Origin of the sequence: Streptomyces sp. WM6378 (assembly GCF_001279695.1) — a bacterium.
Lineage (GTDB): Bacteria > Actinomycetota > Actinomycetes > Streptomycetales > Streptomycetaceae > Streptomyces.
This window is the reverse complement of the sequence record NZ_LGDD01000295.1, coordinates 1-56,910: the sequence shown is the minus strand read 5'-3', so window position 1 is coordinate 56,910 and position 56,910 is coordinate 1. Positions and strand designations below refer to the sequence as shown.

The 56,910-nt window shown below is 70.8% G+C and carries 50 protein-coding genes, 5 tRNA genes and 2 pseudogenes; 17 read left to right on the top strand and 40 right to left on the bottom strand.

The genetic code is table 11. The features are described from left to right. The first annotated feature begins 159 nt into the window (after nt 1-159). Complete coding sequence (locus ADK54_RS24860; protein WP_078966593.1) at nt 160-1,023, top strand: SAM-dependent methyltransferase; 864 nt, start codon at nt 160-162, stop codon at nt 1,021-1,023. 41 nt (nt 1,024-1,064) lie between these two features. Here the strand turns inward: ADK54_RS24860 and ftsH are convergent, their stop codons facing one another. The 6 genes from ftsH to ADK54_RS24830 all read right to left on the bottom strand — a co-directional run bounded on the left by ftsH (nt 1,065) and on the right by ADK54_RS24830 (nt 10,784). Then, entirely contained in the window at nt 1,065-2,912 is a 1,848-nt protein-coding gene (gene ftsH / locus ADK54_RS24855; RefSeq protein WP_420717366.1) for an ATP-dependent zinc metalloprotease FtsH, read from the bottom strand. Nucleotides 2,913-3,142: 230 nt separating this feature from the next. After that, complete coding sequence (gene ffh / locus ADK54_RS24850; RefSeq protein ID WP_053727926.1) at nt 3,143-4,684, bottom strand: signal recognition particle protein; 1,542 nt, start codon at nt 4,682-4,684, stop codon at nt 3,143-3,145. 114 nt (nt 4,685-4,798) lie between these two features. Beyond that, the gene (locus ADK54_RS24845) at nt 4,799-7,258 is read right to left on the bottom strand and encodes a [protein-PII] uridylyltransferase (RefSeq protein ID WP_053727925.1); all 2,460 of its coding nucleotides are present in this window, start codon (nt 7,256-7,258) and stop codon (nt 4,799-4,801) included. A gap of 21 nt (nt 7,259-7,279) precedes the next feature. After that, a complete protein-coding gene (locus tag ADK54_RS24840) occupies nt 7,280-7,618 on the bottom strand; it encodes a P-II family nitrogen regulator (protein WP_053727924.1) in 339 nt (112 codons plus the stop codon). Then, entirely contained in the window at nt 7,615-8,955 is a 1,341-nt protein-coding gene (locus ADK54_RS24835; protein WP_053727923.1) for an ammonium transporter, read from the bottom strand. Before ADK54_RS24835 ends, ADK54_RS24840 begins: the two co-directional genes overlap by 4 nt. 353 nt (nt 8,956-9,308) lie before the next feature. Next, nucleotides 9,309-10,784 (bottom strand): hypothetical protein, encoded by a 1,476-nt coding sequence (locus tag ADK54_RS24830; RefSeq protein ID WP_053727922.1) that lies wholly within the window; start codon nt 10,782-10,784, stop codon nt 9,309-9,311. A 452-nt stretch (nt 10,785-11,236) separates the two neighbouring features. Here ADK54_RS24830 and ADK54_RS24825 point away from each other — a divergent pair, with 452 nt between their 5' ends. After that, nucleotides 11,237-11,902 (top strand): bifunctional DNA primase/polymerase, encoded by a 666-nt coding sequence (locus tag ADK54_RS24825; RefSeq protein ID WP_053727921.1) that lies wholly within the window; start codon nt 11,237-11,239, stop codon nt 11,900-11,902. A 71-nt stretch (nt 11,903-11,973) separates the two neighbouring features. Here ADK54_RS24825 and ftsY read toward each other — a convergent pair whose 3' ends face one another. Beyond that, on the bottom strand, nt 11,974-13,182 hold the full coding sequence (gene ftsY, locus ADK54_RS24820; protein WP_053727920.1) for a signal recognition particle-docking protein FtsY: 1,209 nt from the start codon (nt 13,180-13,182) through the stop codon (nt 11,974-11,976). A gap of 192 nt (nt 13,183-13,374) precedes the next feature. Here ftsY and ADK54_RS24815 point away from each other — a divergent pair, with 192 nt between their 5' ends. After that, nucleotides 13,375-14,847, top strand: coding sequence for a cytosine permease (locus tag ADK54_RS24815; protein ID WP_053727919.1), 1,473 nt, complete (start codon nt 13,375-13,377; stop codon nt 14,845-14,847). 70 nt (nt 14,848-14,917) lie between these two features. Beyond that, the gene (locus ADK54_RS24810; RefSeq protein ID WP_053727918.1) at nt 14,918-15,940 is read left to right on the top strand and encodes an LLM class flavin-dependent oxidoreductase; all 1,023 of its coding nucleotides are present in this window, start codon (nt 14,918-14,920) and stop codon (nt 15,938-15,940) included. 65 nt (nt 15,941-16,005) lie between these two features. Here the strand turns inward: ADK54_RS24810 and ADK54_RS24805 are convergent, their stop codons facing one another. From ADK54_RS24805 to ADK54_RS24790, 4 genes are all read right to left on the bottom strand, one after another. Continuing rightward, entirely contained in the window at nt 16,006-17,424 is a 1,419-nt protein-coding gene (locus ADK54_RS24805) for a sugar porter family MFS transporter (protein ID WP_053727917.1), read from the bottom strand. 252 nt (nt 17,425-17,676) lie between these two features. Further along, a complete protein-coding gene (smc, locus tag ADK54_RS24800; RefSeq protein WP_053727916.1) occupies nt 17,677-21,258 on the bottom strand; it encodes a chromosome segregation protein SMC in 3,582 nt (1,193 codons plus the stop codon). Between the two features lie 198 nt (nt 21,259-21,456). After that, nucleotides 21,457-21,675, bottom strand: a complete 219-nt coding sequence (locus ADK54_RS24795) for a hypothetical protein (protein WP_053727915.1) — start codon at nt 21,673-21,675, stop codon at nt 21,457-21,459. Between the two features lie 380 nt (nt 21,676-22,055). After that, nucleotides 22,056-22,349, bottom strand: coding sequence for an acylphosphatase (locus ADK54_RS24790; RefSeq protein ID WP_078966592.1), 294 nt, complete (start codon nt 22,347-22,349; stop codon nt 22,056-22,058). Between the two features lie 182 nt (nt 22,350-22,531). Between ADK54_RS24790 and ADK54_RS24785 the strand changes: the two genes are divergently transcribed. Next, nucleotides 22,532-23,428, top strand: coding sequence for a CAP domain-containing protein (locus ADK54_RS24785; RefSeq protein ID WP_053727913.1), 897 nt, complete (start codon nt 22,532-22,534; stop codon nt 23,426-23,428). A gap of 211 nt (nt 23,429-23,639) precedes the next feature. On the opposite strand, the gene ADK54_RS24780 is transcribed toward ADK54_RS24785, so the two are convergent. Then, nucleotides 23,640-24,230: a flavodoxin family protein gene (locus tag ADK54_RS24780; protein WP_053727912.1), complete on the bottom strand. Its 591-nt coding sequence runs from the start codon at nt 24,228-24,230 to the stop codon at nt 23,640-23,642. 161 nt (nt 24,231-24,391) lie between these two features. On the opposite strand from ADK54_RS24780, the gene ADK54_RS24775 reads away from it, so the two are divergent. Next, nucleotides 24,392-24,802 (top strand): winged helix-turn-helix transcriptional regulator, encoded by a 411-nt coding sequence (locus tag ADK54_RS24775; protein ID WP_053727911.1) that lies wholly within the window; start codon nt 24,392-24,394, stop codon nt 24,800-24,802. On the opposite strand, the gene mutM is transcribed toward ADK54_RS24775, so the two are convergent. The 9 genes from mutM to ADK54_RS24730 form a co-directional block, all read right to left on the bottom strand. Further along, nucleotides 24,775-25,635 (bottom strand): bifunctional DNA-formamidopyrimidine glycosylase/DNA-(apurinic or apyrimidinic site) lyase, encoded by an 861-nt coding sequence (gene mutM / locus ADK54_RS24770; RefSeq protein WP_053727910.1) that lies wholly within the window; start codon nt 25,633-25,635, stop codon nt 24,775-24,777. The two genes, ADK54_RS24775 and mutM, sit on opposite strands and share 28 nt — an antisense overlap. 135 nt (nt 25,636-25,770) lie before the next feature. After that, complete coding sequence (gene rnc / locus ADK54_RS24765; RefSeq protein WP_053727909.1) at nt 25,771-26,580, bottom strand: ribonuclease III; 810 nt, start codon at nt 26,578-26,580, stop codon at nt 25,771-25,773. Nucleotides 26,581-26,599: 19 nt separating this feature from the next. Further along, complete coding sequence (rpmF, locus tag ADK54_RS24760) at nt 26,600-26,773, bottom strand: 50S ribosomal protein L32 (protein WP_007493396.1); 174 nt, start codon at nt 26,771-26,773, stop codon at nt 26,600-26,602. A gap of 2 nt (nt 26,774-26,775) precedes the next feature. Continuing rightward, nucleotides 26,776-27,423, bottom strand: coding sequence for a YceD family protein (locus ADK54_RS24755; protein ID WP_053727947.1), 648 nt, complete (start codon nt 27,421-27,423; stop codon nt 26,776-26,778). 173 nt (nt 27,424-27,596) lie between these two features. Beyond that, nucleotides 27,597-28,691 carry an ATP synthase F0 subunit B gene (locus ADK54_RS24750; protein WP_053727908.1) on the bottom strand — a complete coding sequence of 365 codons (1,095 nt, stop codon included), beginning with the start codon at nt 28,689-28,691 and terminating at the stop codon, nt 27,597-27,599. Nucleotides 28,692-28,799: 108 nt separating this feature from the next. Beyond that, nucleotides 28,800-29,279, bottom strand: coding sequence for a pantetheine-phosphate adenylyltransferase (gene coaD / locus ADK54_RS24745; protein WP_053727907.1), 480 nt, complete (start codon nt 29,277-29,279; stop codon nt 28,800-28,802). A gap of 26 nt (nt 29,280-29,305) precedes the next feature. Beyond that, the gene (gene rsmD / locus ADK54_RS24740; RefSeq protein ID WP_053727906.1) at nt 29,306-29,902 is read right to left on the bottom strand and encodes a 16S rRNA (guanine(966)-N(2))-methyltransferase RsmD; all 597 of its coding nucleotides are present in this window, start codon (nt 29,900-29,902) and stop codon (nt 29,306-29,308) included. A gap of 47 nt (nt 29,903-29,949) precedes the next feature. Further along, nucleotides 29,950-32,172, bottom strand: a complete 2,223-nt coding sequence (gene recG / locus ADK54_RS24735; protein WP_053727905.1) for an ATP-dependent DNA helicase RecG — start codon at nt 32,170-32,172, stop codon at nt 29,950-29,952. A 179-nt stretch (nt 32,173-32,351) separates the two neighbouring features. After that, nucleotides 32,352-33,959 (bottom strand): DAK2 domain-containing protein, encoded by a 1,608-nt coding sequence (locus ADK54_RS24730; RefSeq protein WP_053727904.1) that lies wholly within the window; start codon nt 33,957-33,959, stop codon nt 32,352-32,354. A 283-nt stretch (nt 33,960-34,242) separates the two neighbouring features. Between ADK54_RS24730 and rpmB the strand changes: the two genes are divergently transcribed. Continuing rightward, complete coding sequence (gene rpmB / locus ADK54_RS24725) at nt 34,243-34,428, top strand: 50S ribosomal protein L28 (protein WP_003957616.1); 186 nt, start codon at nt 34,243-34,245, stop codon at nt 34,426-34,428. 120 nt (nt 34,429-34,548) lie between these two features. Here rpmB and thiD read toward each other — a convergent pair whose 3' ends face one another. Beyond that, nucleotides 34,549-35,331, bottom strand: coding sequence for a bifunctional hydroxymethylpyrimidine kinase/phosphomethylpyrimidine kinase (thiD, locus tag ADK54_RS24720; protein ID WP_053727903.1), 783 nt, complete (start codon nt 35,329-35,331; stop codon nt 34,549-34,551). Further along, on the bottom strand, nt 35,328-36,293 hold the full coding sequence (locus tag ADK54_RS24715; RefSeq protein WP_053727946.1) for a thiamine-phosphate kinase: 966 nt from the start codon (nt 36,291-36,293) through the stop codon (nt 35,328-35,330). Before ADK54_RS24715 ends, thiD begins: the two co-directional genes overlap by 4 nt. 224 nt (nt 36,294-36,517) lie before the next feature. On the opposite strand from ADK54_RS24715, the gene ADK54_RS24710 reads away from it, so the two are divergent. Both ADK54_RS24710 and ADK54_RS24705 read left to right on the top strand, forming a co-directional pair. Continuing rightward, the gene (locus tag ADK54_RS24710) at nt 36,518-36,751 is read left to right on the top strand and encodes an Lrp/AsnC family transcriptional regulator (protein ID WP_053727902.1); all 234 of its coding nucleotides are present in this window, start codon (nt 36,518-36,520) and stop codon (nt 36,749-36,751) included. A gap of 20 nt (nt 36,752-36,771) precedes the next feature. Next, the gene (locus tag ADK54_RS24705) at nt 36,772-37,248 is read left to right on the top strand and encodes a DUF3515 family protein (protein ID WP_053727901.1); all 477 of its coding nucleotides are present in this window, start codon (nt 36,772-36,774) and stop codon (nt 37,246-37,248) included. Here the strand turns inward: ADK54_RS24705 and ADK54_RS24700 are convergent. Genes ADK54_RS24700 through ADK54_RS24690 form a run of 3 tightly spaced genes read right to left on the bottom strand, consistent with a single transcriptional unit; the run spans nt 37,245 to nt 40,224 of the window. Further along, on the bottom strand, nt 37,245-38,402 hold the full coding sequence (locus tag ADK54_RS24700) for a D-alanine--D-alanine ligase family protein (RefSeq protein ID WP_053727900.1): 1,158 nt from the start codon (nt 38,400-38,402) through the stop codon (nt 37,245-37,247). The two genes, ADK54_RS24705 and ADK54_RS24700, sit on opposite strands and share 4 nt — an antisense overlap. Nucleotides 38,403-38,461: 59 nt before the next feature. Continuing rightward, the gene (locus ADK54_RS24695) at nt 38,462-39,475 is read right to left on the bottom strand and encodes an NAD(P)H-dependent glycerol-3-phosphate dehydrogenase (RefSeq protein ID WP_078966591.1); all 1,014 of its coding nucleotides are present in this window, start codon (nt 39,473-39,475) and stop codon (nt 38,462-38,464) included. Continuing rightward, on the bottom strand, nt 39,472-40,224 hold the full coding sequence (locus ADK54_RS24690) for a lysophospholipid acyltransferase family protein (RefSeq protein WP_053727899.1): 753 nt from the start codon (nt 40,222-40,224) through the stop codon (nt 39,472-39,474). The genes ADK54_RS24695 and ADK54_RS24690 overlap by 4 nt, the downstream gene beginning before the upstream one ends. Nucleotides 40,225-40,471: 247 nt before the next feature. On the opposite strand from ADK54_RS24690, the gene cofC reads away from it, so the two are divergent. Next, nucleotides 40,472-41,095 carry a 2-phospho-L-lactate guanylyltransferase gene (gene cofC, locus ADK54_RS24685; RefSeq protein WP_053727944.1) on the top strand — a complete coding sequence of 208 codons (624 nt, stop codon included), beginning with the start codon at nt 40,472-40,474 and terminating at the stop codon, nt 41,093-41,095. Between the two features lie 269 nt (nt 41,096-41,364). After that, nucleotides 41,365-41,568, top strand: a complete 204-nt coding sequence (locus tag ADK54_RS24680; RefSeq protein ID WP_053727898.1) for a hypothetical protein — start codon at nt 41,365-41,367, stop codon at nt 41,566-41,568. A 96-nt stretch (nt 41,569-41,664) separates the two neighbouring features. Here ADK54_RS24680 and ADK54_RS24675 read toward each other — a convergent pair whose 3' ends face one another. The 4 genes from ADK54_RS24675 to leuC all read right to left on the bottom strand — a co-directional run bounded on the left by ADK54_RS24675 (nt 41,665) and on the right by leuC (nt 44,959). Then, nucleotides 41,665-42,324 (bottom strand): HU family DNA-binding protein, encoded by a 660-nt coding sequence (locus ADK54_RS24675; RefSeq protein WP_053727897.1) that lies wholly within the window; start codon nt 42,322-42,324, stop codon nt 41,665-41,667. A 144-nt stretch (nt 42,325-42,468) separates the two neighbouring features. Next, nucleotides 42,469-42,696: a hypothetical protein gene (locus ADK54_RS24670; protein WP_053727896.1), complete on the bottom strand. Its 228-nt coding sequence runs from the start codon at nt 42,694-42,696 to the stop codon at nt 42,469-42,471. 239 nt (nt 42,697-42,935) lie between these two features. Next, entirely contained in the window at nt 42,936-43,529 is a 594-nt protein-coding gene (gene leuD / locus ADK54_RS24665) for a 3-isopropylmalate dehydratase small subunit (protein WP_053727895.1), read from the bottom strand. A 5-nt stretch (nt 43,530-43,534) separates the two neighbouring features. Then, nucleotides 43,535-44,959, bottom strand: coding sequence for a 3-isopropylmalate dehydratase large subunit (gene leuC / locus ADK54_RS24660; RefSeq protein WP_053727894.1), 1,425 nt, complete (start codon nt 44,957-44,959; stop codon nt 43,535-43,537). 173 nt (nt 44,960-45,132) lie between these two features. Here leuC and ndgR point away from each other — a divergent pair, with 173 nt between their 5' ends. Next, entirely contained in the window at nt 45,133-45,846 is a 714-nt protein-coding gene (gene ndgR, locus ADK54_RS24655; RefSeq protein ID WP_053727893.1) for an IclR family transcriptional regulator NdgR, read from the top strand. A 228-nt stretch (nt 45,847-46,074) separates the two neighbouring features. On the opposite strand, the gene ADK54_RS24650 is transcribed toward ndgR, so the two are convergent. The 7 genes from ADK54_RS24650 to ADK54_RS24620 form a co-directional block, all read right to left on the bottom strand. Next, a tRNA-Glu gene (locus ADK54_RS24650) sits at nt 46,075-46,147 on the bottom strand. A 52-nt stretch (nt 46,148-46,199) separates the two neighbouring features. Then, nucleotides 46,200-46,271, bottom strand: a tRNA-Gln gene (locus ADK54_RS24645). A 16-nt stretch (nt 46,272-46,287) separates the two neighbouring features. Further along, nucleotides 46,288-46,360: transfer RNA gene (locus tag ADK54_RS24640), tRNA-Glu, on the bottom strand. Nucleotides 46,361-46,421: 61 nt separating this feature from the next. Beyond that, a tRNA-Glu gene (locus ADK54_RS24635) sits at nt 46,422-46,494 on the bottom strand. A 22-nt stretch (nt 46,495-46,516) separates the two neighbouring features. Beyond that, nucleotides 46,517-46,588 (bottom strand) — tRNA-Gln (locus ADK54_RS24630). An 89-nt stretch (nt 46,589-46,677) separates the two neighbouring features. Then, nucleotides 46,678-47,397: an HAD family hydrolase gene (locus ADK54_RS24625; protein WP_053727892.1), complete on the bottom strand. Its 720-nt coding sequence runs from the start codon at nt 47,395-47,397 to the stop codon at nt 46,678-46,680. A 68-nt stretch (nt 47,398-47,465) separates the two neighbouring features. Continuing rightward, complete coding sequence (locus ADK54_RS24620) at nt 47,466-48,137, bottom strand: DUF4241 domain-containing protein (protein WP_053727891.1); 672 nt, start codon at nt 48,135-48,137, stop codon at nt 47,466-47,468. Between the two features lie 237 nt (nt 48,138-48,374). Here ADK54_RS24620 and ADK54_RS24615 point away from each other — a divergent pair. Beyond that, nucleotides 48,375-48,806 (top strand): annotated as a pseudogene (locus ADK54_RS24615) (contact-dependent growth inhibition system immunity protein); the annotation flags it as partial. Nucleotides 48,807-48,865: 59 nt separating this feature from the next. Here the strand turns inward: ADK54_RS24615 and gltX are convergent. The 3 genes from gltX to ADK54_RS24600 form a co-directional block, all read right to left on the bottom strand. Beyond that, nucleotides 48,866-50,353, bottom strand: coding sequence for a glutamate--tRNA ligase (gene gltX / locus ADK54_RS24610; RefSeq protein ID WP_053727890.1), 1,488 nt, complete (start codon nt 50,351-50,353; stop codon nt 48,866-48,868). Beyond that, on the bottom strand, nt 50,346-51,122 hold the full coding sequence (locus ADK54_RS24605; RefSeq protein WP_053727889.1) for a fumarylacetoacetate hydrolase family protein: 777 nt from the start codon (nt 51,120-51,122) through the stop codon (nt 50,346-50,348). The genes gltX and ADK54_RS24605 overlap by 8 nt, the downstream gene beginning before the upstream one ends. A 170-nt stretch (nt 51,123-51,292) precedes the next feature. Beyond that, on the bottom strand, nt 51,293-51,481 hold the full coding sequence (locus tag ADK54_RS24600; protein WP_053727888.1) for a hypothetical protein: 189 nt from the start codon (nt 51,479-51,481) through the stop codon (nt 51,293-51,295). 581 nt (nt 51,482-52,062) lie between these two features. Here ADK54_RS24600 and ADK54_RS24595 point away from each other — a divergent pair. The 4 genes and pseudogenes from ADK54_RS24595 to ADK54_RS45055 all read left to right on the top strand — a co-directional run. Beyond that, nucleotides 52,063-55,830 carry a nitrate- and nitrite sensing domain-containing protein gene (locus ADK54_RS24595; protein WP_053727887.1) on the top strand — a complete coding sequence of 1,256 codons (3,768 nt, stop codon included), beginning with the start codon at nt 52,063-52,065 and terminating at the stop codon, nt 55,828-55,830. Between the two features lie 9 nt (nt 55,831-55,839). Continuing rightward, nucleotides 55,840-56,253 carry a roadblock/LC7 domain-containing protein gene (locus ADK54_RS24590; protein ID WP_053727886.1) on the top strand — a complete coding sequence of 138 codons (414 nt, stop codon included), beginning with the start codon at nt 55,840-55,842 and terminating at the stop codon, nt 56,251-56,253. A gap of 180 nt (nt 56,254-56,433) precedes the next feature. Further along, complete coding sequence (locus ADK54_RS24585) at nt 56,434-56,841, top strand: DUF742 domain-containing protein (protein WP_053727885.1); 408 nt, start codon at nt 56,434-56,436, stop codon at nt 56,839-56,841. Then, a pseudogene (locus ADK54_RS45055) lies at nt 56,822-56,910 on the top strand (ATP-binding protein); the annotation flags it as partial. The gene ADK54_RS24585 and the pseudogene ADK54_RS45055, both read left to right, overlap by 20 nt.

The window sequence follows — 56,910 nt, the reverse complement described above, 5'->3', positions numbered from 1 at the left end:
TCGTCTCCCGGCCGCACCTGGTCCTCGTTTCCTGCCTCCGCCCTCTGGACGCGGGGCGGGATGCGGAGTTCCCTGGCATACGGGGGAAGTGCGTACGGACATTCACGGGGGGCTGTCAATCAGGGCACAGCTGACCTCTCGGCGATTGGGGCGCTTTCCATGACACCAACGCTCGTCCGGCATCAGTCCCGCACGGCCTCCGCCCCTTCGGCGGGCACGACCGGGCGCGCGCGGGACTGGGCGGAGATCCAGGAACGGATGCTCGTCCCCCTCGTCGAGGCGGCGTACGAACGGCTCGACGTGGGCCCGGCCACCCGGCTGCTCGGGCTCGGCTGCGGCTCGGGGCTCGCGCTGCTGATGGCGGCCTCGCGCGGGGCGTCGGTGACCGGCGTCGACCGCCCCGAGCGCGCGGCGCGGCTCGCGCTGGCGCGCGAGCGCCTGATGCCCGGGTCCGGGCGGGCGGGCGGTCCCGGGATGGGTGCGAGCCGCCTGGTGACGGGCTCCCCCGCCGACACCGCGGAGCCGGGCCGTCCGCCGTACGACTTGATCACCGCTTTCGAGCCCATCGGCTGTGCGGCCGGCGATACGGAGGGCCTGGTGTCGACGCTGGAGGCGGCCGTCGCGCTCGCGGAGCACGGCAGCGCGGTGGTCCTGGCCGGCTGGGGGCCGCCGGAGCGGTGTGCGACCTCTGCGGTGCTGCGGGTGGCGACGCGGCTGGCCACCGGCCTGGACGACGCCCCGCGCTGGCGGCCGAGCGCGCGCGACGACCTGGAGGACGTGGCCGCGCGCGCCGGGCTCAAGCCGGACGGCTCGGGCCGGGTGGCGTGCCCGTTCGGCTATGCGGATCTGGACAGTGCGGTACGGGGCCTGATGTCGACCGGCGCCTTCGACGCGGCGGCCCGGGCCACCGACCAGGCCCAGGTGGAGAAGGAGCTCATCGAGGCGCTGCACGGGCACGTCCGGCGCGACGGCACGGTGTGGATGCCCAATGTCTTCCGCTATCTGATCGCCCGTATCCCGTAGAAGTCCGTAACCGCGGCCTCTTATAAGGCAGTTGAGAGGGGCTACGCCCCCGCCTTGGACAGGCGGGGGATGCCGGCCGCGCGGTAGGCGGCCTCCTCCTCCAGCGTCTCGTTGGCGAGCAGAGCCTGAGCGAGGGCGTCCAGCTTGTCGCGGTTCTCGCGCAGGAGCCGGGCCGCCGTGTCGTAGCACTCGTCCACGATGCGGCGCATCTCGACGGCGATGGTGTCCAGGGTGCCGGGCGCCGCGGAGAGCCCGTAGGCCTGCTGTGCGTCGCTCGGCAGCGCGGACAGCGGGCCGATCTTCTCGCTCATGCCCCAGCGGCCGACCATGCCGCGCACGATGTTGGTGACCTGTTCGAGGTCGTTCTCGGCGCCGGTGGTGATCACGTCGAAGACGAGCTGCTCGGCCGCCATGCCGCCGAGCGCCCCGATAATCCGGCCGCGCAGGTACTCCTCGGTGTACGCGTACTTGTCGGAGTCCGGGGTGGACAGGGTGACGCCGAGGGCCCGGCCGCGCGGCACGATGGTGACCTTGCGGACCGGGTCGGCGCCGGGCTGGAGCATGCCGAGCAGCGCGTGCCCGCTCTCGTGGTAGGCGGTGCGGCGGCGCTCCTCGTACGGCATCACCAGGGGCCGCTCGGCGCCCAGCTGGACCTTTTCCAGGGCGTCGGAGAGGTCGGACTGGGTGACTTCGCGCTGCTGGCGTTTGACGGCGAGCAGGGCCGCCTCGTTGGCGAGGTTGGCGAGTTCGGCGCCGGTCATGCCTGGGGTGGTGCGGGCGACCTGCTCCAGGTCGACGGCGGGGTCCAGCGGGATCTCGCGGGTGTGGATCTTGAGGATGGCCTCGCGGCCGCCCCGGTCGGGCGGGCTGACGTGGACGATGCGGTCGAAGCGGCCGGGGCGGGTGAGCGCCGGGTCCAGGACGTCGGACCGGTTGGTGGCGGCGAGCACGATGACGCCCTCGGAGCCGGAGAAGCCGTCCATCTCGGTGAGGATCTGGTTCAGGGTCTGTTCGCGCTCGTCGTGGCCGCCCATGCCGGAGCCGCCGCCGCGGGCCCGGCCGATGGTGTCGATCTCGTCGATGAAGACGATCGCGGGGGCCACCTTGCGGGCCTCGGCGAAGAGTTCGCGTACGCGCGAGGCGCCGACGCCCACGATCATCTCGATGAACTCGGAGGCGGACGCCGAGAAGAACGGCACGCCTGCCTCTCCCGCGACCGCCCGCGCGAGCAGCGTCTTGCCGGTGCCGGGCGGCCCGGCGAGCAGGACGCCGCCGGGCATCTTCGCGCCCATCGCGCGGTAGGCGTCCGGGTTCTTGAGGAAGTCGACGACGTCGTTGAGCTCGCCCTCGACCTCGTCGATGCCGGCCACGTCCTCGAAGGTGGTGCGCTTGCCGTCGGGCCCCATCTCGACCGGTTTGGGCGGCGTCTTGCGGCCGAGCATGCCGCCGGCGCCGCCGCCGAGGCCCGCGCTCATGCGGCGGGCGATGAACAGCCACAGGACGACGAGCAGCAGCATCGGGGCGAGCGAGATCAGCAGGTTGGCGAGGAAGCTGCGGTGCTCGACGACGGGCTCGGCGGTGACGGTGACCTTCTGCTTGGTCAGCTGCGTCCACAGGTCGTCGTCGGCGAAGGTCGGCCGCTGGGTGGTGAATTTGGTGTAGTCGCCGCTGCCCTCGCCGGAGGGGACCGGCGCCTTGTTCTTGAGCTGGCCCTGGATGGCGTCGCCCTTGGCGTAGATCTTCGAGACGTTGCCGGCCGTGACCTGCTTGCTGAATTCGGTGTACGAGACGGTCGGCTCGTCACCGTCGTTGAAGAACGACAGGATCAGGTTGGTGATCAGGTACACGATCAGCGCGGTGAGGATGAGCCGGCCCCAGCCGCCGGGCATCTTCTTCTTCGGCGCGGGCGGCGGTGGCGCTCCTTCCGAGCGCCACGGCTGGTCGGGGCGGTCGCGCTGGGGTACGGAAGTGGGCACGTGCTCTCCTCATGGCCGGTACGCGCCATTATTGGAGACCCGTATAAATAAGGCATTCCGGGCGGTCCCGAAGGGTCGCCCGCAGACGAGTGGGGCGCCCCCGGCCCGGCCGGGAAGCGCCCCACGCGTACGACTGCGGGCGGTCAGCCCATGAACTTCTTGAACTCGTCGGGCAGCTCGAAGTTCTTCTGCTCCTCGGCGGCAGGCAGGCCGAGCGCGCCGCCCTGCGCCTTGCGCTCGGCGGCCGCGGCCTCCTCCGCCTTGCGCTTCATCGGGTTGCCGCTCTTGCGCTTGCCCTTGGCCTGCTTGATCTGCTTCTTCTGCCGGCCGGGGCCGCCGCCCATGCCCGGCATCCCCGGCATGCCCGGCATTCCGCCGCCCTGGGCCATCCGGGACATCATCTTGCGGGCTTCGAAGAACCGCTCGACCAGGTTCTTGACCGCGCTGACCTCGACGCCGGAGCCCTTGGCGATACGGGCCCGGCGCGAGCCGTTGATGATGGTCGGCTCGTGGCGCTCGCCGGGGGTCATCGACTTGATGATGGCCGCGGTGCGGTCCACATCGCGCTCGTCGATGTTGTTGATCTGGTCCTTGATCTGCCCCATGCCGGGCAGCATGCCGAGCAGCTTGGAGATGGAGCCCATCTTGCGGACCTGCTCCATCTGGGCCAGGAAGTCGTCGAGCGTGAAGTCCTTGCCCTTGCTCGACGCCAGCTTGGAGGCCATCTTCTCGGCCTCTTCTTGGCTGAACGTCTTCTCCGCCTGCTCGATCAGGGTGAGCAGGTCACCCATGTCGAGGATGCGGGACGCCATCCGGTCCGGATGGAAGGCGTCGAAGTCCTCCAGCTTCTCGCCGTTGGAGGCGAACATGATCTGCTTGCCCGTGACGTGGGCGATCGAGAGCGCCGCGCCACCGCGGGCGTCGCCGTCGAGCTTGGAGAGGACCACGCCGTCGAAGCCGACGCCGTCGCGGAAGGCCTCGGCGGTGTTGACCGCGTCCTGGCCGATCATCGCGTCGACGACGAAGAGGACCTCGTCGGGGCTGACGGCGTCGCGGATGTCCGCGGCCTGCTGCATCAGCTCCTGGTCGATGCCGAGACGTCCGGCGGTGTCGACGACGACCACGTCGTACTGCTTGGACCGGGCGAACTCGATGGAGTCCTGGGCGACCTTGACCGGGTCTCCGACGCCGTTGCCCGGCTCCGGCGCGTAGACCGCGACGCCGGCGCGCTCGGCGACCACGCTCAGCTGGTTGACGGCGTTGGGGCGCTGGAGGTCACAGGCCACCAGGAGCGGGGAGTGCCCCTGTCCCTTGAGCCACTTGCCGAGCTTTCCGGCGAGGGTGGTCTTACCGGCACCCTGGAGGCCCGCGAGCATGATCACGGTCGGCGCGGTCTTGGCGAACCGCAGGCGCCGGGTCTCGCCGCCGAGGATGCCGACGAGCTCCTCGTTGACGATCTTGACGACCTGCTGGGCGGGGTTGAGGGCCTGGGAGACCTCGATGCCGGACGCGCGCTCCTTGACCTGCTTGATGAAGGCGCGGACCACGGGCAGCGCGACATCGGCTTCCAGGAGCGCGATGCGGATCTCGCGCGCCGTGGCGTCGATGTCCGCCTCGCTCAAGCGGCCTTTGCCCCGGAGGTTCTTGAACGTCGCACTCAGGCGGTCGGAAAGGGTATCGAACACGGTGGTTGCGGGTCCTCGGCTCGTGGGGCGGTCGGGTGAACGTCCCCCAGGGTATCCCGCGGATGGAGGGTGCGCGGGGGTGCCTGCGGCGGGCCTTCCTGTGCGGGGTGGCCCTCACCCGGGGCCGGGTGCGGCTCCCAGCGCCGACTCCAGCCGGCTCGCCGCCTCGGCCGCCTCCTGCGGGGCCAGCGCCGCGCCCTCCACGTCCGTCACGTAGAAGGCGTCTACTGCGTTCGACCCCAGCGTCGAGACGTGCGCGGAGCGCACGCGTACGCCCGCCGTCTCCAGGGCGTGGCCGATGCGGTGCAGCAGACCGGGTGCGTCCTGGGCGCGCACCTCGATGACGGTGGCGTGCCGCGAGGCCGAGGGGGCCACCCTCACCCGGGGCGGCGGTGCCTGCGCGCCGCGGCGGCGCGGGTAGGCGGCCTCGCGTTCGGCGAGGCGGCCTTCGATGTCGAGGGAGCCCTCAAGGGCCCGCACCAGGTCGGCCCGCAGCCGGGCCGCCTGCGGCAGCGAGCCGTACTCGGCGGCGACCCGCCAGTCCAGGAGCAGTACGGAGCCGCCGACCGGGTCGGGGAGTTCGATCGCCCGCAGTTCGGCGGCGCGCACGGTGAGGCGGTGCAGGGCGAGGACGCCGGCCGTCACGGGCAGCACGGCCGGCTGGTCGGGCACGGCGACGAGGAGCTCCACGCCGAGGGGTTCCTGCTCGTCCGATACGTCCGCCCGGGCCCGCAGGGCGAGGACGGGCCCGCCGATGCGGTGGGCTTCGACGGCGAGGCGTTCCTGTTCGGCGGTGATCGCGGCGGGTTCGGGGTCGACGGGCTTTCCGGCGAGTACCGCCGAGGCCCGCTTGACCAGGTCGGTGACGAGCGAGCCGCGCCAGGAGGACCAGGCGGCGGGCCCGGTGGCCAGCGCGTCCGCCTCGGTGAGGGCGTGCAGCAGCTCCAGCGTTCCGGTCGAGCCGACCGCCTGGGCGATCGAGCGGACGGTCGCCGGGTCGTCCAGGTCGCGCCGGGTCGCGGTCTCGATGAGGAGGAGGTGATGGCGTACGAGGGTGGCGATGACGGCCCCGTCGGCGGCGCCGAAGCCGATCCGCGCGGCGACGTCGCGGGCGATGGTCTCGCCGACCACCGAGTGGTCGCCGGGCCAGCCCTTGCCGATGTCGTGCAGGAGGGCCGCGACCAGGAGCAGGTCGGGGCGGTGCACCCGGCGGGTGAGGTGCGAGGCCCGGACGGCGGTCTCGACGAGGTGGCGGTCGACCGTCCAGGTGTGCACGGCGTTGCGCTGGGGCCGGCAGCGCACGCGCTCCCAGTCGGGCAGCAGCCGCGCAATGAGGCCTTCCGCTTCGAGGGCCTCCCACACGGCGACGGTGGACTCTCCCGCGCCGAGCAGCGTGACGAGCTGGTCGCGGGCCTCGGCGGGCCAGGGCGTGGGCAGCGGCGGGGCGGTGGCCGCCAGGCGGCGCACCGCGTGCAGGGAGATGGGCAGGCCCGCCTGGGCGGCCGCGGCGGCGGCGCGCAGCGCCAGGACCGGGTCCTTCTCGGGGCGGGCGGTCAGCGCGAGCACGACCTCGCCGTCCTGTTCTACGACTCCTTCGGCGAGCGGGGTCCGCTCGGGGGCGCCGGTGCGGCCGCCGCCGAACAGCCGGCTCAGCCGCGGCCGGGCGGAGCGGGCCCGCAGCACCCGGCCGACCTCGCGCCAGGTGACGTCGCCGGCGTAGGAGATGACGCGGGCCGACTCCGATACCTGACGGAGCATCACATCGGCGTCCAGAAGCTCCAGTTCGGCCGCCACGGCGTCCTGTTCCTGGAGGGCGAGGCGGTCGGTGGCGCGGCCCGTGCACAGGTGCAGCGCGTCGCGCACGTCCAGGAGGCGGCGCCTGGCCTCGGCGAGGCCTTCCCTCGGGGCGTCCGCGAGCCAGGACGCGGCGACCGCGCGCAGGGCGGTGGCGTCCCGCAGGCCGCCCCTGGCCTCCTTGAGGTCGCCTTCGAGGAGGTACTGCAACTCGCCCTGGCGCTGGGCCCGTTCGCGGCACAGCTCGTCGAGTTCGGGCAGCCGCTTGGGGGCGAGGTTGCGCCAGTCGGCGAGGACGGCGGTGCGCAGCGCGGACGTCATGGCGAGGTCGCCCGCGAGATGGCGGGCGTCCAGGAGGCCGAGCTGCACCTTGAGGTGCTCGCCCGCTGTTCTGCGGGCCTGGGCGGGGGTGCGTACGGAGTGGTCGAGGGCGAGGCCCAGGTCCCACACCGGGTACCAGATCCGGTCGGCGAGCAGGGCCAGGGCCCCGGCGTCGGCCCGGCCGTCGTGCAGGAGCAGCAGGTCCAGGTCGCTGCGCGGGGAGAGTTCGCCGCGCCCGTAGCCGCCGACCGCGACCAGGGACGCGCCCGCCACCCCGGTCTCCTCGGCGGCGCCGGCGAACAGTGTCGCCAGCCAGTCGTCGGTCAGCTCGGCGAGCGCCGCACGGCGCGGCGGCCCGGACCGCCCCTTCTCGGTGAGAAGGCGCAGCCGGGCCGCCGCGTAACCGCCGGGCTCCGAGTCGTCGTCACGGGATTCGGTACTCACTTCAACGCTCGTCACCCAGCAGCTCCTTGCCTGTGCCTACAGTGCGTCAGGTCCGCGTTCGCCGGTGCGTACCCTGACCGCGGTCTCGACCGGCACGCTCCACACCTTGCCGTCGCCGATCTTTCCGGTGCGGGCCGCCTTGACCACGACGTCGATCAGTTCTTCGGCGTCGTCGTCCTCGACCAGGACCTCTATGCGGATCTTGGGTACGAGGTCGACGGTGTACTCGGCGCCGCGGTAGACCTCGGTGTGGCCGCGCTGGCGCCCGTATCCGCTGGCCTCGGTGACGGTCAGGCCGTGGACGCCGAAGGCCTGGAGGGCCTGCTTGATCTCGTCGAGCCGGTGCGGCTTGACGACCGCGGTGATGAGCTTCATGCGTCCACCTTCTTGTTCGCTGCCACGTCGCCCGGGACCGACACGGTCTTGCGGGGGGCAGTGCCGCCGCCCGCGCCGCTGAAGTCGTACGCCGTCTCGGCGTGCTCGACCTGGTCGATGCCGGAGATCTCGTCGTCCTCGGGGACCCGCATCCCGATCGTCTTGTCGAGCAGGAGGGCGAGGACCGCCGAGACCACCAGCGAGTAGCCGAGAACCGCGCCGACGCCGATGGCCTGCTTGCCGAGCTGGTCCAGGCCGCCTCCGTAGAAGAGGCCCTTGGCGGTGGACTGTACGCCGCCGGTGGCGAAGAGGCCGACGAGCAGCGAGCCGGTGATGCCGCCGACCATGTGGACGCCGACGACGTCGAGCGAGTCGTCGAATCCGAAGCGGTACTTGAGGCCGACGGCCATGGCGCACAGGACGCCCGCGATGGCGCCGATCGCGATCGCGCCGAGGGGGCTGACGCAGCCGCCGGACGGGGTGATGGCGACGAGGCCCGCGACCGCGCCGGAGGCGGCGCCGAGCGTGGTGAAGGAGCCGTGGCGGAGCTTCTCGTACAGCAGCCAGGCGAGCATGGCGGCGGCCGTGGCGACCTGGGTGTTGACGAACATCACGGCGCCCACGCCGTCGTCGTTGCCGAGCCAGGAGCCCGCGTTGAAGCCGAACCAGCCGAACCACAGCAGGGCCGCGCCGAGCATGACGAGCGGCAGGCTGTGCGGCCGCATCGGGTCCTTCTTGAAGCCGACGCGCTTGCCGATGACCAGGATCACGCCGAGGGCGGCCGCACCCGCGTTGATGTGCACCGCCGTGCCGCCGGCGAAGTCGATGACGCCCTTCTTGAAGAGCCAGCCGTCCGAGGCCCACACCCAGTGCGCGACGGGGAAGTAGACGACGGTGACCCACAGAGCGGTGAACAGCGACCAGGCGGTGAACTTGACACGGTCGGCGAGTGCGCCGCTTATGAGCGCGGGCGTGATGACCGCGAACATCAGCTGGAAGACGGCGAAGACGTAGATCGGGATGGAGTATCCGGGCCAGAGCTGGACCAGGCCGATGCCGCTGAGCCCGAAGTAGGCCTTGGACCAGCCGATGAAGCCGTTGCTCTCGCCGAAGGTCAGGCTGAATCCGTAGAGCACCCACAGGATCGTGACGATGCCGAGGCTGATGAAGCTCATCATCAGCATGTTGAGGGTGCTCTTGACGCGGACCATGCCTCCGTAGAAGAAGGCGAGGCCGGGCGTCATGATCATCACCAGCGCTGAGCAGATCAGCATGAATCCGGTGTTGGCGCTGGACAGCTGCGGAGCGTCAGCTGCGAGCGTGATGCCTGGAGGCATCGGCGTCTCCTCGTCGTCGGTACGGCCCGTGCGGGGGCGTTACTCGGGCGGGAACTGGCTGGAGGCCGGTTATGCGCCATGAGGTTGTCCCAGCGCCGTTTCCGGCGGTGCCGCTCGATGTTTCACCGCAGTGACGAAGGGGGCGGGCGTGTTACACGCCAGTGAACTGCCGGATCAGAAGGGGGCCGGCGACTACCATCCGCGTACGTCCGCGTACGGCGGACCGGCCGCGACGTCACCCGCTTGACCTGGCGTGGGGGAGCCGAGTCGGGCTGAACGGGGCGAGTGTCGCGGCCGGGGTCTTGTATGCCGTCGCCGTACGGCCGGGCCGGGTGCCCTTCGGCTGAGCGGGCTCAGACGGCTTCGGCCGTCTCGGGCAGTTCCCTGCTGAGCAGGTCCGTCATCTGGACCACCTCGGCGACGTCCGAGAAGTCGCGTGCGGCGGTGTCGACGGTCTTGCGCAGCCGGGTGTTGACCCGCTCGGAGCGGACCCGCTTGGCGACCCGCAGGGCCTGCTCGGCCAGGACGGTCGACTGCTCGGGCTCCCGCTTGAGCAGGTGCACGGTGGCCATGCCGATCAGGTTCAGGGCGTAGCTGCGCTGGTGCTCCTCGTCCTTGCCGAACAGGGCCACGGCCTGCTCCATCACGGGCTCGGCGAGCGAGGCGTAGGTGGGGCTGCGGCCGGCCACGTAGGCGAGGTCGCGGTAGGAGTGGGCGTTCTCCCCGTTGAGCTCCGCCTCGGAGAAGAAGCGGATCCAGTCGGGCTCCGGCTCACCGTCGAGCCCGGCGTCGCCGAAGGTATCCTCGGCCATCCGCACGGCCCGCTTGGTCTTGCTGGGCTGGCCCATGTTGGCGTACGCGCGGGCTTCCATCGCATACAGCATGGCCTGGGTGCGGGCGGTGGCGCAGTCGCGGCTGCCGTACTGGGCGAGGTGGATGAGCTCCAGGGCGTCGTCGGGCCGGCCGAGGTGGATCATCTGGCGGCTCATCGAGGACAGGATGTACGAGCCGAGCGGCTTGTCGCCCGCCTCCTTGGAGGCGTGCAGCGCGAGCACGAAGTACTTCTGGGCGGTGGGCTGGAGCCCGACGTCGTAGCTCATCCAGCCGGCCAGCTCCGCGAGTTCGGCCGCGCACTGGAAGAGGCGTTTGGAGGTGGCCGCGGGCTGGGGTTCCTGGAGCAGGTCGGTGACCTCGTGGAGCTGGCCGACCACGGCCTTGCGGCGCAGCCCGCCGCCGCACTGGGCGTCCCACTGGCGGAACATCGCGGTGGTGGATTCGAGCAGTTCCAGCTCGGGCTTCGAAAGCCGGGAGGGGCGCCGGGCGCTGGCGGCGGTCTCCTTGGGGCCGGACTCGCCGGGGAGCGAGGGCACGAGCCAGCGCTGCATGGGCTCGATCAGGGAGGGGCCCGCGGCCAGCATCAGCGACGTGCCGAGGAAGCCGCGCCGGGCCAGCATGAGGTCGCTGCGGGAGAACTCGCTGAGCAGCGACACCGTTTGGGGCCCGGCCCAGGGCAGGTCGACGCCGGACACCGACGGCGACTGGTGGGCCTGGCGCAGGCCCAGGTCCTCGATGGCGACGACGCTGCCGAAGCGCTCGGAGAACAGCTCCGAGAGGATGCGGGGAATGGGCTCGCGAGGCATTTCGCCGTCGAGCCAGCGCCGCACCCGGGAGGTGTCGGTGCTGATGTGGTGCGCGCCCATCTGGCGCGCCCGGCGGTTCACTTGGCGCGCAAGTTCGCCCTTCGACCAGCCGCTGCGGACGAACCACGAACTCAGCTGCTCGTTGGGGCGCTTGCCGGCGCTCGTACCGCTAGCCCCACTGCCGCCCACTGGAACGCCCCCAATCCGCTGAAGCCTCGGTCGTGCATCGATTGCGCGAACCCCTATCAGAATGCCGCTAGTTGGGCCTCCTGTCCTACGGTTGCACCCGCTCGGACAGGAAACCGGCTTGCCTCCGGCATACCCGCGGGTGCGCATACCCCCAAGGTCCGTGTACCGACGGTAATCCTACGATCACGCGTCCGGCCATGGCGATTCCAGAAACGCCACCATTCGCCACCCCTTCGAATGAACTCCCCTGCCGTCAGGCGCGATTCACTTGACACATGACGATCAGCATCGGATGGAGCGGAGCGAGCCGGGGCGCACGGCGCGTTTCGCACCACCCCTTTCACGACCGTGTCCGACCTGGCGGAGACGGAACGTGACGGGAAAACTCCGGATCGTCACAACTATGTCACTGGCGTCGTAACCACCGACGCGGCAGACCCGTTGGAGGGGGCATGGGCTTCACGATCGGCGGCAGCCGGGGCATCAAGGAGACCCGGCCCGGCTCTTGGCGCCGCGGCCGCTCCGCGCGCATCACTCGTACGAGCGAGGTCACGGCGGTCGCCGAGTACACCGGCCTGTGGGGCTGGGACGTCACGCCGGGCGCCCGCGCCCTGAACGGCGAGTGCTCCTGCGGCAGTTCGTCGTGCACGGCACCGGGCGCGCACCCGCTCGCGTTCGCGCCCGAGGTCCCGGCGGGCGCCACGCTCGACGAGGTGACCAAGGCGTGGTCGCAGTGCCCGGGCGCGGCGGTGCTGCTGCCGGTCGGGCGGGCCTTCGACGTCCTGGACGTGGCGGCCCCGGCCGGGCGGCGGGCCCTGGTGCGGCTGGAGCGGATGGGTCTTCCGCTGGGCCCGGTCTCGACGACGCCGACCGGCCGCACGCACTTCTACGTCGCCCCGGGCGCCTCGGCCGAACTCCCGCGGCTGCTCTACCGGATGGGCTGGGACGACGCCGTCCTGGACCTGCGCTGCCCGCCGCGCGGCAGCCACGTACCGGCGCCGCCGTCGGGCGAGGTGCGCTGGCTGCGCCCGCCGTCCCTGGACACGGCGACCAGCCCGCCCGAGGCCCGGCTGCTCCTCGGCACGCTCGCGTACATCTGCCACCGCTCGGCAGCGTAAGCGCCCCGAATGCGCGAACGCCCCGCCACATCCTTTCGATGCGGCGGGGCGCCCGTGCGCAACCGGTGGGGCTAGTCGCCGATGAGGGCGTCCACGAACGCCTCCGGCTCGAACGGGGCCAGGTCGTCCGCGCCCTCGCCGAGGCCGACGAGCTTGACGGGGACGCCCAGTTCGCGCTGGACGGCGATGACGATGCCGCCCTTGGCAGTGCCGTCGAGCTTGGTCAGGACGATGCCGGTGATGTCGACGACCTCGGCGAACACCCGGGCCTGGACCAGGCCGTTCTGGCCGGTCGTGGCGTCGAGGACGAGCAGGATCTCGTCCAGCGGGCCGTGCTTCTCGACGACGCGCTTGACCTTGCCGAGCTCGTCCATGAGCCCGGTCTTGGTGTGCAGGCGGCCGGCCGTGTCGATCAGTACGACGTCGGCGCCCTCGGCGATGCCTTCCTTGACGGCGTCGAAGGCGATCGAGGCGGGGTCGCCGCCTTCGGGGCCGCGCACGGTGCGGGCGCCGACGCGCTGGCCCCAGGTCTGCAACTGGTCGGCGGCGGCGGCGCGGAAGGTGTCGGCCGCGCCGAGGACGACGGACTTGCCGTCCGCGACCAGGACGCGGGCGAGCTTGCCGGTGGTGGTGGTCTTGCCGGTGCCGTTGACGCCGACGACCATCACGACGCCGGGGACGGTCTCGCCGCCCTCGGTCTTGACCTCGCGGTCGAAGTCGGTGCCGAGCAGGGTGAGGAGTTCCTCGCGCAGCAGGGTGCGCAGGTCCTCGGGGGTGCGGGTGCCGAGCACCTTGACGCGCTCGCGGAGCCGGTCGACCAGCTCCTGGGTGGGCGCGACGCCGACGTCGGCGGTCAGCAGGGTGTCCTCGATCTCCTCCCAGGTGTCCTCGTCGAGGTGCTCGCGGGAGAGCAGGGTGAGCAGCCCCTTGCCGAGCGAGTTCTGCGAGCGGGCGAGGCGGGCCCGCAGCCGGACGAGGCGGCCCGCTGTCGGCTCGGGGACCTCGATGGCCGGAGCCTCGGGGGCCACCGGCTCCTCGACGGCGACCGGCGCGGCGGGCGCCTGGGGAAGGCCGACCTCCTCGATGGTGCGGCGCGGTTCCTGCGCCGTCTCCGCGGCGTCCTCACCGACCTGAGGTTCGGCGGGCGGGGCTGTGATGGTCGGCGTGCTCGGCGGTGCGGTGGGCGGCAGCTGCTTCTTCTTGCGGCTGCTGACCACGAGCCCGCTGATCGCGCCGACCGCGACCAGGGCGATGACTACAGCAAGGATGACGAATTCCATAACTCTCCCAGTATCGGGTACGGGCCCACGAGGACCCAGTTTGTGGCTTCATCCGAGAACGGAAGGGAATTATGGGACGGGTGTCAGATTAAAGTACGATAGAAGTGGGCGCATCAACGCGCGTAGAGTCCCCTTCGACTACCCCCACCGGCTCAGCGTCGAGCCGAGCGAGAGGCATGGAACTCCACCCCCATGAACACTGGCACCACCGACGAACCGCAGAGCGCCCTGGAAACACGCGGCCTTGAGCCCGTGCCGGACGAGGAGCGCACCGCGAGAACCCGCGAGCTCTTCCCCACCTGGGTCGCCGCGAACATCAGCGTGCTGCTGCTCACGATGGGCGCCAGCCTCGTCGTCGCGTACAAGCTCAACTTCTGGCAGGCGATCGTGGTCGCCGTGGCCGCACCCATCCTCTCGTACGGCCTGGTCGGGCTCATCGGGATCGCGGGCAAGCGCGGCGGCGCCCCCGGCATGGCGCTCTCGCGCGCGGTGTTCGGCCAGCGCGGCAATCTGCTGCCCGGTTCACTGATCTGGGTGGCGCGCTGGGGCTGGGAGACCATCAACGCGGTGACCGGCGCCTATGCGGTGCTCACCGTGCTCGACATCCTCTTCGGGATCAAGAGCAACACGTTCCTGATCATCGTGACGCTCGCCGTCTTCGTGGTCATCACGTTCGCGATCTCCGGCCTCGGCATCCACGTCGTGCAGAAGTGCAACAAGTACGCGACGTTCCTGTTCGGCGCCTTCTCGGTCCTGGTGCTCGTCTACCTCGTCCTGAACACCCACTGGTCCGCGGTCTTCCACCAGCCGGCCGGCAAGACGTCGCTGATGGTCGCGGGCATCGGCATGATCGCCGCGGGCGGCGTGAGCTGGATCCCGTCCGCCCCCGACTTCGCCCGCTACCTGCCGCGCACCGCCTCCTCCAAGGCGATCGTCGGCAACTCGATCGGCGGCGCCGGCATCGTGGTGCTGCCGATGGTCCTGATGGGCGCGGTCATGGCCGTCTCCACCCCGGACCTCGCCTCGGCCGCCGACCCGGTGTCCTTCCTCGGCGAGATCCTGCCGATGTGGATCGCAGTGCCGTACCTGCTGATCGCGCTCGTCGGCATGCTGCTGATCAACTCGATGTCGATGTACTCGGCGGGCTTCACCGCGCAGACCCTCGGCTTCAAGATCCCGCGGCACTGGGCGGTCTCCGTCAACGCGGTGATCTCGCTGGTCTTCGGCGGCATCCTGATGCTGGTCGCCACCAGCTTCATGGGCTCGTTCATCGCCTTCCTCTCGCTGCTCGCCGTCGCGTTCTCGGCCTGGGTCGGCGTGTTCGGCGCGGACATGCTGCGCCGCACGGAGTACGACGCGAAGGCGCTGCTCGACACGACCCGCACCAGCGCCTACTGGTACAAGGGCGGCTTCTCCCCCGCCGCCGTCATCGCCTGGGCGGTCGGCCTGGTCGGCGGCCTCATGTTCACCAAGTCCGACTGGTTCACCGGCCCGCTGTCCGGGAACAACCCGGTCGGCGAGTACGGCCTGGGCTGGGTCGCCACCATCGTGATCTCCGGCCTGCTGTACGTCGCGCTGCCCAAGCCGCCCGTGGTGGCCGCGGAGCCGGCCGAGGCGGCGGAGGCCTCCGAGGAAGCCAAGTCCCCCGAGACTCTGGCTGTCTGACGCATCGTCAGCTACCGTCCCCCTTCGCCCGGGGTTCTTCGGAACCCACCCGGTGGAGGGGGACTTTTCCATGCCGTTCACGGTCGTACGCATGAATCTGGTGGACCCGGACGCCACCGCGCAGTCGCTCTCCGCGCGCTACCGGGCGGCCCTGGAGATGGCGGCGTACGCCGACGACCGGGGCATCGACACCGTCCAGACCGAGGAGCACCACGGCACGGACAACAACTGGCTGCCCTCTCCCTTCGCCTTCGCCGGGGCGGTCTTCGGCGCCACACAAGGAAATTCAGCGGCGCGCAGCGCCTCCGTGAGGGGTGGCGGTCGGGCGACGGGCGGGCGTATCGCGGTGACGGTCTCGGCGATCATCGGCCCGCTGTACGACCCGCTGCGCCTTGCCGAGGACATCGCGGTGCTCGACCTGGTGAGCGGCGGCCGTCTTGTGACGGTCTCGGGGATCGGCTACCGGCCCGCCGAGTACGAGCAGCAGGGCGTCGAGTGGGGCCGGCGCGGCAGGCTCCAGGACGAGTTGCTCGAAACGCTCCTGAAGGCCTGGACGGGCGAGGAGTTCACGTTCCGGGGTCGTCGAGTACGGGTCACCCCGCGCCCGTTCACCGAGCCGCACCCGATGCTCCTCGTCGGCGGCTCCTCACGGGCGGCCGCCAACCGCGCGGCCCGGCTCGGCCTGCCGTTCTTCCCGAGCGCGCACCTGCCCGAACTTGAGGCGCACTACAACGAGAAGCTCGCCGAGTACGGCACCGAGGGCTTCTGCATGATGCCCGCGGCGCGGACGCCGCTGCTGCACGTCAGCGAGGACCCGGACCGCACGTGGGCCGAGTACGGCGAACACTTCCTGCACGAGGCACGGATGTACGCGTCCTGGCAGTCCAAGGACATCCGCTCGGCGGTGAAGTCCGCGGCCACGACGGTGGCGGAACTGCGCGCGGAGGGCGTCTACCGCGTCGTGACCCCGCAGGAGTGCGCGGCCCTTGGCGGCGACAGCCTGGTCCTGCACCCGCTGTGCGGTGGAATGCCGGTGGACGAGGGGTGGCGAAGCCTGCACCTGTTCTGCGAGCGGGTGCTGCCCGCGCTCTGACAGCGAACCGCCCCGGCTCGATGGCGAGCCGGGGCGGTTCGGTGAGAGGAGAGGGGCAGCGGGGATTAGCCCATCTCCTCCAACGCCTTGCCCTTGGTCTCCTTGACGTACTTGAGCACGAAGGGGATCGAGAGCACGGCGAAGACCGAGTAGATGATGTAGGTGCCCGACAGGTTCCAGTCCGACAGGCTCGGGAAGCTCGCCGTGATGGCCCAGTTGGCGATCCACTGGGCGGCCGCGGCGACGCCGAGGGCCGCGGCGCGGATCCGGTTCGGGAACATCTCGCCGAGGAAGACCCACACCACGACGCCCCAGGACAGGGCGAAGAAGAGCACGAAGACGTGGGCGGCGATCAGCGCCACGACGCCCTCGGTGTTGGGGAGCTTGCCGTCGACGAGGTCGGCCGAGAAGGCCCAGGCCTCGACGGCGAGCGCGACCGCCATGCCGATGGAGCCGACGAGCGCGAGCGGCTTGCGGCCGACCCGGTCGACCAGGACCATCGCGATCACGGTGCCGATGATGTTGATGATCGACGTGGTGAACGAGTAGAAGAACGAGCTCGACGGGTCGATGCCGACCGACTGCCACAGCGTCGAGGAGTAGTAGAACGCGACGTTGATGCCGACGAGCTGCTGGAAGACCGAGAGGCCGATGCCGACCCAGACGATGGGCAGGAAGCCCCACTTGGAGCCGAGCAGGTCCTTGAAGGTCGACTTGTGCTCGGACTTCATGGCGTGCTCGATCTCGGCGACGCGGGCGTCGAGGTCGACGTTCTTGCCCTCGACGTCGGCGAGCACCTTCTTGGCGTCGGCGTCGCGGCCGACCGAGATGAGGAAGCGCGGCGACTCGGGGATGGCGAAGGAGAGCAATCCGTACAGGATGGCCGGGATCACCATCACGCCGAGCATGACCTGCCAGGCCTCAAGGCCGATGATCTTGCCGCGCTGCTCGCCGCCTGCGGCGTTGAGGATGCCCCAGTTGACGAGTTGCGAGATCGCGATGCCGATGACGATCGCGGCCTGCTGGAAGGAGCCGAGCCGGCCGCGGTAGGCGGGCGGGGCGACCTCGGCGATGTAGGCCGGGCCGATGACCGAGGCCATGCCGATGGCGAAGCCGCCGATGATCCGCCAGAACGCGAGGTCCCACAGCGCGAACGGCAGCGCGGAGCCGATGGCGCTGATGGTGAACAGGGTCGCCGCGATCTGCATGCAGCGGATGCGGCCGATGCGGTCGGCGATCCGGCCCGCGGTGGCGGCGCCGATCGCGCAGCCGATCAGGGCGATGGCGATCACCTGGGCGAGCGTCCCGGACCCGATGGAGTACCGCTCACGGATCGCCTCTACGGCGCCGTTGATCACGGAACTGTCGTAGCCGAAGAGGAAGCCGCCCATCGCGGCCGCCGCCGTGATGAAGATGACATGGCCGAGGTGGTCCGGCGCGGTCTGGCCGCCTCCGGACGCCTGCGCCTGCGCGGTACTGGTCACGTTGTACTCCTGGGGCCGCCTGGCAGCGTCGCCGGGCGTGGGGGGACTCCTCCAAGTGGCGCACAACTTCCCGTCACCCACCACTTGAAGGTAAAAGCAACGTTGCAGAGACTATGCCTTCAAGTTTCGAAGTCAATACCTGTTCGGTTGTGAATTTGACGGCACGACTCGCCGCCGAATGTTCAAGACTTGAAGAAGTGGAGGTCAGCCCGAGGATCGGCCGAATCATCGGGGGGCGACGCGGTGCCTGCCTCAGCGCAGCCGCTGGCTGATCACCTTGGACACGCCGTCGCCCTGCATCGAGACGCCGTACAGCGCGTCGGCGACCTCCATGGTCCGTTTCTGGTGCGTGATCACGATCAGCTGCGAGGACTCCTGGAGCTCCTGCATGATCCGGATCAGCCGCTGGAGGTTGGTGTCGTCCAGGGCCGCCTCCACCTCGTCCATCACGTAGAACGGGCTGGGCCTGGCCTTGAAGATGGACACGAGCAGCGCGACGGCGGTCAGCGAGCGCTCGCCGCCGGAGAGCAGCGAGAGCCGCTTGACCTTCTTGCCCGGCGGCCGGGCCTCGACGTCGACCCCGGTGGCGAGCATGTTGCCGGGGTCGGTCAGGATCAGCCGGCCCTCGCCGCCCGGGAAGAGCCGCGAGAAGACGCCCTCGAACTCCCTGGCCGTGTCGCGGTAGGCCTCCGTGAAGACCTGCTCCACCCGCTCGTCCACCTCCTTCACGACTTGAAGGAGGTCGGTCCGGGTCTTCTTGAGGTCCTCCAGCTGCTCGGAGAGGAACTTGTGGCGCTCCTCAAGAGCGGCGAATTCCTCCAGGGCGAGCGGGTTGACCTTCCCGAGCTGCTGATACGCCCGTTCGGCCGCCCTGAGCCGCTTCTCCTGCTCGGCGCGCACGTAGGGGACCGGCTGGATGCGCGGGTGCTCGCCCGCGGCGGAGCCGCTTATCGATGCAGTATCCGGCAGCTCCTCTCCCTCGGCGGGCGGCGAGGGAGCCACCAGCTGGTCGGGGCCGTACTCCGCCACGAGCCCGGCCGGCTCGACCCCCAGCTCCTCCAGCGCCTTGGTCTCCAGCTGCTCGATCCGCAGCCGCTTCTCGGCACCGAGTACCTCGCCACGGTGAACCGAATCCGTGAGTTTGTCGAGTTCCGCCTTGAGGTCCCGGCCGGCCCCGCGGGCCCCGGTCAGCTCCTGCTCGCGCTCGGCCTTGGCAGCCTCGGCCCCGGCCCGCTCCCGCTCGGCCCGCACCAGCGACACCTCGACGTGGGCGAGCAGGGTGCGGGCGCCAACGGCCACGGCCCCGGCGACGGCCGCCTCGTGGCGCAGCCGGGCGCGGCGCTGCTCGGCGCGGGCCCGCGCCTCGCGTTCGGCCCGGGCCGCGCGGTCGAGCCCCTCGGCCCGCCCGGCGAGCGCCTTGACCCGCTCCTCGTGGGTACGGGCCTGAAGGCGGGCCTCCATCTCGGTCTGGCGGGCGTTGGCGCCGTCGGCCGCGAGCCGGTCCCGTACCGAGGTGTCGGGCTCCTCCTCGACCGGCATCTCCTCGGCGACCAGGAGCCGTTCGGCCAGCTCCTCGGCTTCCTCGGTGGCCTTCTCCAGGGCTTCCTGGGCGCGGGCGGCAGCGGCGGCGGTCCGCTCGGCCTCGCCGGCCGCGCCGCGTGCCTGCCCGGCGAGCCGGCCGAGCTGCTGGGCCACGGAGGACCGTTCCTTCTCCGCGGCCCGCCGCCGCTCCCCCAAGTCCTCGACGCGCAGGGCGAGTTCACCGCGCCGCTCGCTGGCCCGCTGTTGCGCGCGGGCCAGCTCCTCGCACCGCACGGCCAGGTCGGCGAGATCCGCGGCGGCCTCGTCGACGGAGGCCCGGACCTCCAGGAGGCTGGGCGCGCCGGCCGATCCTCCGTGGGCGAAGTGGGCGCCCAGTACGTCGCCCTCGGCGGTGACGGCGGTCAGCGCGGGCCGCGCGTAGACGAGGTCCTCGGCGTCCTCCAGGGTGCCGACCACGACGACGTCGCGCAGCAGGCGCCGTACGGCGGGCATCAGTTCGGCGGGCCCGCGGACCAGGTCGGCGGCGTGGGCCGGGCCTTCGCGGCGGGCCGGCCGCTCCTCCTCGTCCTCCGGGGCGCCGTTCAGGAGCAGGGCGGCACGGCCGGCGTCCTGCTTGCGCAGCATGCGGATGGCTTCGGCGGCCGCCGAGGGCCCGCTCACCGCGAGCGCGTCGGCGGCGGTGCCCAGGGCGGCCGCGACCGGCACCTCGTACCCGGGTGCCACGGTGAGCAGTTCGGCGGCGGGGCCGAGCAGTCCGGTCAGCGCGTCGCGGGCGCCGAGCAGCGCGCCCGTGCCGTCCTTGCGGCGCAGCCCCAGCGCGAGCGCGTCGTGCCGGGCGGAGACGGCGGCACGTTTCCGCTCGGCGGCGGTGGCCTCCTCGCGGGCGGCGCCGAGCGCGGCCTCGGCCCCGGCGAGCTCGCGCTTGGCCGCGTCATGGGCCTCTGCGAGCTCGGCGTCGTCCGCTTCGAGGCCGTCCACCTCGGCCTTGAGCTGCTCGTACTCCTCCTGCGCGAGCGCGGCCCGCTCCCCCGCCTCGTCGCGCGCGGCGGCCAGCCGGTCGATCTCGGCCTGCGCGGAACCCGCCCTGCTCCGCGCCGCGTTGACCTGCCCGTGCAGCCGTGCGAGGCCCTCGCGCCGGTCGGCGATGGCCCGAGCCACATCCTTCAAACGACGTTCCTCGACGGCGAGTTCCCGCTCCAGGTCGGCGCGGTGGGCGGAGGTGTCCTCCAGGGCGTGTTCGGCCGCTTCGAGCGCGGCCTCCAGCTCGGCCTCCTGTTCGCGGATCCGGGCTGCCTCGCGCTCCATGTCCTCCGGGTCGCGCCCGCGCCGCTCCTCGGGCGGCTGGGCGCTCGCGCTCTTGACCCGGGCGTCGGCCAGCGAGATGGTGCCGCGCACCCGCTCGGCCAGCTGGGACAGCTCGTACCAGGTCTGCTGGGCGCGCTGGAGCCGGGGCGACAGCTGCCGCACCTGGTCCTCCAGTTGGGTCTCGCGGGCCAGCGCCGCCTTGAGGTCGGCCTCCGCGCTCTCCTTGCGGCGCAGCAGTTCGGCCTCGTCGGCGATCTCGGCGCTGAGCGCCTGCCGCATCCGTACGAGGTCGTCGGCGAGCAGGCGAAGCCGGGCGTCGCGCAGATCGGCCTGGATGACGGCGGCGCGGCGCGCGACGGCGGCCTGGCGGCCGAGCGGCTTGAGCTGGCGCCGCAGTTCGTCGGTGAGGTCCTGGACGCGGGCGAGGTTGGCCTTCATCGCGTCCAGCTTCCGCAGCGCCTTCTCCTTGCGCTTGCGGTGCTTGAGGACGCCCGCCGCCTCTTCGATGAAGGCGCGCCGCCCCATCGGATCGGCGTGCAGGACGGAGTCGAGCTGGCCCTGCCCGACGATGACGTGCATCTCGCGGCCGATGCCGGAGTCGGAGAGCAGTTCCTGGATGTCGAGCAGCCGGCAGGTGTCGCCGTTGATCTGGTATTCGCTGCCGCCGTTGCGGAACATGATCCGCGTGATGGTGACCTCGGCGTATTCGATGGGCAGCGCGCCGTCGGAATTGTCGATGGTGAGGGAGACTTCGGCGCGGCCGAGCGGCGGGCGGCCGGTCGTCCCGGCGAAGATGACGTCCTCCATCTTCCCGCCGCGCAGCGACTTGGCGCCCTGCTCGCCCATGACCCAGCTCAGCGCGTCCACGACATTGGACTTGCCGGATCCGTTGGGGCCCACCACACAGGTGATGCCCGGCTCGAACTTCAGCGTGGTCGCGGACGCGAAGGATTTGAATCCGCGCAGGGTCAGGGCCTTGAGGTGCACGCCGCCGGACTCTACCTTTCACTCTCGGTTTCGCCCAGGAAGGTGCAGGGCACATCAGACCGTAAGGGAAAGGCGGACCGGGCACGCGTGCGCCGGAAGAAAGAAAGAAGGGACGCCGGAGCGTCCCTTGCAATACATTGCAGGTCTTGCGGATCTCTCGATCTCGACGAGAGGGACGGAACCTCTCTCACCCCGGGGTCAGGTGAGTGCGGGCTCCGCCTGCGGGACGTCGATGTCGATGCCTTCGAGCAGCGAATCTCCGCGGTGCGAAGCGGCGGCAGCGGACAGCACGTCGTTCTCGGACTGAATCCGGTTGAGCTCGGACTCAAGGTCCTGGACGCGCTGCTGGAGCCGTCGCATCTCGGCGAGGAGTCGCGGGTCGGAACCGCCGACGTAACCGAGAAGCGCCTTTGCCATGATGGATGGTCCTCCACACTGAGTGACCGACCGAAGCGGTGTGGGTCGTGAGGGAATCGCACCCGCGGTGCTTGGACTTGACTGCGGTTCTTCATGCCAAACAGCTAAGGTGCGCGGGGCTTCCAGAGTCTCACCAAAAAGTTTGACGGTCAACACGATCACGCCCCGTATCCACCGGCAATCCGGGGGCCCGCAACCGCTGAACGAGCGGTGCTGCCTCTTCTCGGAGCCCTGGGGGCGTGGAGATCATCCGTACTGTTGGCAGCCTTGCACGCCGGGCGCGAGATGGCAACAGGCAGATCGTTCGAGGTCAGCGCGTGGTTGCGAGCCGGACGCGGGGTGTCACCGCGACCGGCTGCCGCTCGGTCGCGTGACGGTGCTCAGCGGATGGCGAAGGTGTCGTAGCCGCCCCGCGCTGTGTCCCAGATCTCCGTAACTCCGTCGACCCGGCCCGGCGTGTCGTCGGAGCGAAGCCACTCCAGCAAACGGTGGCAATTCTCACGCGGCCCCTCGGCGACGACTTGGACACGTCCGTCGTCCAGATTCAGGGCGAACCCACTGAGGCCGCCGATCTCCAGAGCATTTGCCCTGGTGAACCAGCGGAAGCCGACTTGCTGCACTCGCCCGCGCACCCAGGCCGTGAGTCGAACATCTCCGTGCGCATCTTCGTTCATACCTGCACGCTAACCGGCCAATTGCTCACGCAGCACTTCGCCCCCATGCGTCATGGCGTACAGTCGCGACGAAATGAGCCTCACCCGTATGGGCTAGTTCCCATTTGATCATTTACGGCCGATCGCGGCCACCGCGGCAATGCGACCAGGCATTGCCCACGGCATCGAGGAAGGCACAGCAGATGGGACGCCATCGTCGCTCCGCCGCCGAACCCCCGCCCGCAGATCCCGCGGTGGGCCAGGACGGCCGGCCCAAGGGCGGGTCACGTCGGAAGAAGCGGGCGATCGTGCCCGTGCGCACCGGGCTGCTCGGCGTCTCCGCCGCGGTGGCCGTGGGCGCCGTGGCCGTCGCCTCGGGCCTGCTCCCGGGCGGCGGTACGTACAAGGTGAGCGGCGACACCATGGCCGACGGCCGGCTTCACGCGAGCCAGATGCCGGATGTCCAGGCGCAGGGCGGCGAGTCGGAGAAGCCGAGCAGCGCGGCGGCCACGCCCTCCGAGTCGGCCAAGGCCGCGCACGCGCCGTCGACCGCCCCCTCCCCGAGCGCCTCGGCCACGCCGTCGGCGCCCGCGTCCGCGCCCGCGCCTGCGCCCGAGAAGTCGGAGAAGAAGGCCGCTCCTGAGGCCCCGCCGAAGCCGACCGCTCCGTCGAGCGCCCCGGCCAAGCTCGTTCCCTCGCAGCGCGGCCAGGTGCCGACCGCCGAGGCCTCGGCCGCCGCCACCGTGATGTCGCTGGTCAACCTGGAGCGTGCGCAGGCCGGCTGCAGCCCCGTGTCGGCGAGCCCGGCGCTGGCCTCGCTCGCCACCGCCTTCAGCGACGACATGGCCGCCCGTGGCTTCTTCGACCACACCGACCCGGACGGCAGGACTCCGTGGGACCGGGCCGCGAAGGCGGGCGTCCAGGGCCTCGGCGGCGAGAACATCGCCCGCGGCCAGGCGGATGCCAAGGCCGTGATGGACGCCTGGATGAACAGCCCGGGTCACCGCGCGAACATCCTGAACTGCGAGTACAAGTCCCTGGGCGTCGGCGTGCACTTCGGCCCGGGCGGCCCCTGGTGGACCCAGGACTTCGGCTTCTGATCATGAGTGTTTGATCATTGGCGTTTGGTCATGCACCCGAACGCGCATCACGTACGGACAATCGCTCATACGTAATCCAATGTGCGCCAATTACTCGTACGCGCAGGAAAGGGCCCCCTCCGTTGCGAACGGCGGGGGCCCTTTCCTGTGCGCGCATTCGGATCCCGAAGTGAGGAATTGGATCGCGCGGCGTTGCGCAGGGAGCAAGTGATCAGGCGCTGACGGCTGCCTTGCCCGCGATGAAGACGCGGGCGGTCTCGGTGATGCGGCGGCCCAGGTGTTCGGCGGTCGCTATGTCGGCCTTGTGGACGGCCTCGGGGCCCTCGTCGGAGTTGGTCTGGGCGCCCGCGCCGGAGAAGAAGCCGAGCCGGTTGAGGTCGTGCTCGGAGCCCGCGGTGGAATTCCAGCCGGGCTTCAGGCCGAGGTTCACCCAGTGCATGCCGTGCTGGGCGGCCAGCGTCTGGAGGAACTGCAGGGTATGGCCCTTGTCGCCGCTCTTGGAGCCGGAGTTGGTGAAGCCGGCGGCGAGCTTGTCCAGCCAGGCGTCGGTGAACCAGCGCTTCGAGGTGGCCTCGGCGAACTGGTGGAAGGCGCCCGACGCGGTGCCCATGTAGGTGGGCGAGCCGAAGACGATGGCGTCGGAGGCGTCGAGGAGCTCCCAGTCGGCCTCGGTGATGGCGTCGACCTTGATGAAGTGGACGGTGGCCCCGGCCTCGGCGGCGCCGTCGCGGACGGCCTCGGCGAGGACGGCGGTGTGGCCGTAGCCGGAGTGGTAGGCGATCGAGACAACAGGAGTGGTCACGGCGGAAATCTCCTCAGGAACGGGAAAGAGCGGCGGGGCAGGCGCGACGGCCGGCGTGCGGCGTCGCGGCGGCTGTCCGCTGCGGCGCTGCACATAGGTAAGCACTAACTTTTTGTTAGCGCAACCCGTCGGTCTGCGCTGCATGGCACTATGGTGGTGCTATGGACGAGACCTCCTGTACCGCCGAGCTCACCGCCGACGCCGACCTGCCGTTCAACGTGTTCTCCAAGGCCTGCCCGTCCCGGCGCACGCTGGAGGACGTCACGGGGCGCTGGGGCAGCCTGACGCTGGGCGCGCTGTACGAGGGGAGCCTGCGCTTCAACGAGCTGCGGCGCCGGGTCGACGGCGTGAGCGAGAAGATGCTCTCCCAGACGCTGCACTCACTGGAGCGCGACGGCCTCGTACACCGCGAGGCGCAGCCGACGAACCCGCCGCGGGTCGACTACGAGCTGAGCCCGCTGGGCCGCGATGTGACCGAACGGCTGCTCTCGCTCATCCACTTCGTGGAGGACCGGATGCCGACGGTGCTTGAGGCGCAGCAGAGTTACGACGTGGCGCGCGGGGCCCTTTGACACTTCGGGCAGAAGTAGCTGGACCGGTTCATCCAGGCGCGCCTGCGCATCGCCGTTCCGCAGCGCCGGCACGGCTCGCCCTCGCGGCCGTACGCGTCGAGCGAGCGCTCGAAGTACCCCGACTCGCCGTTCACGTTGACGTAGAGGCTGTCGAAGCTGGTGCCGCCGACGGCGAGCGCCTCGTTCATCACTTCCCGTGCGTGGCCCAGGAGTTCGGCCGCCTTGGGGCGGTTCAGGGTCGCGGTCGGGCGGTCGTAGTGCAGCCGGGCGCGCCAGAGCGCCTCGTCGGCGTAGATGTTGCCGACGCCGCTGATGAGCGATTGATCGAGCAGTGCTCGTTTGACCGTGGTGCGCCGCAGTCGCAGCGCCGCGAAGAAGGCCTCGTCGTCGAACGCGGGGTCCAGCGGGTCCCGGGCGATGTGCGCGATGACGTCGGGCAGCCCGTCGGGAGTGTTGTCGTGCAGTGAGAGCCCGCCGAAGGTCCGCTGGTCGACGAAGCGCAGCTCGGTGCCGGCCTCGTCCTGGAATCTGACCCGGATCCGCAGATGCTTCTCGTCCGGGGTGTCCTGCGGCTGCACGAGCAGCTGCCCGCTCATGCCGAGGTGCCCGAGCACCGAGGCGTCCGTGTCCGCGAGCGGCAGCCAGAGGTACTTGCCGCGCCGCTGGGCGACGCCGATCCGGTGTCCCTTGAGCCGCGCCGCGAAGTCGTCGCCCCCGGCGAGGTGGCGGCGTACGGCGCGCGGATGCAGCACCTCCACGTCCGCGACGGTGCGCCCGGCCACCCAGCGCTCAAGTCCGCGCCGGACCACTTCGACTTCAGGCAGCTCAGGCATGCGCGCAGATTACCGCGTGCCCGAGGGGCGGTCGTAGCGGGCCCGGAAATAGGGACGGGCCCTTTACCGGGACAAGCGGAAACCCCCGCCCCGCACCGGAGTGCGCTGGGCGGGGGCTCGAAGGAAGAAGGCTGGTCAGGCCGATGCGCCGGCGGCGGGGGTCGGCGACCCGCCATCGGCCGGGGCGGCGACGGGAGCTTCCGCCGCTGCCTTGGCCCGCTCGTCGGCGGCGGCGCGAATGGCCCGCCATGCCGACTCCGCGGCCTGCTGCTCCGCTTCCTTCTTGCTGCGGCCGGTGCCGGTGCCGTACGAGACACCACCGACGCGGGCGGCAGCAGTAAAGGTCTTCTCGTGGTCGGGTCCGGTTTCGGAGACCAGGTACTCGGGAACGCCGAGCCCTTCGGCCGCCGTCAGCTCCTGGAGGCTGGTCTTCCAGTCCAGGCCGGCCCCGAGGTTCGAGGACTTCTCGATCAGGGGGTCGAACAGCTTGTGGACGAGCGCGGACGCCGCCTCAAGACCCTGGTCGAGATAGACAGCGCCGATCACCGCTTCAAGGGTGTCGGCGAGGATGGATGCCTTGTCCCGGCCGCCCGTGCCCTCTTCACCCCGGCCGAGCCGGATGAAGGAGCCCAGTTCGAGCCCTCGGCCCACCTCCGCGAGCGCACGAGAGTTGACCACCGCGGCCCGGAGCTTGGCCAGTTGGCCTTCCGGGAGGTCGGGGTGGGTGCGGTACAGCGTGTCGGTGACGACCAGACCGAGCACCGAGTCCCCGAGGAACTCAAGCCGCTCATTGGTCGGCAGACCGCCGTTCTCGTACGCGTACGAACGGTGGGTGAGCGCACGCACCAGAAGGGCGGACTCGAGCTGATACCCGAGCCGCCCTTCCAGAAGCGTGTGGGACGAGGCCGTGTTGTTGTCCGCCTTTTTGGCGTTGGACTCAGACATCGGGCCTCTCACCAGCCGCTCAGACCTCGAGGACCTGGCGCTTGTTGTAGGTGCCGCAGCTCGGGCACGCGATGTGCTGGAGCTTCGGCTCATGGCAGCGCTCGCACGCAACCAGGGTGGGGACCGCAGCCTTCCACTGCGACCGGCGGTGGCGCGTGTTGCTGCGCGACATCTTCCGCTTCGGAACAGCCACGGCTACTTCTCCTGCTTCTCGGCGGCATCCTGCACGTCAGACGCAGTGCCGCTCATGTTGTCCTTCTCGCCGTCCTGGATGGTCCCGGCGAGTCCCTGCAATGCCGCCCAACGAATGTCGACGGCGTCATGGTGGTGGTCCGGGTCGTCCGCCAGGCTCGCTCCGCATTCGGAACAGAGCCCGGGGCAGTCCTCCCGGCACACCGGCTGCATCGGCAGTGCGAGCACCACCGCATCACGCAGCAAAGGCTCGAGGTCGAACATGCCGTCCTCAAGCGGAATCATGTCCTCGTCGTCCTCGGCATCGTCGTCCGCGGCTGCCTTGCGGCGGCCCCGGTCGTCGGTGTCGGGGTACGAGAACATTTCCTGGAAGTCCACTTCAACGTCCTGCTGAAGCGGCTCCAGACACCTTACGCACTCACCCTCGGCCGATGCACGGGCGGTGCCTGTGACAAGCACCCCTTCCATGACCGACTCCAGGCGGAGCTCGATTTCCACGGGCCTGCCCTCGGGCACGTGGATGACCTCGGGGATCCCGAGTTCCTTCGGGGCCTCCACGGTGCGGGAGAGCCGCTGGAGCGCACCGGGACGCCGTCCCAGCTCGTGTGTGTCGAACACGAGGGGATCGCGGTGGTCGAGGCGCGTGCTCAGGGCTCTTCCTGCTTTCGAGGTCGTGGAGTGGCTGCCACCGGCTTCGCAGAGCGAATCGGGCAGCGTGGATCGCGGACGTACGCGCGACCGAAGAGCCAGGATACTGGACCGGCCGCGATAGGCCCAATCCGGCCCGGTCCCCCCACGTTCGGGCGGCGTACGGCAGCGCGGGGCTACTGGCGGTTCTGCCCGTGGCCCTGCTCGTAGGCGCGCAGCTGATCCAGGTTGATCATGCTGGTGTCGAAGAGGCTGGTCTCGTCGAGCCCGGCCTGCTGCGGCTGGTGCTGGGGCTGCGGCGGCACGCCGTACTGCCCGGCGTCGGGAGCGGCGTACTGCTGCTGGTTCGGGTCGTAGGCGTACGGGTCCTGCTGGGCGTACCCGTACTGTCCGTACTGATCCTGCTGCTGAGGCTGGTGCTGCTGATAGGCGTACGGATCCTGCTGTGGCTGCTGGTAGCCGTACGGGTCGTACGCCTGGGGCTGCTGCTGGGCCGGGATGTGCGGCTCGGCGGCGGCATGGGCGGCGGCCGGATCGGGCTCGGCGAGCTCCGCGAGGCCGGCCAGGTAGTCGGCGTCGCTGGTGTGCTGGTGCAGGTCGGCCGCCGCGTCCTGGGCGGCCATGTGGTCGGCGAGGTCGTCGGAGGCGGTCCGGCCGTGCAGCTTCTGGCGGCCGCGGCCGACCGCTTCGAGGGTCTTGGCGAGCACCGCCTCGAAGGCGCCCAGCTTGGCGTCGACGTACTCGTCGGCCCGGTGGATCAGGGTGCCCGGGTCCGAGCTGTACTCGGGGGCGTCCTCGTCCGTGCGGCCCTGGTCGTCGAGGCCCGGGCCGCGGCCGAGCAGCTTTTCGCGGCCGCGGTCGACCGAGCCGATGGTCTTGGTGAGGACGACCTCGAAGTTGGCGAGCTTGGAGTCGACGTAGTCGTCGGCCTCGGCGCGGATCTCCTCGGCGTCCCGGCGGGCCTCGCCGAGGATGCGGTCCGCCTCGTCCTGGGACTGGCGGGCGACGGCGGTGTCGGAGATCAGCGTGCCGCGCTGGGCATGCGCGGACTCGATGATCCGCTCGGCCTCCTGGCGGGCCTGCTCGACCATCTGCTCCCGGCCGCCGATCAGCTCCTGGGCCTGGGCGAGCGAACCGGGCAGGGCCTGGCGCACCTCTTCCAGCATCGCCAGGAGGTCGGCGCGGTTGACCACGCACGAGGCCGACATGGGCATGGACCGGGCGCTGCCGACCACCTCGACGATCTCGTCGAGCTTCTTCTGCACGTCCACCGGTGATCGCCACTCTTCTAACGGATTGGAGACGGACGGGACGACTGTAAGGCCAGTCGGCGCCCGCCCGACACCGGGTGACGGACCGTCAGTGGCCGGCCCTGTGGCTCACTTCTCGGCGAGCCGGGCGACCAGGGCCTCGTGGACGGTGGCCGGCAGCAGGTGGGAGACGTCTCCGCCCCAGGTCGCGACCTCCTTGACCAGCGAGGACGACAGGAAGCTGTACGTCGGATTGGTGGGCACGAACAGGGTCTCGACGCCCGAGAGCCCGTTGTTCATCTGGGCCATCTGCAGCTCGTAGTCGAAGTCGCTGACGGCGCGGAGGCCCTTGACGATCGCGGGGATGTCCCGCTGCTTGCAGAAGTCGACGAGCAGGCCGTGGAAGGACTCGACCTCCACGTTGCCGAAGTCGGCCGTCACCTCGCGGATCATCTCGATCCGCTCCTCGATGGTGAACAGGCCCTGCTTCGACTGATTGATCATCACCGCTACGTGTACGACGTCGTACAGGCGGGAGGCACGGGCGATGATGTCGAGGTGTCCGTTGGTGATGGGGTCAAAGGACCCCGGACAGACGGCGCGGCGCAACTGATGTCCCTCGCTCTCCGGTCCGGTCATGGGGTGTCTCGCGGTGCGTTTTCGCACGTGGAGGCGGCGCGACCGTACCAAAGCGTGCCCTCGCCGTAGCGACGGGCCCGCAGTGCTTCGAATCCTTCGGGCCAGCCGAATTCCCCGCCTCTGGTGCTGCGCTCCACGGTGACGAGACAGTCCTCCGCGAGCCAGCCCCCGCGGCCGAGTGTGAGCAGGATCTCCCGAAGATCGTCATCGGTGACGGCGTACGGCGGGTCCAGGAAAATCACGTCGTACGGGTCGGCGGGCGCCGGGCCCGTCACGATCTGCTCCGCTTTGCCGGTGCGCACTTCGGCGCCGGGCAGCTTGAGCGCGGCCACGTTGTCGCGGACGGTGCGGGCGGCGCGGGCGTCCGCCTCGACGAGCAGGGCGTGGACCGCGCCGCGCGAGAGCGCCTCCAGGCCCACGGCTCCGGAGCCCGCGTACAGATCGGCGATCCGGATGCCGTCGAGCGTGCCGAGCAGCGCCTCCCAGGTGGAGAAGAGGCCCTCGCGCGCCCGGTCGGAGGTGGGGCGGGTGCCGGTGCCCGGCGGTACGGCGAGGCGGCGTCCACCGGCCCGGCCGGCGATCACGCGGGTCATCTCAGTCCTTGTCCGTGTACATGCGTCGGATGTGCTCCCCCAGTCTCTCAGCCCTTGTCGAGGTACTGCTCGCGGTCCTTGTCCAGGAGGGCGTCCAGGGCCGTGCGCAGCCCCGGGAGGTGTTCGAGGTCCGGGTCCTCGGCGACCACCGTGCCGGCTTCCTCGCGGGCGGCGGCGATGATCTCCTCGTCGTCGATGACGGTGAGCATCCGCAGCGAGGAGCGCACCCCGGACTGGGCCTGGCCGAGCACATCGCCCTCGCGGCGCTGTTCGAGGTCGATGCGGGAGAGCTCGAAGCCGTCGAGGGTGGAGGCGACGGCGTTCAGGCGCGCCCGGGCCGGGCTCGCCTCCGGCATGTCGGTGACCAGGAGGCACAGGCCCGGCGCGGAGCCTCGGCCGACGCGGCCGCGCAGCTGGTGGAGCTGGGAGACGCCGAACCGGTCGGCGTCCATGATCACCATCGCGGTGGCGTTCGGCACGTTCACGCCGACCTCGATGACGGTGGTGGCGACCAGGACGTCCACCTCGCCGGCGCCGAACCGGCGCATCGCGTCGTCCTTGTCGTCCGGCTGCATCCGGCCGTGCAGGATCTCGGTGCGCAGCCCCTGGAGGGGGCCCTTGGACAGCTGGTCCGCGATCTCGATCACGGCGAGCGGGGGCCGCTTGTCGGCGGTCTCGGCCTCCTCGGCCTTCTTCTTCCCCTTGGCAGTCTTCGCCTCCTCTGCCTCGTCTGCGGAGTCCCCGATGCGCGGGCACACCACGTACGCCTGGTGCCCCTTGTCGACCTCTTCGCGGACCCGCTCCCAGGCCCGGGCCAGGAAGTGCGGCTTGTCCTGGGCGGGGACGACGTGGCTGGCGATGGGCGAGCGCCCGGCGGGCAGCTGGTCAAGGACCGAGGTCTCCAGGTCACCGAAGACCGTCATGGCGACCGTGCGCGGAATGGGCGTGGCCGTCATGACGAGCAGGTGCGGGGGCTGCTTGCCCTTGCCGCGCAGGGCGTCGCGCTGCTCGACGCCGAAGCGGTGCTGCTCGTCGACGACGACCAGGCCGAGGTCGTGGAACTGCACCTTGTCCTCGATCAGGGCGTGCGTGCCGATGACGACTCCGGCCTCTCCGGTGACCAGGTCGAGCAGGGCCTGGCGCCGGGCGGGCATCCCCATGGAGCCGGTGAGCAGGACGACCTTGGTCCCGAGGTCGGAGCCGCCCAGCATGCCGCCCTCGGCGAGCTCGCCCATCATCTCGGTGATGGAGCGGTGGTGCTGCTGGGCGAGGACCTCGGTGGGCGCGAGCATCGCGGCCTGCCCGCCGGAGTCGACGACGGCGAGCATGGCGCGCAGCGCGACCATCGTCTTCCCGCTTCCGACCTCCCCCTGGAGCAGCCGGTGCATCGGGTGCTCCGTGGCGAGGTCGTCGAAGATCTCCCTGGAGACCTTCTGCTGGCCCTCGGTGAGGGTGAAGGGCAGCTTGGCGTCGAAGGCGTCGAGCAGGCCGCCGGGGGCCGGTCGCCTTGCCACGGCGGGGAGTTGGCCGTCCGCGTGGCGGCGGCGGGCGAGGGCCACCTGGAGGACGAACGCCTCGTCCCACTTCAGGCGCTGGCGGGCGTCCTCGATGTCGGCCTTGGTGCGCGGCCGGTGGACCTTGAGGAGGGCCTCGGGCAAGGAGACGAAGCCGCGGCCTTCGCGCAGAGCCTCCGGGAGCGGGTCGACGGCCTCCTGGGCGCTGGGCAGCACCGCGTCGACCGCCTTGGCGATCTTCCAGGACTCCAGGCCCTTGCACGCCGGGTAGATCGGGATCAGGGCGCCCGCCCACGAGTCGATGTCCACCGTGTCGCCGCCCTCGTCCGGATCCGCGCCCAGCTTCGCGTAGGTGGGGTGGGCGAGCTGCATGCGCCGGTTGAACATCGACACCTTGCCGGCGAACATCGCCCGGCTGCCGGGCAGCAGCTCCTTGTGCGGCTTGTGGATGCCGCGCCCGAAGAACACCAGCTGGAGCCGGCCGCTGCCGTCGGTGATGGTGATCTCCAGGCGCTGGCCGCGCCCTCCGTTGAAGGTGTGCACCCGGGCGTCGGCGACCTGGGCGACGACCGTGACGTCCTCGTCCAGGGGCAGCTCGGCCAGCTTGGTGAGCTGGCCTCGCTCCTCGTACCGCCGCGGGTAGTGGTGCAGGAGGTCGCCGACCGTGTGCAGGTCGAGGTGCTCGGCCATCACCTTCGCGGTGGGTCCGCCGAGCAGCTTCTTCAGTGGTTCTTCGAGCGCAGGCACGCGATCCATTGCACACCACCGGACTGACAGCCCGCGAAAGCCTGTGGACAACCGCTGGTCGGACCCGCGCCGCGGGCCCCTTCGGGCGACACCCCGCCCCACCCCTGCGAAAGCCGGCACGGCCGCGGGGCCGAGGCCGAGCGGAAGCGTCCGTACGACCCCAACAGCCAAGCGCGCCAAGGGAGTTGCTACTCCACGCCGATCAGGAGCGGCACCCCTTGGCGGCCGCCTTCGTACACCACGGTGTCGACCGCCAAGTGGGCCTTGCCGACGTGGGATTCGAGCAGGGCCGCCAGCTCCGGCGGCGCGTCGGCGGCCAGGACCAGGGTGACCAGCTCGCCGCCCGCGGCCAGCATCCGGTCCAGGACGGTGCGGGCGGTGTCGGCCAGGTCGTGGCCGATGACCACCACGTCGCCGTCGATGAGGCCGAGGACGTCCCCGGCCTGGCAGACCCCGGCCATCGTCCACGACTGCCGTTCGGCGACGGCGAGTTCGGCGTGCCGGGTGGCGCCGGCCGCGGCGGTCATCGCGACGACGTCCTCGTCGAAGCGCCGCTCGGGTGCGTGCACGGCGAGCGCCGCGATGCCCTGGACGGCGGCCCGGGTCGGGATGAGCGCGACCCGGATGCCTTCGGCCCGCGCCTGTTCGACGGCGGCCGCGGCGGTGTGGCGCAGCTCGGCGTCGTTCGGCAGCAGCACGACCTCGCGGGCGTGCGCACGCCGGATCGCCTCGACGAGCTCCCCGCTGGCCGGGGCCTCGCCGGGCCGGGCAAGGACGGTCGTCGCCCCCGCCTCGGCGCAGAGCCCGGCCAGGCCCTCGCCGGGCACGACGGCGACCACGGCCCGCTGGACCTGCTCCCGGGGCGGCTGGACGACCGCGGGCTGCTCGAAGTGCGTGATCCGGATCCGGTAGGGCCGGCCCGCCTCGACGCCGGCCTCGACGGCGGCGCCCGCGTCGTCGACGTGCACGTGGACGTTCCAGAGCCCGTCGCCGCCGACGACCACCAGGGAGTCGCCGAGCCCGTCGAGCCTGCCCCGCAGCCGGTCCACGGCCGCGTCGTCGGCCTCCAGGAGGTAGATCACCTCGAAGGCGGGCCCCGCCCCGGCGGCCTCGGCCGGGCAGTCCTCCACGGGCACGGGCACCCGCGCCTCGTGGCGTACGACGGGGGCCTCGCCGGACAGGGCCTGGACCAGGGCGCCGAGCACCGTCACCAGGCCCCGGCCGCCCGCGTCGACGACGCCCGCGCGCCCGAGGGCGGCGAGCTGGGAGGGCGTCCGGTCCAGGGCGTCCCGGGCGCCCGCGTAGGCGGCCTGGGCCACCGCGGCCGGGGTGCCGCTCGCGTTCTCGGCGGACTCGGCGGCGGCGGTGGCCACCGAAAGGACGGTGCCCTCGACGGGGTGCGCGACCGCGAGGTAGGCGGCGGAGGACGCCCTGCGCAGCGCCGCGGCGAGGTCGCCCCCGCCGTCCGCGACGACCTCCGCCATGCCCCGCAGGAGCTGGGCGAGGATCGTGCCGGAGTTCCCGCGGGCGCCGATCAGCGCGCCGTGCGCCATGGCCCGTACGACATCGGCGACGGGCGGGACGCCGTCGTACACGGGCGGCTCGGGGTAGGCGGCGAAGACGGCCTCGACGGCCTGGGCCGCGGACTCCATCGTCAGGTAGAGGTTGGTGCCGGTGTCCCCGTCCGCGACGGGATACACGTTGATGGCGTCGATCGCCTCGCGGTCCCGGCCCAGCGCGTCCAGCGCCAGCGCGCACCAGCCGCGTACCGCGACGGCATCGAGGGTCTGCGGCACCTGGTGGTCCTCCTTGCGGGCGGGAAGCGGATGGCCGCGGGCCCTGGCGGGGCGCAGACACAGGCTCTGAGCGCAGGGTAGACCCGGTGCGGGCCCGGGTCCGGGGCGGGGGCGGCCGGGGCCGTGGTAGTTTCGTATCTCGGGAGCAGCCGTTGTATGCTGCTTCGGTTGCCCGGCGAGAGTCGGGCCAATTCCCCCGGCAAGCCACTTCAGATCTCTGATTCCGGTGCGCCGGATTTCACTGTAAGTGCATTTAATGCATCTGAAGTCTTTGGAGTGACCCGTGGCTGCCAACTGCGACGTCTGCGGCAAGGGGCCGGGCTTCGGCAACAACATTTCGCACTCGCACCGCCGTACGTCTCGTCGCTGGAACCCGAACATCCAGCGTGTGCGTGCCGTGGTCGGTCGGACGCCGAAGCGGCTCAACGTCTGCACCTCGTGCATCAAGGCCGGCAAGGTCTCGCGCTAATTGCGACGTCTGTCGTAGCGCAGCCCCTGCGGTTGCCTTGAAAAGCCGGTCCACCTCGGTGGACCGGCTTTTTGCCGTACTCGCGAGACGTAGCCGCGAGTCGTACTCGCAAGCCGTGGGCTATCTGAAGCGCCAGCCGTGGTCGACCGGGCCGATGCCCGCGCCCAGCGCGAATCCCGCGGCGATGGCGCCCGTCACGTACTCCTTGGCCGCCCGCACCGCCTCGGGCACGGTCAGCCCTTTGGCGAGGCCCGAGGCGATGGCGGAGGCGAGCGTGCAGCCCGTGCCGTGGGTGTGCCGGTTGTCCAGGCGCGGGGCCCGCAGCCAGTGCTCCTCGGCGCCGTCGGTGAGCAGGTCCATCGCGTCGCCGGGGTAGTGCCCGCCCTTGATGAGCGCCCACCGGGGCCCGAACTCCAAGATCGCGCCGGCCGCCCGGCGCATCCCGTCCTCGTCCTCGACGTGGACGCCGGTGAGCTGGGCCACCTCGTCCAGGTTGGGCGTGGCGACGGTCGCGGTCGGCAGCAGCCGGGTGCGTACCGAGTCGAGGGCCTCGGCTGCGAGCAGCGGGTCGCCGTGCTTGGAGACGCCCACCGGGTCGACGACGACCGGGGCGTCGGTGGTGGCGAGGAGCTCGGCGACCGCCTCCACCAGGGGCGCCGAGGACAGCATGCCGGTCTTCACGGCCTGGACGCCGATGTCGTCGACGACGGCCCGGTACTGGGCCCGCACCGCCTCCACCGGCAGTTCCCAGGCCCCGTGCACGCCCAGCGAGTTCTGCGCGGTGACCGCGGTGATCACGCTCATGCCGTGCACGCCGAGCGCCAGCATCGTCTTGAGGTCGGCCTGGATGCCCGCGCCGCCGCCGGAGTCCGATCCGGCGACGGTCAGCACGTTGGGGATCACGCGGGATCGTCCCCGAAGTGGTCCCAGCCGCCCTTGCTGGTCCAGGGCGCGCCGTCCACGGTGACGGTGGGCAGCGCGGACGGGTTGAGGACCTCGCCGATGACCTTCCAGCGGGCGGGCAGCTTCACGTCCGGCGGGAACGTCGCCACGATCGCGTGGTCCTCGCCGCCGGTGAGCACCCACTGGAGCGGGTCGACGCCGACGGCCTGGCCGATGTCGCTCATCTGCGTCGGGATGTCGATGAGGCCCGAGCGCAGGTCGATGCGGACCTTGCTGGCCTCGGCGATGTGGCCGAGGTCGGCGACCAGGCCGTCGCTGACGTCGGTCATGGCGGTGGCGCCGAGGCCGGCCGCGGCGGGGCCCGCGTGGTACGGGGGCTCGGGGCGGCGGTGCGCCTCGACGAAGGCACGCGGCGAGCGGAAGCCGCGCGAGAGCACCGCGTAGCCCGCCGCCGACCAGCCGAGCCAGCCCGTCACGGCGACGACGTCGCCGGGCTGCGCGCCGGCCCGGGTCACCGGCTCGTGGTTGCGCAGATCGCCGAGCGCGGTGATCGCGACGGTGATGGTGTCCCCGCGTACGACGTCGCCGCCGACCACGGCCGCGCCCGCGACCTGGCACTCGTCGCGGATGCCGTCCATCAGCTCGGTGGGCCAGGTGACCGGCAGTTCGGCCGGCACGACGAGGCCGAGCAGGACCGCCGTCGGCACCGCGCCCATGGCGGCGATGTCGGCCAAGTTCTGCGCGGCGGCCTTGCGGCCCACGTCGTACGCCGTCGACCAGTCGCGCCGGAAGTGCCGTCCCTCAAGGAGGATGTCCGTGCTGGCGACCACCCTGCGGTCGGGTGCGGTCACGACCGCCGCGTCGTCGCCCGGGCCCAGCCGGACCGCGGGGGTGGAGGTGAGCCGGGAGGTCAGCTCCCTGATGAGCCCGAACTCCCCCAACTCGCCCACAGTGCCTTTCACCGTGTCCCACCTCTCATCTCCGTACCCCATCTGCCTCCGTGCGCCTGCGGTCGCGAGCGGTCACGGGCGTGGGTACCGTCAACACATACGTCAACTTCATGGCCGCTCTCGCCCCTCGGCGCGAGCGGCCGGTCGCGCGGGTCTCCCCGTCGCGCGTGGCGACGCGGTACCGTGGCGTCTCTTTCTCTCCCCCACATGATCCTCGTGGCCGCCCTGGAGGTTCCGTGGTACAGGCGTACATCCTCATTCAGACCGAGGTGGGCAAGGCGTCGACAGTCGCCGAGGCCATCGGAAAGCTCGCCGGCGTGATCCAGGCCGAAGACGTGACCGGACCCTACGACGTGATCGTCCGTGCCCAGGCCGAGACGGTCGACGAACTCGGTCGCATGGTGGTCGCCAAGGTCCAGCAGGTGGACGGCATCACAAGAACGCTGACCTGCCCGGTCGTCCATCTGTAGCCCCCGCATACCCTGGGCCGGTGACTCTCTCTCGCCGCCGGCCGCTTCTCGTCCTGTCCGCGGTCGCCGTCCTGGCGGCCGCGGGCTGTTCTTCGTCCGACGCCACCGCGAAGGTGGCGGTTCCCTCGCCACCTGCGAAGGAGGCGGCCGCGTGCGCGGCCCTGGACAAACTCCTGCCCGACACCGTGGCCGGGCAGAAGCGGCACGACCCCACCCCGGACTCGCCGCTGACGGCCCGGTGGGGGGACGGGGACGCGGAGATCGTACTGCGCTGCGGGATCGCGCGGGGCGACGAGATGAACGACCCCAAGTCCAACGGAGTTCAGGTGAACGGGGTCTGGTGGGTCGTGTTCCCGCGCTCCGAGGGCCCCCGGTTCGTCAGCGCCTACCGGGACCCCTACATCGAGCTCCTGACGGGGACCCGGTACGCGCACGACGCGTCCGTGCTCCAGGCGTTCGGCGCCCCCGTCCTCAAGGCCACCAAGAACTCGCTCTAGCGCAGGCCCGTGGACCGGCGAAGCGCCGCCTGGATCAGTTTGTCCACCAGGTCCGCGTACTCGACGCCGCTCTCCTGCCACATCCGCGGGTACATCGAGATCGGCGTGAAGCCCGGCATCGTGTTGATCTCGTTGATCACGAACTCGCCGTTGTCCTGAAGGAAGAAGTCCGCGCGGACCAGGCCCTCGCAGGAGGCGGCCTCGAAGGCCTCGACGGCCAGGCGCCGCACCTCGGCGGTGGCCTCCTCGCCGATCGGCGCGGGCACGATGCCGGCCGCCGAGTCGATGTACTTGGCCTCGAAGTCGTAGAACTCGTGGGCCGTCACCGGCGGGATCTCGGCGGGCACGCTCGCCCGCGGCCCGTCCTCGAATTCGAGCACCCCGCATTCGATCTCGCGGCCGCGCAGCAGCGACTCGACGAGGAACTTGGGGTCGTGGCGGCGGGCCTCGGCGATGGCCTCGTCCAGGCCCTCGAAGGAGTCGACCTTGGTGATGCCGAACGAGGAGCCGGCCCGGGCCGGCTTGATGAACAGCGGCCAGCCGTGCTCACCGGCGAAGTCCGCGATGCGCTGGCGGGCCGCCTTCTCGTCCTGCTCCCACTCGCGCGGGCGCACCACGAGGTAGGGCCCGACGGGCAGCCCGAAGGAGGTGAAGACGCGCTTCATGTACTCCTTGTCCTGGCCGACGGCCGAGGCGAGGACGCCCGCGCCGACGTAGGGGATGCCGGAGAGCTCCAGGAGGCCCTGGAGGGTGCCGTCCTCGCCGTACGGGCCGTGCAGCATCGGGAAGACGACGTCGACCTCGCCGAGGACCTTGGGCACCATTCCGGGCTCGCTGTAGACGACTTCGCGGCTGCCCGGGTCCACGGGCAGGACCACGCCGCCGTCGGGGGACTCGGCGAGCTCGTCGACGCTCGGGGTGCGCCGGTCGCTGATCGCCATGCGCTCCGGTTCGTCGGCGGTGAGCGCCCAGCGGCCGTCCGTCGTGATGCCGATGGGCAGCACGTCGTACTTCGTACGGTCGATGGCGCGCAGCACCGCGCCGGCGGTCACGACCGAGATGCCGTGTTCCGAACTGCGGCCGCCGAACACTACGGCCACCCGCGGCTTGCGGAGCTGCTTCTCAGGGCTCTGGGGGAGGTTCTCGCTGCTCATATCGCGTTGAGGGTACCCGTTCGAGGCGCCGCATCCATGGCCGCCCGGGCCCGGCGGTGTCAGCGCCGCTCGGCCTTGGCGCTGCGGGACATCAGCTCCTTGAGGGCGACGACCGGCGGCTTGCCCTCGTGGACGATGCCGACGACGGTCTCCGTGATGGGCATGTCGACGCCGTGCCGGCGGGCCAGATCCAGCACGGATTCACAGGACTTGACGCCCTCCGCGGTCTGCTTGGTGACCGCGATGGTCTCCTGCAGGGTCATGCCCTTGCCGAGGTTGGTGCCGAAGGTGTGGTTGCGCGAGAGCGGCGAGGAGCAGGTGGCGACGAGGTCGCCGAGGCCCGCGAGGCCGGAGAACGTCAGCGGGTCGGCGCCCATCGCGAGGCCGAGCCGGGTCGTCTCGGCGAGGCCGCGGGTGATGAGCGAGCCCTTGGCGTTGTCGCCGAGCCCCATGCCGTCGGCGATGCCGACGGCGAGCCCGATGACGTTCTTGACGGCGCCGCCGAGTTCGCAGCCCACCACGTCGGTGTTGGTGTACGGGCGGAAGTAGGGGGTGTGGCAGGCGGCCTGCAGGCGCTGCGCGACGGCCTCGTCGCGGCAGGCGACGACGGCCGCGGCAGGCATCCGCTTGGCGATCTCCTTGGCCAGGTTGGGCCCGGTGACCACGGCGACGCGGTCCTCGGAGACCTTGGCGACCTCGGAGATGACCTCGCTCATCCGCTTGGCGGTGCCGAGTTCGACGCCCTTCATCAGGGAGACGAGCACGGTGTCGGGGGCCAGCAGCGGCGCCCAGGCGGCGAGGTTGTCGCGGAGCGTCTGCGACGGGACGGCGAGGACGGTGAAGTCGGCGCCGGCCGCGGCTCGTACGGGGTCGGTGGTGGCCCGTACGGACGCGGGGAGTTCGATGCCCGGCAGGTAGTCCGGGTTCGTACGCGTGGAGTTGACCGCTTCGGCGAGTTCGGGGCGGCGGGCCCAGAGGGTGACTTCGCAGCCCGCGTCGGCGAGGACCATGGCGAACGCCGTGCCCCACGAACCGGTCCCGAATACCGCTGCCTTGGTGGTGCCGTGTGTCACTTGGTGCCCTCCCCGGCGGCCTCGCGGCGCTGCCGTGCGCGGACTTCGCGCAGATCGTACGGCTTCTCGGGGGCCTTCTCGCCCCTCAACTCCTCAAGCAGCGTGGTGATCGCGGCCATGATGACCTCGGTCACCTCCTTGAGGACCTCGGGCGTCGGCTCCTTGTCGTAGAACCGGTCGAGGTCGACCGGCGGACCGGCCTTCACCTGGAGCGTCTTGCGCGGGAAGAAGTTGACCTTCTTCTCCTTGGCGTAGGGCGGCATCGCCAAGTTGGCGCCCCACTGGGCGATCGGGACGACCGGCGCCCGCGTCATCAGGGCGGCCCGCGCGACCCCGGTCTTCGCGGTCATCGGCCACTGGCCGGGGTCGCGGGTGAGGGTGCCTTCGGGGTAGAAGGCGACGCATTCACCGCGCTCCACGGCGTCCACGGCGGCCCGGAAGGCGCCCACCGCGTTGGTCGACTCGCGGTAGACGGGAATCTGGCCCGTGCCGCGCAGCAGGATCCCGACGCCGGGGGCCTTGAAAAGCGCGGCCTTCGCCAGGAATCGGGGCACCCGGCCCGTGTTGTATTGGAAATGCCCGTACGAGAACATGTCCAGATACGAGTTGTGATTGATGGCGGTGATGAATCCGCCGTCGGCCGGAATGTTCTCCATTCCCCGCCAGTCCCGCTTGAACAGAACGACCAGCGGCGGTTTTGCGATGACCGCCGCCAGGCGGTACCAGAAGCCGATTCTGCGGCGGGACACTCGGACACCTTCCTCTGCGGACCCCGGCCGGGCCTCTGCGAGACCGGGGGAACTGACTCTGCGTGGCTGCTGGGGGCAAGTGTCGCCCCAGGCCCCTGGTCTGTCGAGAACACCGTACGCCCCGGCCCGGACACCGGCCCTCCGGGCGGGTGACAATGAAGCCCGCCGCCGCCCGGCCCACTCGGGGCGGCGCCCGGACGGAGGGGACGCCACGAACACCGCCACAGCTGCCCGCTGGTCCCTCGTCATCCCGCTGAAGCCCTTGGTGCTGGCCAAGAGCAGGCTGGCGGCCGCCGTCGGCGACGAGCTCCGGCCGCGGCTCGCCCTCGCGTTCGCGCTGGACACCGTGGCCGCCGCGCTGAAGTGCCCCGCCGTGCGCAATGTGGCGGTCGTCACGGACGATCCGCTGGCGGGCGCCGAGCTGGCCGCGCTGGGTGCGCGCATCGTGCCCGACTCCCCCGGCGCTGGCCTCAACGCCGCGCTGGCGCACGGGGCGTACCGGATGCGCTCGCGGCATCCGGCGCTCCCGGTGGCCGCCCTCAACGCGGACCTGCCCGCGCTGCGCCCCGCGGAACTGGGCCGGGTGCTCGCCGCGGCCGCCGCATTTCCGCGGGCTTTTCTCGCGGATGCGGCGGGAATCGGGACGACTTTCCTTTCGGCGGTTCCCGGCAGGGATTTGAGCCCGGTATTCGGCGGCCCTTCACGGGCCGCGCATTCGGCTTCGGGGGCCGCCGAAATCCTGCTCGACGGCGTGGATTCGGTGCGCCGGGACGTCGACACGGGCGCGGATCTGCGGGCCGCGCTGTCCCTCGGCGTGGGCCCGGCCACCACCGCGCTGCGGGACGCCCTGGACCCCGTACGGGGGCACTAGGGCCTGTCCCGACGGGTCTCGTCCGGGACGCGCGACCCCGGCCCGCCCTCCCCCAAGGCCTAAAGGGCCAGGGGGACCCCCACCGCGTTGTCGTCGGTTGCCGACTCCCCCTAGTTCTCGGCTGCGCTCGAACAGGGGGGACCCCCATCGCGTCGCCGCCCTCCTCCGCCTTGCAGCTGCACGCACCAGACCCCCCGCTCACCAGCACCACAAAGCCGAGGCACCTCGACGGCGACCAGACCCGCCGGACAGGCCCTAGGCTGGCCGGTATGCAGGCGACCGCGTACACATACGACTCCGAGACCCGCAGCGGCAGTGTGCTGCTCGACGACGGCACCCCGGTGGACTTCGGCGCCCCGGCCTTCGACGCGGGCGGGCTGCGGCTGCTGAGGCCCGGGCAGCGGGTCCGCATCGAGACCGAGGGGTCGGGGGCGGACCTGCGCATCACGCTGGTGACGCTGCAGACGTTCTGAGCCCCGGAGCGCGCGGGGCGACTTGGCCGAAAACGGCCGCGGGCCGGGTCTCCCCGAGGGGAGCCCGGCCCGGCGCTTGAGCCTTGCCGCTGGTGGCTACTTCTTGCGAGCGGTCGCCTTCTTGGCGGTGGTCTTGCGCGCCGTGGCCTTCTTCGCGGGGGCCTTCTTCGCGACGGCCTTCTTGGCCGGCGCGGTCTTCTTCGCGGCGGCCTTCTTGGCGGTCGCGGCCTTCTTCGCCGGCGCGGCCTTCTTGGCGGTGGCCGTCGTCTTCTTGGCGGTCGCCTTCTTCGTGGTGGTCTTCTTGGCCGCCGTGGTCTTCGCCGCGGCGGTCTTCTTCACCGCGGTGGCCTTCTTGGCGACCGTCTTCTTGGCGGTGGCCTTCTTGGCCGCGGCCTTCTTGACGGTGCTGCGGCTGGAAGTACCGCCCGAGAGGCTGCCCTTGGGGGCCTTCTTGACGGCCACGTCGTTCTTCGGGAGCTTCTTCGAGCCCGCGACGAGGTCCTTGAAGCCCTGACCCGCGCGGAAGCGCGGAACCGAGGTCTTCTTGACCCGTACGCGCTCACCCGTCTGCGGGTTGCGGGCGTACCGGGCCGGGCGGTCGACCTTCTCGAACGAGCCGAAACCGGTGACCGAGACGCGGTCGCCGGCGACGACCGCACGGACGATCGCGTCCAGCACCGCGTCCACCGCGTCCGCGGCCTGCTGACGGCCGCCGACCTTGTCGGCAATCGCTTCTACGAGCTGCGCCTTGTTCACGTCTTCCCCTTCGGAGACATTGCCTGAGCGAAAGTGTCCAGGCCTTTTCGCACGTTAGGCAGATATATACCGCAAATCAAACACGAAACGGGCTAATCACCCTAGTGCCGCAACGAAGTCGGCTCTCGCCGAGTTCCTTACGGCTCAGTCGCCTTCGGGGAATCGGCCCTCGTCGAGGTCCTTCATCAACCGCTCCAGACGCGTTGCCGCATCGGCGAGATCGTGTTTGGCCGCCGCTGTTATGACCAGCAGCTTCCGGGACAGCGCCATCCGTACGCCCTCCGGGACTTGCAGTTCGCGCACCCTTGTGTGCGCTTCTTTCAGTTGGTCCGCCACCAGCCCGTAGAGCTTGAGTTGGCTGTCGCGTTCCATGCGTCGATTGTGCCATCTGAGGCGAGTTGTCACCTCCGGCGGGGGCAACTGAGCGAATCCAGCGGCTCCTGGACGTCCGTACGGTACCTCGATCGCGCAAGCGACTATCCAGCCATCTGCCCTGCGTGCAAGGCTAGTTGACGTCACCCCCGGAGCCCAAAACGCGACGCGCCCCCCACCCGGAAATCAATCCGGAAAACGGGGGGCGCGATGCAGCCGAAGGGGGGTCAATACGCGGTTCAGGCCTGGATCGTGCTCGGCTTGAAGGCGGGTCGGCGGGCCTCGTAGGAGGCGATCTCGGGCTCGTTCTGGAGCGTGATCGAGATGTCGTCCAGGCCGTTCAGGAGCCGCCAGCGGGCGTTCTCGTCGAGTTCGAAGTCGGCGGTGACGCCTTCCGCGCGAACCTGGCGATCCTGCAGGTCAACAGTGATTTCGGCCTGAGGGTCGCGCTCGGTCAGCTCCCACAGCGCGTCCACGACTTTCTGGTCGAGAACGACGGTGAGCAGCCCGTTCTTCAGCGAGTTGCCGCGGAAGATGTCGGCGAAGCGGGACGAGATCACCGTTTTGAAGCCGTAGTTCTGCAGCGCCCACACCGCGTGCTCGCGGGAGGAGCCGGTACCGAAGTCGGGGCCCGCCACCAAAACCGTGGCGCCCTTGCGCTCGGGCTTGTTCAGGATGAACTCGGAGTCCTTGCGCCAGGCCTCGAAGAGCCCGTCCTCGAAGCCGTCGCGGGTGACCTTCTTCAGCCAGTGGGCCGGGATGATCTGGTCGGTGTCGACGTTGGAGCGGCGCAGCGGTACGGCCCGGCCGGTGTGCGTGGTGAAAGCTTCCATGGTTCTCAGGCCTCCACGGGGGTACGGGCGTCGGACAGGTCGGCGGGCGAGGCCAGATGGCCGAGAACCGCGGTGGCGGCGGCGACCTGCGGAGAAACCAGGTGGGTGCGGCCGCCCTTGCCCTGCCTGCCCTCGAAGTTGCGGTTGGAGGTGGACGCGGAGCGCTCGCCGGGGGCCAGCTGGTCCGGGTTCATGCCCAGGCACATCGAGCAGCCCGCGTGCCGCCATTCGGCGCCGGCGGCCGTGAACACCTTGTCCAGGCCCTCGTCCATGGCCTGCAGGGCGACCCGGACCGAGCCCGGGACGACCAGCATCCGTACGCCGTCGGCGACTTTGCGGCCCTCGATGACGGCCGCCGCGTTGCGCAGGTCCTCGATGCGGCCGTTGGTGCACGAACCTACGAAGACGGTGTCGACGTTGATGTCGCGCAGCTCCTGCCCGGCGGTCAACCCCATGTATTCCAGGGCCTTTTCGGCGGCCAGGCGCTCCGAAGCGTCCTCGTACGAAGCCGGGTCGGGGACCTTCGCCGACAGCGGCGCGCCCTGGCCCGGGTTGGTGCCCCAGGTGACGAACGGCGAGAGCTCGTCGGCCTTGATGACGACCTCGGCGTCGAAGACCGCGTCCTCGTCCGTCTTCAGCGTCTTCCAGTACGCGACCGCCGCGTCCCAGTCCTCGCCCTGCGGGGCGTGCGCGCGCCCTTCCAGGTAGTCGAACGTGGTCTTGTCGGGGGCGATCATGCCCGCGCGGGCGCCGGCCTCGATCGACATGTTGCAGATGGTCATGCGGGCTTCCATCGACAGCTTCTCGATGGCGGAGCCGCGGTACTCCAGGACGTAGCCCTGGCCGCCGCCGGTGCCGATCCTCGCGATGATGGCGAGGATCAGGTCCTTGGCGGTCACGCCGTCGGGCAGCTCGCCCTCGACGGTGATGGCCATCGTCTTGAACGGGGCCAGCGGCAGCGTCTGGGTGGCCAGGACGTGCTCGACCTGGCTGGTGCCGATGCCGAACGCGAGCGCGCCGAAGGCGCCGTGGGTGGAGGTGTGCGAGTCGCCGCAGACCACGGTGGTGCCGGGCTGGGTCAGTCCCAGCTGCGGTCCCACCACGTGGACAACGCCCTGCTCGACGTCGCCCAGCGGGTGCAGGCGCACACCGAACTCGGCGCAGTTCTTGCGCAGCGTCTCCAGCTGGACCCGGGAGACCGGGTCCGCGATCGGCTTGTCGATGTCGATGGTGGGGGTGTTGTGGTCCTCGGTGGCGATGGTGAGGTCGAGGCGCCGCACCTGGCGACCGTTCTTGCGCAGTCCGTCGAAGGCCTGCGGGCTGGTCACCTCGTGCAACAGGTGCAGATCGATGAAGAGCAGGTCCGGCTCGCCCTCGGCTCGCCTGACGACATGGTCGTCCCAGACCTTCTCCGCGAGTGTCCTACCCATCGCCTTCCCTCCGGCCGGCGTCTTCGCCGGCACTACTAGAGATCGATTGCCCCTGCCCGTACCGCACGCCCCGGACGAAGGCCGGATCCGTTGTACGGATCGCCAGTACAGCTTGACGACTTCCGGAGAAAATTGAACTTGCGTTTCACAGAGTGAGACGAGAATATCGTTGCATGGACAACTCTAGCGGCGTCGGCGTTCTGGACAAGGCTGCCCTTGTCTTGAGCGCTCTGGAGTCCGGTCCGGCCACCCTCGCAGGTCTGGTCGCGGCCACTGGGCTCGCACGACCCACGGCACATCGCCTAGCCGTGGCACTGGAACACCACCGGATGGTGGCTCGGGACATGCAGGGCCGTTTCATTCTCGGCCCGCGCCTGGCCGAGCTCGCGGCGGCAGCCGGCGAGGACCGCCTGCTGGCCACGGCCGGCCCGGTCCTGACGCATCTGCGTGACGTCACGGGCGAGAGCGCGCAGCTCTACCGCCGGCAGGGCGACATGCGGATCTGTGTGGCGGCCGCCGAGCGCCTCTCCGGCCTGCGCGACACCGTCCCGGTCGGCTCCACGCTGACCATGAAGGCCGGCTCGTCCGCCCAGATCCTGATGGCCTGGGAGGAGCCGGAGCGCCTGCACCGCGGCCTCCAGGGCGCCCGCTTCACGGCGACGGCCCTTTCCGGGGTACGTCGCAGGGGCTGGGCCCAGTCGATCGGCGAGCGCGAGCCGGGCGTGGCCTCGGTGTCGGCGCCGGTGCGCGGCCCGTCGAACCGGGTGGTGGCCGCCGTCTCGGTCTCCGGTCCGATCGAGCGGCTGACCCGGCACCCGGGCCGGATGCACGCCCAGGCGGTCATCGACGCCGCCGCCCGGCTGTCCGAGGCCCTGCGCCGCAACTGACGTCTCTTCCTTCTGCCACATTCCGGCCCACCGCTTCAACGCCGCAGCGGTGGGCCGGAGGTGCGTCCGGGGCCGCTCAACCGGCGGTGCGGGGAGGGCGGTTCGGGTCGGGTGCGCCGAACGCCCTCGCGTGGTCGGGGAGTTGAGCCCTCCGGAATGCGTCCGGGGTGAGCATCCGGGCAAACGAAAAGGCCCTCCGCAAGATGCGAAGGGCCCATTCTCTGTGCGTACCCCCGACCGGATTCGAACCGGCGCTACCGCCTTGAGAGGGCGGCGTGCTAGGCCGCTACACAACGGGGGCCTGCCTGCTTTTTCGGACCTTCGAAGAAGATCCAGGATCTTGAAATGACCCGCTGGGCTACCAGGACTCGAACCTAGAATGACGGTACCAGAAACCGTAGTGTTGCCAATTACACCATAGCCCATGGTGGTTTAGACCAGTACCCCCGACCGGATTCGAACCGGCGCTACCGCCTTGAGAGGGCGGCGTGCTAGGCCGCTACACAACGGGGGCCCTAGCGATCCTGCATCGAGTTCGCCGGGTGCGACCCTGGCGATCCCGCGGGAAGGATCTGTACCCCCGACCGGATTCGAACCGGCGCTACCGCCTTGAGAGGGCGGCGTGCTAGGCCGCTACACAACGGGGGCCTTGCAGATAAAGCTCTGCGAGCTGGGCTACCAGGACTCGAACCTAGACTAACGGAACCAGAAACCGTCGTGCTGCCAATTACACCATAGCCCACCAAAACGCAACTCCCGTGGGGAGTTTTGTTTGGCTTGCGCTTTCGGTTCGGGGCTTTTCTTCCCGCTCCCCTCGGCGCAGGAAGAACATTACCCGAAGGTGTCCGGCGCTCCAAAACGGGTATCGAGGCGCAGGAGGTCGGGGAGCTGGTCGAGTCCCGTGATGCGGATGAGTTCGGGTCGTCCACCGGTCCCCGGGCGATCCAGCCAGACTCCCTTGAGCCCCGCCTCGTCCGCCCCGCGTGCGTCGATGTCCGGCTGGTCGCCCACGTAGACGACTTCCTCGGGCAGCAGTCCGAGCGCCTCGCAGCCGGCGTGAAAGGCGGCCGCCTCCGGCTTGGCGATGCCGAGTTCGGCGGCGCACAGCAGCGCCTCGAAACGGTCCCGCACGCCGAGGATCTGGAGCTTCCGCTCCTGGTTGGGGAGGGAGGAGTTGGAGAGGATGGCGTGCCGGTAGCCCTCGGCGAGTACGTCGAGAACGGGCAGGGCGTCGGGGAAGAGACTCCAGGCGGCTTCGTAGTGCGCGATGTGCCGGTCGAACCAGGCGTCGGCGTCGGCGTCGCTCATGTCCTCGTTCACGAAGGCCCGCGCCCGATCGCGGCGCTGCCCGTGCCAGTCCGTCTCCCCCGACGCGAACCGCGCCCAGTGGTAGGCGGTGAGCTCTTCCCAGCGGTCGAGCGCCCGTTCCAAGGTTTCGTACGCGCCGGGCAGCCCCTCCAGGCCGAGGTGCGCGCGCATGCCGGAGCGGGAGGCCGCGGAGTAGTCGAAGATCGTGTCGTCGATGTCCCACAGGACCGCGCGGATGGCCATGCTTCGAGCGTAGGCCTTGCGTCCGGACTACGGACGGCGTTCTGGCACATGCGGGTGGGGGCAGGACCTCAGGGAACGAGCGCCTCGGCCGGGACGACGAAGAAATCGGTGACGAAGCAGGTGATCGCGCCCGCTTCGTCGCGGCCTATCCACGTCGGGTACGCACCATCGCCCCAGCCCGAGGTGAAGGCGATCAGGTTGTGGCCGGTCGCGGGGTCGGTCACGGTGTGCGGACCCGGTGCGGGCGGGACGGTGTCGAAGGCGTCCCACAGCGGGCCCTCATCGCCCTCGCAGTCGGGGAACGAGCCGTCGGACCCGGCGTCGTAGAAGCAGCCGGTGCCCGCGTCGACCCCGTACCCGAAGAACTCCTCGTCATCGAGCTCGGCGAGGTCCTGGCCGGGCTGGAGGGCGAGCTCCCACGAGACGGTCGGGGCCTCTTTTATGACGAGGCGCGCGGCGGCCACCCGCAGATGCGGGGTGTCCGCCTCCGGCTCTCCCTCGCGCACCAGCGTCGCCACGGCCGCGTCCACCCGGTACCGCCCCGGCTCCACCCGCGCCGTGAACGGCTCGGCCTCGCCGGCCCCGAGCGAGACGAACGGGTCACAGGCGATGACCCGCCCGGTGTGCAGCCACAACTCCCCACCCCGCACCACGCTCATCGTGCCGGTGCTGCCCGACTCCTCCGCGAACACGTTGCCCGGAGTGAAGTGCCAGGAGAAGTCGGGGGCGGGCATGGGCATGAGGGTCTCCCGGGGTGACAGGCATAAAGGCAGCGGCAGTTCGCTGTCTCTGAAACATAACTCCCCGCACTGACAGTGTGCTCCGGGGCGGCGCTGTCGCGGGCCTGGCTCCGCCGCAGTGGCAACGTCCTTGCCACTGGGACGTGTTGTTGACGTGTCCGCGCAAGATCTAGGGCCATTGGACGACAAGCCACCCAGGGGGCGGCATGCAAAGCAACCCGGATCTCAAGACTCCCGCGGCTCGGGGAGTTCTACCCGGTTCCGGACGTGGGGCTCGGCGATGCCGAGATCCAGGGCTGGCTCACCGTCCTCGCCGATCACCTCAGGCGCAGCATCGAGGAAGGGGAAGCGCCGCGTCCTTCCGCTCCCGTGACCCACTGGGAGTGGCATGCCCGCTTCCCCGAGCTCGGCCAGTTGCTCGGCGGCTGGTTCTCGCAGGACATGCCGGACGAGTTCGACCATCACGATGCCGCGGTCGAGGACTACCGCGGGACGACGGACCTCTCGCTCATCGCCAAGGTCGTCGGGGAATTGCGCGAGCTGGGCGCCCTTGGCCTGGACGAGTCCGAATGTGCCCTTGCCGTCGCCGAGTTGGGCATGGAGGTCGACCCGCCGGCCCCGTACTCCCCCGGCGCCTGGCTCGCGCTGATCGCCCAGCGGTTGGGATAGGAACGCCCGAGGGGCGGCAGCCCACCGGCTGCCGCCCCTCGTTCACGTATCGCTTACGGCTACGCCGCCAGCTTGGCCAGCGCCGCGTCGATCCTTGCCAGCGTCTTCTCCTTGCCCAGGATTTCCAGGGACTCGAAGAGAGGGAGGCCGACCGTGCGGCCGGTGACGGCGACGCGGACCGGGGCCTGGGCCTTGCCCAGTTTCAGGCCGTGCTCCTCGCCCGCTGCCAGGACCGCGTTCTTGAGGGACTCGGGGGACGTCCAGTCCGCCGAATCCAGCTTCTCGCGGGCCGTGCGCAGCAGCGCGTCCGAGCCCTCCTTCATCGCCTTCGCCCAGGACGCCTCGTCCTCGACGGGCTCGGCGCGGAAGAGGAAGTCCACGTTTGCGGTGATGTCGGAGAGGACTGTTACGCGGGTCTGCGCGTGGGGGGCGATGGCCTCCCAGGCCGCGCGGTCGAAGTCCTCGGGGGCCCAGTTGGCGTGCGGGGCCGTCAGCCACGGCTCGCAGGCCGCGGCGAACGCCTTCTCGTCCAGCATGCGGATGTGGTCCGCGTTGATGGACTCGGCCTTCTTCAGGTCGAAGCGGGCCGGGTTCGCGTTCACGTCCGCGATGTCGAACTTCGCGACCATGTCCTGGATCGAGAAGACGTCCTGGTCCGCCGAGAACGACCAGCCCAGGAGGGAGAGGTAGTTCAGGAGGCCCTCGGGGAGGAAGCCCCGCTCCCGGTAGATGTTCAGGGAGGCCTGCGGGTCTCGCTTCGAGAGCTTCTTGTTGCCCTCGCCCATCACGTACGGCAGGTGACCGAAGGACGGGATCTCCTTCGCCACGCCCAGCTCGATCAGCGCCTTGTACAGGGCGATCTGGCGCGGGGTCGAGGACAGCAGGTCCTCGCCGCGCAGGACGTGGGTGATCTCCATCAGGGCGTCGTCGACCGGGTTCACCAGCGTGTAGAGCGGCGCCCCGTTCGCGCGGACGATGCCGTAGTCCGGCACGTTGTCCGGGGTGAAGGTCAGCTCGCCGCGGACGAGGTCCGTGAAGGTGATCGGCTCGTCGGGCATGCGGAAGCGGACGATCGCGGCGCGGCCCTCCGCCTTGTACGCCTCGACCTGCTCGGCGCTCAGCTCGCGGCAGTGGCCGTCGTAGCCGGACGGCTTGCCGGCGGCGCGGGCCGCGTCGCGGCGGGCGTCGAGCTCCTCGGTGGTGCAGTAGCAGTGGTAGGCCTTGCCGGCGGCGAGCAGCTTCTCGGCGACGTCCTTGTAGAGGTCCATCCGCTGCGACTGGCGGTACGGCTCGTGCGGGCCGCCGACCTCCGGGCCCTCGTCCCAGTCGAAGCCCAGCCAGCGCAGGGAGTCCAGGAGCTGGTTGTAGGAGTCCTCGCTGTCCCGGGCCGCGTCGGTGTCCTCGATGCGGAAGACGAACGTGCCGCCGTGGTGCCGGGCGAACGCCCAGTTGAACAGGGCGGTGCGGACCAGGCCCACGTGGGGGTTGCCGGTCGGGGAGGGACAGAAACGGACGCGCACAGAAGCGTCCGGAGTCGCGTTAGCCACGCTTGATCACCTTGTTGGTGAGAGTGCCGATGCCTTCGATGGTGACGGCGACTTCGTCGCCGACGTTGAGGGGGCCGACCCCGGCCGGAGTGCCGGTGAGGATGACGTCGCCCGGGAGCAGCGTCATGGCCTCGGTGATGTGGACGACCACGTCCTCGATGGAGCGGATCATGTCGGCCGTGCGGCCGAGCTGGCGCTGTTCGCCGTTGACGGTCGCCTGGATGGCCAGGTCCGTGGGGTCGAGGTCGGTCTCCACCCAGGGGCCGAGCGGGCACGAGGTGTCGAAGCCCTTGGCTCGGGCCCACTGCTTCTCGCGCTGCTGGGCGTCGCGGGCGGTGACGTCGTTGGCGCAGGTGTAGCCGAAGATGACGTCCTTGACGCGCTCGCGCGGGACCTCGCGGCACATGCGGCCGATGACGACGGCGAGCTCGGCCTCGTGGTGCAGCTCGTTGGAGAAGGAGGGGTACTCGATGTTGTCGCCGGGGCCGATCACCGAGGTGGTCGGCTTGAAGAAGGCGACCGGCACCTCCGGGACCTCGTTGCCCAGCTCCTTCGCGTGCTCCGCGTAGTTGCGGCCGATGGCCACGACCTTGTTGGGGAGCACGGGCGGCAGGAGGCGGACCTTGCTCAGCGGCACCTTGGTGCCGCTGAGTTCGAAGTCGCCGTACGGAATGCCCTTGATGATGTCGAGTACGAGACCGTCGGGGCCTTCGCCCTCGACAGCTCCGAAGGCGACATTGCCGTCGATGGAGAACCTGGCGATGCGCACGAGTGCTGTCGCCCCTCACTTCGCTTAGCTGGTACTGGCTGGAGTCTGACGCTCCAGGCTAACCGGGCGGGGACACCGGCCGTGCGCATTACTCCGTGGCGCGACCGGCGGCGGAGCCTCTCGCCGGGGGCCGGGCCGGGGCGGCGAGGAGGGGCGCCGGGACTCTCGGGTCAGACGGCGGCGTCGGCCTGGGCCGGGGCCTTCATCAAAATGGTGCGGCGCGGGTTGGCCGTCTGGGTGGGCAGCTCGACGGTGTGCTCCGGCTGGGCCGGCCGCTGGAGCTCCTCGGCGTCCGCGAGGTGCGCGAGGGTGGTGCGGCGCGGGTTGGCTATGTTCCGGATGATCATCGTCGTCTTCATCTCTGCTACGAACCCTGTCGGTACGGGCGCCGCGGGGGCGCCGGTTGTCGGATTGGCCATCCCTGTAAAGCGTCAGGCTAAACATTCGAATTCCCGGCAAAGGGTCGTAGAGACGACGATCAACATGTGAGTTTGCTCACGAATCAAGCCACAAAAGGGATATAAGGGTCCGTCAATTGGCCATCCAGGAACGGACATTCCGGTATTGAACCCTTCATTCCGCTCCTGATCATCGCGACTCAGACACCCCCCACCCCTAAGCGACTCGTAACCATTAGTCCGTTTCCTCCGCGATCACTTTCTACATTTTGTGACGCGATACTCACAATGTGTCACTCAGGTCACGGCCCGGTACGCGGGCCTTGTTGGAGATCCGGCACTGTGCTGGAATTCCACGCACCGCCGCGGGTCACTGACCGGCGCGCAGGGGCGCAACGCAGCGCCGGGTGAGCGGCGGGAGGGGGAGCAGGACAAGCGCCGGTCACTCAGACCACACAGGGGGCGCGCAGTGCCCCCCATGACGCCGACACCGTCCTATCCGTTCTTACGGAGGGACGCCTGGTCCAGAGGTTGCGACGCTAGTGCAGGGACGTTTCAAGAGGGATGGCAGCGCTGCGGCGGAGCAGGAGCCGCAGGGCGGGACTGGCCCCAAGACGGCCAGTTCCTCGCCCCAGCACGCCCAGAACCCCCGGGGCCCCGAAAACCCCTCCGCTTCGCCGGCCGGCGAGGCGAGTGGCCAGACGGCGCGCACCAGCGGGCCCTCCGGTCCCTCCGGCGGCGACCAGAACGGCGCCGAACGGAAGCCGACGGGACCCGTGGACACGGGCTCCCGAATAGCCCTGCGCAACTGGCGCATCTCGACCCGACTGGTCGCCCTGCTCGCCCTCCCCGTGGTCACCGCGACCGCCCTCGGCGGGCTGCGCATCAACCAGTCGATGAACGACATGCAGCAGCTCGACCACATGCAGCTGCTCACCGACATGACCAAGCAGGCGACCGAGCTCGCCGCCGCGCTCCAGACCGAGCGCGACGACTCGGCGGGCCCGATCTCCACGGGGACCTCCGACGCCCGCGTCCAGACCGACCGCTCGGCCACCGACCTGGTCAAGAAGTCGTTCATCAACGCGACGCAGGACGTCAGCGGCACGGACAACGACGACGCGCTCCAGTCGATCCGACGGAACGTCACCAACATCGCGATCCAGCTCACGGAGCTGGAGAACATCCGCAAGACCGCGTACAAGGACGGCTCCACCCACTCCCAGACGGTCGAGTCCTACAGCCGTCTCATCCGCGGTCTGCTCAGCCTCTCCCAGGACATGGCACAGGCCACCTCCAACCCGGAGATGATCAAGCGGACCCGTGCGCTCGCGGCCTTCTCCTCCGCCAAGGAGTACGCCTCGGTCCAGCGCGCGATCATCGCCGCGGCGCTGCCGGCCTCGAAGGACAAGGCAGGCAACCTCCTGGAGCCCGACCGCCTCTACGCCAAGGCCGCGCAGGACGGCGAGCGCCAGGAGCTCTCCTCGTTCCAGGCCGTGTACGAGGCCAACGGCGGCAACTCCACCGAGCTGATGGCCCCGCTCGACAAGGGCAACTCGGAGATCACCGCCGCCAACGCGTACTCGCAGCGCGTGCTCAAGAACCCCGGCGGGATCAACCAGGAGCAGAAGCGCTCGTACCTCGACTGGTACGACCAGGACTCCAACAAGATCAACCAGATGAAGACCATCGAGCAGACCCTGCTCGGTGAGATGGAGCAGAAGGCCCGCGAGCTGCGCGACACCTCGCAGCGCGACGCGATCCTCAACGGTGTGCTGATCCTCGTCGTCCTCGGCGTCTCGCTGGTCGGCGCGTTCGTCGTGGCCCGCTCCATGATCCGCTCGCTGCGGCGACTGCAGGACACCGCGACCCGGGTCGCCCAGGACCGCCTGCCCGAGCTCGTCAAGCAGCTCTCGGAGTCGGACCCGCAGGACGTCGACACCTCCGTGGAGTCGGTCGGCGTGCACTCCCGGGACGAGATCGGCCAGGTGGCCGCGGCCTTCGACGACGTGCACCGCGAGGCCGTACGACTCGCCGCCGAGCAGGCCCTGCTGCGAGGCAACGTCAACGCGATGTTCACCAACCTCTCGCGCCGCTCGCAGGGTCTGATCCAGCGTCAGCTCTCGCTCATCTCCGAGCTGGAGTCCCGCGAGGCCGACCCGGACCAGCTGTCCTCGCTGTTCAAGCTGGACCACCTCGCGACCCGTATGCGCCGTAACGGCGAAAACCTCCTCGTCCTCGCCGGTGAAGAGCCCGGCCGCCGCTGGACCCGCCCGGTCCCGCTGGTCGACGTGCTCCGCGCCGCCGCCTCCGAGGTGGAGCAGTACGAGCGCATCGAACTGGCCGCCGTGCCCGCGACCGAGGTCGCCGGACGCGTGGTCAACGACCTCGTGCACCTCCTCGCCGAGCTCCTTGAGAACGCCACCTCCTTCTCCTCGCCGCAGACCAAGGTCCGCGTCACCGGTCACGCGCTGCCCGACGGCCGCGTCCTGGTCGAGATCCACGACACCGGCATCGGCCTCTCCCCCGAGGACCTCGCCGCGATCAACGAGCGGCTGGCGTCGCCGCCCACCGTGGACGTCTCGGTCTCGCGCCGCATGGGTCTGTTCGTGGTCGGCCGCCTGTCCCTGCGACACGGCATCCGCATCCAGCTGCGCCCGTCCGACTCCGGCGGTACGACCGCGCTGGTCATGCTGCCCGTCGACGTCGCCCAGGGCGGCAAGAAGGTGCCCGGCAAGCCGGGTGCCGGTCAGCCGCAGGTCCCGGCCGGCCAGGGTGGCCGTCCCGGCCTCGCGGGCGGTCCGCCCTCGCGCGCCGGGCTCGCGGCCGGCCCGCTCAGCGGCGGCCCGGGCGCTCCCGGCGGCCGGCTGGCGGCGGGCGCCCCGCGCGGCCAGGTCACCGGTGGTCAGGGCCCGCGCGCCGCGCTGCCGCCCCGGGGCGGCGGCCCGCAGCAGGGTCAGCCCCAGCAGCAGGGCCAGCAGTCCGCGTTCGGCAGCGGCCCGGCCGCCGCCCCGGCGCCGCGCCGCGGCGACCGTCCGATCACCCCGCCGCCCGGCGCCCCGCGCGCCGAGCTGCCCGGCGGCAACCCGCAGGGCCAGCAGCCGGCCCGGCCGCAGGCCGCGAGCTGGGGCACCGACCAGTCCTCGGCCCTGGACGCGCCGCGCGGCCACGAGGAGCCGGAGCAGCACACCGGCCAGTACCCGCGCCCCGCCGTCGACGACCGCCAGGGTCCGGGCGCGACCGCCGAGTTCGCCCGCCCCGACTTCGACGGCCCCCCGCCGGGCGCCCAGCAGGACCAGAACTCGGGCACCGGCCAGTTCGTACGCCCCGACGTGTTCGGCGCGCCGGCCGCGCAGGACCCCTCTGCGACCGGGCAGTTCGAGCGCCCGGGCTCCTACAACGGGTACGGCGACCAGTCCTCCAACACGGGCTCGTTCCCGCGTCCGGACCAGGACCCGTCCAGCACCGGCCAGTTCGCCCGGCCCGGCCAGGACACCGGCTCGTACCCGCGCCCCGCGGCCGACGACCGGCAGAACCCGGCGGCGACCTCCGAGTTCGCCCGCCCGGACTTCAACGCGCCGCGTCCCCCCGCGCCGCAGCCGGTCCAGCCGCAGCAGTACCAGCAGCAGGCGCCCCAGCAGGGCCAGGACTTCGGTCAGGGCGCCCCGCGTCAGCGCCGGGACGGCAACGAGTTCGGCGGCCCGCGCCAGCCGGCCGGCAGCCTGCCCGCGCAGCCGCAGCACGAGGCCCTGCCGCCGGCCGGTGCCGGTGACGGGCGGACCCCGCTGTTCGACACGCTTGAGACCAACTGGTTCCAGCAGCAGGGCCAGCAGGGCGGCCAGCCGCAGCAGCCCGCGCCGCAGGCGCCCCAGGCCCCGCAGCCGCAGGCCCCGCAGGGCCGGAGCGCCGCTCCGCAGCGGCCGGCCCCCGAGCGCCGCCCGGTCCGCGAGAGCGGCAGCACGAACGGCAACGCGAACAGCGGCGCCAACGGCTCGGACGCCTCCAACGGCTCCGGCGCCTGGCGCAGTTCGCCCAACGACGATCTGGTCCGCCAGGCCGAGCGGGCCCGCAAGCCCGCCGCCGGCGGCGTGACCACGTCCGGTCTTCCCAAGCGGGTCCCGCGTGCCAACCTGGTGCCGGGCACCGCACAGCAGCAGAACCACCAGGCAGGACCCCAGGTCTCCCGGGCGCCCGACGACGTGCGCGGCCGACTGACCAATCTCCGCCGGGGCATCCAGCAGGGCCGGCAGGCCGGCAACGGCTCCACCGGCAGCTTCCACGTGGACCCCACTCACCAGCAGGAGCGTTAGTTGAGTCCGATGAGCCAGGCAGCACAGAACCTGAACTGGTTGATCACCAACTTTGTGGACAACACCCCCGGGGTGTCCCACACGGTGGTGGTCTCCGCCGACGGCCTGCTCCTCGCCATGTCCGAAGGCTTCCCGCGCGACCGCGCCGACCAGCTGGCCGCCGTGGCGTCCGGGCTGACCTCGCTGACCGCCGGGGCCTCCCGGATCTTCGAGGGGGGCAGCGTCGCCCAGACCGTGGTGGAGATGGAGCGCGGCTTCCTCTTCCTGATGTCCGTGTCCGACGGCTCCTCCCTGGCCGTTCTCGCTCACCCGGAGTGCGACATCGGCCTGGTGGGCTACGAGATGGCTCTCCTGGTCGACCGCGCGGGCACCGTCCTGACGCCGGACCTGCGCGCCGAACTCCAGGGCAGCCTGCTCCACTGACCGCAAACCCCCCGGCCGAGCCGCTCGCGAGGCCGGGGGTCGGGAGCCACCGGCGCCGCCCCCTCCGGCCCGGACCGGCTCCCGCACGATGCAGATATCCGTCCCGGCCGCACCTCGCCCCCCACCGGCCCTGTCAGACGGCTCGCAGATGCCTTGCTGTCGCTCCGCCCGGAGGAACCAATGACCCCGCCACCCGCCTCACACGACTCGTACGGCGCGCTGCACGACGCGGCGTACGACGGTGAAGGCGACCAGCCGCTGGTCCGTCCGTACGCCATGACCGGCGGCCGGACCAGGCCGCGCTACCAGCTCGCCATCGAGGCACTGGTCAGCACCACAGCAGACCCGGCGCACCTTGCCACGCTTCTTCCCGAGCACCAGCGGATCTGCCACCTCTGCCGTGAGGTCAAGTCGGTGGCCGAGGTCTCCGCGCTGCTCCAGATGCCGCTCGGTGTCGCCCGGATCCTCGTCGCCGACCTGGCCGAGGCCGGCATGGTGGCGATCCACCAGCCGGGCAATGGAGAGACCGGCGGCACGCCGGACGTAACGCTGCTCGAGAGGGTGCTCAGTGGACTTCGCAAGCTCTAGCGGCGGTGCTGCCCGCTCCACTACTTCCGCGAAGATCGTGGTGGCGGGCGGTTTCGGCGTGGGCAAGAC

Coding starts and splice junctions, on each gene's coding strand:
- ADK54_RS24860 (WP_078966593.1), top strand. CDS start 160: ATGACACCAACGCTCGTCCGGCATCAGTCCCGCACGGCCTCCGCCCCT.
- ftsH (WP_420717366.1), bottom strand. CDS start 2,912: ATGCCCGGCGGCTGGGGCCGGCTCATCCTCACCGCGCTGATCGTGTAC.
- ADK54_RS24840 (WP_053727924.1), bottom strand. CDS start 7,618: ATGAAGCTCATCACCGCGGTCGTCAAGCCGCACCGGCTCGACGAGATC.
- ADK54_RS24835 (WP_053727923.1), bottom strand. CDS start 8,955: ATGCCTCCAGGCATCACGCTCGCAGCTGACGCTCCGCAGCTGTCCAGC.
- ADK54_RS24825 (WP_053727921.1), top strand. CDS start 11,237: ATGGGCTTCACGATCGGCGGCAGCCGGGGCATCAAGGAGACCCGGCCC.
- ftsY (WP_053727920.1), bottom strand. CDS start 13,182: ATGGAATTCGTCATCCTTGCTGTAGTCATCGCCCTGGTCGCGGTCGGC.
- ADK54_RS24815 (WP_053727919.1), top strand. CDS start 13,375: ATGAACACTGGCACCACCGACGAACCGCAGAGCGCCCTGGAAACACGC.
- ADK54_RS24810 (WP_053727918.1), top strand. CDS start 14,918: ATGCCGTTCACGGTCGTACGCATGAATCTGGTGGACCCGGACGCCACC.
- ADK54_RS24795 (WP_053727915.1), bottom strand. CDS start 21,675: ATGGCAAAGGCGCTTCTCGGTTACGTCGGCGGTTCCGACCCGCGACTC.
- ADK54_RS24790 (WP_078966592.1), bottom strand. CDS start 22,349: ATGAACGAAGATGCGCACGGAGATGTTCGACTCACGGCCTGGGTGCGC.
- ADK54_RS24785 (WP_053727913.1), top strand. CDS start 22,532: ATGGGACGCCATCGTCGCTCCGCCGCCGAACCCCCGCCCGCAGATCCC.
- ADK54_RS24775 (WP_053727911.1), top strand. CDS start 24,392: ATGGACGAGACCTCCTGTACCGCCGAGCTCACCGCCGACGCCGACCTG.
- mutM (WP_053727910.1), bottom strand. CDS start 25,635: ATGCCTGAGCTGCCTGAAGTCGAAGTGGTCCGGCGCGGACTTGAGCGC.
- rnc (WP_053727909.1), bottom strand. CDS start 26,580: ATGTCTGAGTCCAACGCCAAAAAGGCGGACAACAACACGGCCTCGTCC.
- rsmD (WP_053727906.1), bottom strand. CDS start 29,902: ATGACCCGCGTGATCGCCGGCCGGGCCGGTGGACGCCGCCTCGCCGTA.
- recG (WP_053727905.1), bottom strand. CDS start 32,172: ATGGATCGCGTGCCTGCGCTCGAAGAACCACTGAAGAAGCTGCTCGGC.
- ADK54_RS24700 (WP_053727900.1), bottom strand. CDS start 38,402: ATGAGCAGCGAGAACCTCCCCCAGAGCCCTGAGAAGCAGCTCCGCAAG.
- ADK54_RS24680 (WP_053727898.1), top strand. CDS start 41,365: ATGCAGGCGACCGCGTACACATACGACTCCGAGACCCGCAGCGGCAGT.
- ADK54_RS24670 (WP_053727896.1), bottom strand. CDS start 42,696: ATGGAACGCGACAGCCAACTCAAGCTCTACGGGCTGGTGGCGGACCAA.
- leuD (WP_053727895.1), bottom strand. CDS start 43,529: ATGGAAGCTTTCACCACGCACACCGGCCGGGCCGTACCGCTGCGCCGC.
- leuC (WP_053727894.1), bottom strand. CDS start 44,959: ATGGGTAGGACACTCGCGGAGAAGGTCTGGGACGACCATGTCGTCAGG.
- ndgR (WP_053727893.1), top strand. CDS start 45,133: ATGGACAACTCTAGCGGCGTCGGCGTTCTGGACAAGGCTGCCCTTGTC.
- ADK54_RS24625 (WP_053727892.1), bottom strand. CDS start 47,397: ATGGCCATCCGCGCGGTCCTGTGGGACATCGACGACACGATCTTCGAC.
- ADK54_RS24620 (WP_053727891.1), bottom strand. CDS start 48,137: ATGCCCATGCCCGCCCCCGACTTCTCCTGGCACTTCACTCCGGGCAAC.
- ADK54_RS24600 (WP_053727888.1), bottom strand. CDS start 51,481: ATGAAGACGACGATGATCATCCGGAACATAGCCAACCCGCGCCGCACC.
- ADK54_RS24590 (WP_053727886.1), top strand. CDS start 55,840: ATGAGCCAGGCAGCACAGAACCTGAACTGGTTGATCACCAACTTTGTG.
- ADK54_RS24585 (WP_053727885.1), top strand. CDS start 56,434: ATGACCCCGCCACCCGCCTCACACGACTCGTACGGCGCGCTGCACGAC.